56 protein-coding genes, 3 tRNA genes and 1 pseudogene (1 of these 60 cut by a window edge) are annotated in these 54,846 nt (G+C 69.3%); 25 read left to right on the top strand and 35 right to left on the bottom strand.

Annotated features, from left to right (window positions below; all coding sequences use genetic code 11):
* The 3 genes from ACRX5W_RS00305 to ACRX5W_RS00295 all read right to left on the bottom strand — a co-directional run.
* Positions 1-970: the 5' portion of an HTTM domain-containing protein gene (locus tag ACRX5W_RS00305; RefSeq protein ID WP_436785820.1), read on the bottom strand. Its footprint begins 320 nt before the window's first position; 970 of the gene's 1,290 nt are visible here — the first part of the coding sequence; it begins with the start codon at positions 968-970; its stop codon lies beyond the left edge, outside the window.
* A complete protein-coding gene (locus ACRX5W_RS00300) occupies positions 957-1,667 on the bottom strand; it encodes a DUF5819 family protein (RefSeq protein ID WP_436785819.1) in 711 nt (236 codons plus the stop codon). Before ACRX5W_RS00300 ends, ACRX5W_RS00305 begins: the two co-directional genes overlap by 14 nt.
* 166 nt (positions 1,668-1,833) lie before the next feature.
* On the bottom strand, positions 1,834-3,480 hold the full coding sequence (locus ACRX5W_RS00295; protein WP_436785818.1) for an AMP-binding protein: 1,647 nt from the start codon (positions 3,478-3,480) through the stop codon (positions 1,834-1,836).
* Between the two features lie 116 nt (positions 3,481-3,596).
* Here ACRX5W_RS00295 and ACRX5W_RS00290 point away from each other — a divergent pair, with 116 nt between their 5' ends.
* Positions 3,597-3,758, top strand: a complete 162-nt coding sequence (locus tag ACRX5W_RS00290; RefSeq protein ID WP_436785817.1) for a hypothetical protein — start codon at positions 3,597-3,599, stop codon at positions 3,756-3,758.
* Positions 3,759-3,806: 48 nt separating this feature from the next.
* On the opposite strand, the gene ACRX5W_RS00285 is transcribed toward ACRX5W_RS00290, so the two are convergent.
* Positions 3,807-4,136, bottom strand: coding sequence for a rhodanese-like domain-containing protein (locus ACRX5W_RS00285; RefSeq protein ID WP_436785816.1), 330 nt, complete (start codon positions 4,134-4,136; stop codon positions 3,807-3,809).
* A gap of 164 nt (positions 4,137-4,300) precedes the next feature.
* Positions 4,301-5,092 carry a hypothetical protein gene (locus ACRX5W_RS00280; RefSeq protein ID WP_436785815.1) on the bottom strand — a complete coding sequence of 264 codons (792 nt, stop codon included), beginning with the start codon at positions 5,090-5,092 and terminating at the stop codon, positions 4,301-4,303.
* Positions 5,093-5,287: 195 nt separating this feature from the next.
* Here ACRX5W_RS00280 and ACRX5W_RS00275 point away from each other — a divergent pair, with 195 nt between their 5' ends.
* Together ACRX5W_RS00275 and ACRX5W_RS00270 are read left to right on the top strand one after the other, a co-directional pair.
* Positions 5,288-5,875, top strand: coding sequence for a TetR/AcrR family transcriptional regulator (locus ACRX5W_RS00275; protein WP_436785814.1), 588 nt, complete (start codon positions 5,288-5,290; stop codon positions 5,873-5,875).
* 382 nt (positions 5,876-6,257) lie between these two features.
* Positions 6,258-9,869: a hydantoinase B/oxoprolinase family protein gene (locus ACRX5W_RS00270; protein WP_436785813.1), complete on the top strand. Its 3,612-nt coding sequence runs from the start codon at positions 6,258-6,260 to the stop codon at positions 9,867-9,869.
* Positions 9,870-9,882: 13 nt separating this feature from the next.
* Here ACRX5W_RS00270 and ACRX5W_RS00265 read toward each other — a convergent pair whose 3' ends face one another.
* Positions 9,883-11,286, bottom strand: coding sequence for a DUF2252 domain-containing protein (locus tag ACRX5W_RS00265; RefSeq protein WP_436785812.1), 1,404 nt, complete (start codon positions 11,284-11,286; stop codon positions 9,883-9,885).
* Between the two features lie 233 nt (positions 11,287-11,519).
* Positions 11,520-11,930: an organic hydroperoxide resistance protein gene (locus ACRX5W_RS00260; protein WP_436785811.1), complete on the bottom strand. Its 411-nt coding sequence runs from the start codon at positions 11,928-11,930 to the stop codon at positions 11,520-11,522.
* A gap of 84 nt (positions 11,931-12,014) precedes the next feature.
* Between ACRX5W_RS00260 and ACRX5W_RS00255 the strand changes: the two genes are divergently transcribed.
* Positions 12,015-12,608, top strand: a complete 594-nt coding sequence (locus ACRX5W_RS00255) for a TetR/AcrR family transcriptional regulator (protein ID WP_436785810.1) — start codon at positions 12,015-12,017, stop codon at positions 12,606-12,608.
* 4 nt (positions 12,609-12,612) lie between these two features.
* Here ACRX5W_RS00255 and ACRX5W_RS00250 read toward each other — a convergent pair whose 3' ends face one another.
* Together ACRX5W_RS00250 and ACRX5W_RS00245 are read right to left on the bottom strand one after the other, a co-directional pair.
* Complete coding sequence (locus ACRX5W_RS00250; protein WP_436785809.1) at positions 12,613-13,065, bottom strand: nuclear transport factor 2 family protein; 453 nt, start codon at positions 13,063-13,065, stop codon at positions 12,613-12,615.
* A gap of 228 nt (positions 13,066-13,293) precedes the next feature.
* Positions 13,294-13,377 (bottom strand) — tRNA-Leu (locus tag ACRX5W_RS00245).
* Positions 13,378-13,843: 466 nt separating this feature from the next.
* On the opposite strand from ACRX5W_RS00245, the gene ACRX5W_RS00240 reads away from it, so the two are divergent.
* From ACRX5W_RS00240 to pknB, 6 genes and pseudogenes are all read left to right on the top strand, one after another.
* Entirely contained in the window at positions 13,844-14,773 is a 930-nt protein-coding gene (locus tag ACRX5W_RS00240; protein WP_436785808.1) for an FhaA domain-containing protein, read from the top strand.
* A 10-nt stretch (positions 14,774-14,783) separates the two neighbouring features.
* Entirely contained in the window at positions 14,784-15,314 is a 531-nt protein-coding gene (locus ACRX5W_RS00235; protein WP_436785807.1) for an FHA domain-containing protein FhaB/FipA, read from the top strand.
* Between the two features lie 5 nt (positions 15,315-15,319).
* Positions 15,320-17,011 (top strand): protein phosphatase 2C domain-containing protein, encoded by a 1,692-nt coding sequence (locus tag ACRX5W_RS00230; protein WP_436785806.1) that lies wholly within the window; start codon positions 15,320-15,322, stop codon positions 17,009-17,011.
* Positions 17,008-18,357: pseudogene (locus tag ACRX5W_RS00225) on the top strand (FtsW/RodA/SpoVE family cell cycle protein); the annotation flags it as partial. The gene ACRX5W_RS00230 and the pseudogene ACRX5W_RS00225, both read left to right, overlap by 4 nt.
* Positions 18,358-18,853: 496 nt before the next feature.
* On the top strand, positions 18,854-20,359 hold the full coding sequence (locus ACRX5W_RS00220; protein ID WP_436785805.1) for a penicillin-binding transpeptidase domain-containing protein: 1,506 nt from the start codon (positions 18,854-18,856) through the stop codon (positions 20,357-20,359).
* Positions 20,360-20,488: 129 nt separating this feature from the next.
* Positions 20,489-22,366, top strand: coding sequence for a Stk1 family PASTA domain-containing Ser/Thr kinase (pknB, locus tag ACRX5W_RS00215; protein ID WP_436785804.1), 1,878 nt, complete (start codon positions 20,489-20,491; stop codon positions 22,364-22,366).
* Positions 22,367-22,456: 90 nt separating this feature from the next.
* Here pknB and ACRX5W_RS00210 read toward each other — a convergent pair whose 3' ends face one another.
* From ACRX5W_RS00210 to ACRX5W_RS00185, 6 genes are all read right to left on the bottom strand, one after another.
* Entirely contained in the window at positions 22,457-23,257 is an 801-nt protein-coding gene (locus ACRX5W_RS00210; protein WP_436785803.1) for a class E sortase, read from the bottom strand.
* A 93-nt stretch (positions 23,258-23,350) separates the two neighbouring features.
* Entirely contained in the window at positions 23,351-24,472 is a 1,122-nt protein-coding gene (locus tag ACRX5W_RS00205) for a class E sortase (protein ID WP_436785802.1), read from the bottom strand.
* A gap of 113 nt (positions 24,473-24,585) precedes the next feature.
* Entirely contained in the window at positions 24,586-25,224 is a 639-nt protein-coding gene (locus tag ACRX5W_RS00200; protein WP_436785801.1) for an aminodeoxychorismate/anthranilate synthase component II, read from the bottom strand.
* Positions 25,221-25,421, bottom strand: a complete 201-nt coding sequence (locus ACRX5W_RS00195; protein WP_436785800.1) for a hypothetical protein — start codon at positions 25,419-25,421, stop codon at positions 25,221-25,223. The genes ACRX5W_RS00200 and ACRX5W_RS00195 overlap by 4 nt, the downstream gene beginning before the upstream one ends.
* Positions 25,421-26,164: a class E sortase gene (locus ACRX5W_RS00190; protein WP_436785799.1), complete on the bottom strand. Its 744-nt coding sequence runs from the start codon at positions 26,162-26,164 to the stop codon at positions 25,421-25,423. The genes ACRX5W_RS00195 and ACRX5W_RS00190 overlap by 1 nt, the downstream gene beginning before the upstream one ends.
* Positions 26,165-26,236: 72 nt before the next feature.
* The gene (locus ACRX5W_RS00185; RefSeq protein ID WP_436785798.1) at positions 26,237-27,016 is read right to left on the bottom strand and encodes a DUF881 domain-containing protein; all 780 of its coding nucleotides are present in this window, start codon (positions 27,014-27,016) and stop codon (positions 26,237-26,239) included.
* Between the two features lie 171 nt (positions 27,017-27,187).
* On the opposite strand from ACRX5W_RS00185, the gene crgA reads away from it, so the two are divergent.
* Positions 27,188-27,439 (top strand): cell division protein CrgA, encoded by a 252-nt coding sequence (gene crgA / locus ACRX5W_RS00180; RefSeq protein WP_436785797.1) that lies wholly within the window; start codon positions 27,188-27,190, stop codon positions 27,437-27,439.
* Positions 27,440-27,639: 200 nt separating this feature from the next.
* Here crgA and ACRX5W_RS00175 read toward each other — a convergent pair whose 3' ends face one another.
* Both ACRX5W_RS00175 and ACRX5W_RS00170 read right to left on the bottom strand, forming a co-directional pair.
* Entirely contained in the window at positions 27,640-28,536 is an 897-nt protein-coding gene (locus ACRX5W_RS00175) for a rhomboid family intramembrane serine protease (protein ID WP_436785796.1), read from the bottom strand.
* A gap of 16 nt (positions 28,537-28,552) precedes the next feature.
* Positions 28,553-29,089 (bottom strand): peptidylprolyl isomerase, encoded by a 537-nt coding sequence (locus ACRX5W_RS00170; RefSeq protein ID WP_436785795.1) that lies wholly within the window; start codon positions 29,087-29,089, stop codon positions 28,553-28,555.
* A gap of 236 nt (positions 29,090-29,325) precedes the next feature.
* On the opposite strand from ACRX5W_RS00170, the gene ACRX5W_RS00165 reads away from it, so the two are divergent.
* The 7 genes from ACRX5W_RS00165 to ACRX5W_RS00135 all read left to right on the top strand — a co-directional run bounded on the left by ACRX5W_RS00165 (position 29,326) and on the right by ACRX5W_RS00135 (position 35,220).
* A complete protein-coding gene (locus tag ACRX5W_RS00165; RefSeq protein WP_436785794.1) occupies positions 29,326-30,081 on the top strand; it encodes a DUF5324 family protein in 756 nt (251 codons plus the stop codon).
* 453 nt (positions 30,082-30,534) lie between these two features.
* Entirely contained in the window at positions 30,535-30,900 is a 366-nt protein-coding gene (locus ACRX5W_RS00160) for a hypothetical protein (RefSeq protein WP_436785793.1), read from the top strand.
* A complete protein-coding gene (locus tag ACRX5W_RS00155) occupies positions 30,897-31,235 on the top strand; it encodes a hypothetical protein (RefSeq protein WP_436785792.1) in 339 nt (112 codons plus the stop codon). The genes ACRX5W_RS00160 and ACRX5W_RS00155 overlap by 4 nt, the downstream gene beginning before the upstream one ends.
* 133 nt (positions 31,236-31,368) lie before the next feature.
* Positions 31,369-31,797 (top strand): hypothetical protein, encoded by a 429-nt coding sequence (locus tag ACRX5W_RS00150; RefSeq protein ID WP_436785791.1) that lies wholly within the window; start codon positions 31,369-31,371, stop codon positions 31,795-31,797.
* Entirely contained in the window at positions 31,794-32,012 is a 219-nt protein-coding gene (locus tag ACRX5W_RS00145; RefSeq protein WP_436785790.1) for a hypothetical protein, read from the top strand. The genes ACRX5W_RS00150 and ACRX5W_RS00145 overlap by 4 nt, the downstream gene beginning before the upstream one ends.
* Positions 32,009-33,319, top strand: coding sequence for a hypothetical protein (locus ACRX5W_RS00140; RefSeq protein ID WP_436785789.1), 1,311 nt, complete (start codon positions 32,009-32,011; stop codon positions 33,317-33,319). The genes ACRX5W_RS00145 and ACRX5W_RS00140 overlap by 4 nt, the downstream gene beginning before the upstream one ends.
* Positions 33,316-35,220, top strand: coding sequence for an FtsK/SpoIIIE domain-containing protein (locus ACRX5W_RS00135; protein WP_436785788.1), 1,905 nt, complete (start codon positions 33,316-33,318; stop codon positions 35,218-35,220). The genes ACRX5W_RS00140 and ACRX5W_RS00135 overlap by 4 nt, the downstream gene beginning before the upstream one ends.
* Before the next feature lie 110 nt (positions 35,221-35,330).
* Here the strand turns inward: ACRX5W_RS00135 and ACRX5W_RS00130 are convergent, their stop codons facing one another.
* Complete coding sequence (locus ACRX5W_RS00130) at positions 35,331-35,861, bottom strand: NUDIX hydrolase (protein ID WP_436785787.1); 531 nt, start codon at positions 35,859-35,861, stop codon at positions 35,331-35,333.
* A gap of 35 nt (positions 35,862-35,896) precedes the next feature.
* The gene (locus ACRX5W_RS00125; protein WP_436786736.1) at positions 35,897-37,240 is read right to left on the bottom strand and encodes a transcriptional regulator; all 1,344 of its coding nucleotides are present in this window, start codon (positions 37,238-37,240) and stop codon (positions 35,897-35,899) included.
* A 173-nt stretch (positions 37,241-37,413) separates the two neighbouring features.
* Between ACRX5W_RS00125 and ACRX5W_RS00120 the strand changes: the two genes are divergently transcribed.
* Complete coding sequence (locus tag ACRX5W_RS00120; RefSeq protein ID WP_436785786.1) at positions 37,414-37,662, top strand: hypothetical protein; 249 nt, start codon at positions 37,414-37,416, stop codon at positions 37,660-37,662.
* A 261-nt stretch (positions 37,663-37,923) separates the two neighbouring features.
* A complete protein-coding gene (locus ACRX5W_RS00115) occupies positions 37,924-38,148 on the top strand; it encodes a hypothetical protein (protein WP_436785785.1) in 225 nt (74 codons plus the stop codon).
* An 847-nt stretch (positions 38,149-38,995) separates the two neighbouring features.
* Here the strand turns inward: ACRX5W_RS00115 and ACRX5W_RS00110 are convergent.
* From ACRX5W_RS00110 to ACRX5W_RS00075, 8 genes are all read right to left on the bottom strand, one after another.
* Positions 38,996-39,766: a hypothetical protein gene (locus tag ACRX5W_RS00110; RefSeq protein ID WP_436785784.1), complete on the bottom strand. Its 771-nt coding sequence runs from the start codon at positions 39,764-39,766 to the stop codon at positions 38,996-38,998.
* The gene (locus ACRX5W_RS00105) at positions 39,766-40,368 is read right to left on the bottom strand and encodes a hypothetical protein (protein WP_436785783.1); all 603 of its coding nucleotides are present in this window, start codon (positions 40,366-40,368) and stop codon (positions 39,766-39,768) included. The genes ACRX5W_RS00110 and ACRX5W_RS00105 overlap by 1 nt, the downstream gene beginning before the upstream one ends.
* An 18-nt stretch (positions 40,369-40,386) precedes the next feature.
* Entirely contained in the window at positions 40,387-40,794 is a 408-nt protein-coding gene (locus ACRX5W_RS00100; RefSeq protein WP_436785782.1) for a helix-turn-helix domain-containing protein, read from the bottom strand.
* 10 nt (positions 40,795-40,804) lie between these two features.
* Positions 40,805-41,023 carry a hypothetical protein gene (locus tag ACRX5W_RS00095; RefSeq protein ID WP_436785781.1) on the bottom strand — a complete coding sequence of 73 codons (219 nt, stop codon included), beginning with the start codon at positions 41,021-41,023 and terminating at the stop codon, positions 40,805-40,807.
* A 7-nt stretch (positions 41,024-41,030) separates the two neighbouring features.
* A complete protein-coding gene (locus ACRX5W_RS00090) occupies positions 41,031-41,669 on the bottom strand; it encodes a hypothetical protein (RefSeq protein ID WP_436785780.1) in 639 nt (212 codons plus the stop codon).
* Complete coding sequence (locus tag ACRX5W_RS00085; protein WP_436785779.1) at positions 41,666-44,017, bottom strand: DUF3987 domain-containing protein; 2,352 nt, start codon at positions 44,015-44,017, stop codon at positions 41,666-41,668. The genes ACRX5W_RS00090 and ACRX5W_RS00085 overlap by 4 nt, the downstream gene beginning before the upstream one ends.
* The gene (locus tag ACRX5W_RS00080) at positions 44,014-44,244 is read right to left on the bottom strand and encodes a hypothetical protein (protein ID WP_436785778.1); all 231 of its coding nucleotides are present in this window, start codon (positions 44,242-44,244) and stop codon (positions 44,014-44,016) included. The genes ACRX5W_RS00085 and ACRX5W_RS00080 overlap by 4 nt, the downstream gene beginning before the upstream one ends.
* A 77-nt stretch (positions 44,245-44,321) precedes the next feature.
* Positions 44,322-44,585 (bottom strand): DNA-binding protein, encoded by a 264-nt coding sequence (locus ACRX5W_RS00075; protein ID WP_436785777.1) that lies wholly within the window; start codon positions 44,583-44,585, stop codon positions 44,322-44,324.
* A gap of 130 nt (positions 44,586-44,715) precedes the next feature.
* Between ACRX5W_RS00075 and ACRX5W_RS00070 the strand changes: the two genes are divergently transcribed.
* Positions 44,716-45,342 (top strand): helix-turn-helix domain-containing protein, encoded by a 627-nt coding sequence (locus tag ACRX5W_RS00070; protein WP_436785776.1) that lies wholly within the window; start codon positions 44,716-44,718, stop codon positions 45,340-45,342.
* Positions 45,323-46,534, top strand: coding sequence for a tyrosine-type recombinase/integrase (locus tag ACRX5W_RS00065; RefSeq protein WP_436785775.1), 1,212 nt, complete (start codon positions 45,323-45,325; stop codon positions 46,532-46,534). Before ACRX5W_RS00070 ends, ACRX5W_RS00065 begins: the two co-directional genes overlap by 20 nt.
* Before the next feature lie 92 nt (positions 46,535-46,626).
* On the opposite strand, the gene ACRX5W_RS00060 is transcribed toward ACRX5W_RS00065, so the two are convergent.
* Together ACRX5W_RS00060 and ACRX5W_RS00055 are read right to left on the bottom strand one after the other, a co-directional pair.
* Positions 46,627-46,699: transfer RNA gene (locus ACRX5W_RS00060), tRNA-Ala, on the bottom strand.
* A gap of 180 nt (positions 46,700-46,879) precedes the next feature.
* Entirely contained in the window at positions 46,880-47,014 is a 135-nt protein-coding gene (locus ACRX5W_RS00055) for a DLW-39 family protein (protein ID WP_231779397.1), read from the bottom strand.
* 374 nt (positions 47,015-47,388) lie between these two features.
* Here ACRX5W_RS00055 and ACRX5W_RS00050 point away from each other — a divergent pair, with 374 nt between their 5' ends.
* Both ACRX5W_RS00050 and ACRX5W_RS00045 read left to right on the top strand, forming a co-directional pair.
* Positions 47,389-47,880, top strand: coding sequence for a peptidylprolyl isomerase (locus ACRX5W_RS00050; protein ID WP_436785774.1), 492 nt, complete (start codon positions 47,389-47,391; stop codon positions 47,878-47,880).
* A gap of 109 nt (positions 47,881-47,989) precedes the next feature.
* Positions 47,990-48,325 (top strand): YnfA family protein, encoded by a 336-nt coding sequence (locus ACRX5W_RS00045; RefSeq protein WP_436785773.1) that lies wholly within the window; start codon positions 47,990-47,992, stop codon positions 48,323-48,325.
* Positions 48,326-48,548: 223 nt separating this feature from the next.
* Here ACRX5W_RS00045 and ACRX5W_RS00040 read toward each other — a convergent pair whose 3' ends face one another.
* The 5 genes from ACRX5W_RS00040 to ACRX5W_RS00020 form a co-directional block, all read right to left on the bottom strand.
* Positions 48,549-49,160 (bottom strand): hypothetical protein, encoded by a 612-nt coding sequence (locus ACRX5W_RS00040; RefSeq protein ID WP_436785772.1) that lies wholly within the window; start codon positions 49,158-49,160, stop codon positions 48,549-48,551.
* 824 nt (positions 49,161-49,984) lie between these two features.
* A tRNA-Leu gene (locus ACRX5W_RS00035) sits at positions 49,985-50,045 on the bottom strand.
* 137 nt (positions 50,046-50,182) lie between these two features.
* Entirely contained in the window at positions 50,183-51,289 is a 1,107-nt protein-coding gene (locus ACRX5W_RS00030) for a methyltransferase domain-containing protein (protein ID WP_436785771.1), read from the bottom strand.
* Positions 51,286-52,287: an MvdC/MvdD family ATP grasp protein gene (locus ACRX5W_RS00025; RefSeq protein WP_436785770.1), complete on the bottom strand. Its 1,002-nt coding sequence runs from the start codon at positions 52,285-52,287 to the stop codon at positions 51,286-51,288. The genes ACRX5W_RS00030 and ACRX5W_RS00025 overlap by 4 nt, the downstream gene beginning before the upstream one ends.
* Before the next feature lie 2 nt (positions 52,288-52,289).
* Positions 52,290-52,577: a hypothetical protein gene (locus ACRX5W_RS00020; RefSeq protein ID WP_436785769.1), complete on the bottom strand. Its 288-nt coding sequence runs from the start codon at positions 52,575-52,577 to the stop codon at positions 52,290-52,292.
* A gap of 242 nt (positions 52,578-52,819) precedes the next feature.
* Between ACRX5W_RS00020 and ACRX5W_RS00015 the strand changes: the two genes are divergently transcribed.
* Entirely contained in the window at positions 52,820-54,076 is a 1,257-nt protein-coding gene (locus tag ACRX5W_RS00015; protein ID WP_436785768.1) for a transcriptional regulator, read from the top strand.
* Here the strand turns inward: ACRX5W_RS00015 and cutA are convergent.
* Positions 54,073-54,420 carry a divalent-cation tolerance protein CutA gene (cutA, locus tag ACRX5W_RS00010; RefSeq protein ID WP_436785767.1) on the bottom strand — a complete coding sequence of 116 codons (348 nt, stop codon included), beginning with the start codon at positions 54,418-54,420 and terminating at the stop codon, positions 54,073-54,075. The genes ACRX5W_RS00015 and cutA overlap by 4 nt on opposite strands.
* Positions 54,421-54,846: the final 426 nt, after the last annotated feature.

The following is a 54,846-nucleotide window of genomic DNA, read 5'->3' as shown; positions in this document are numbered from 1 at the left end:
CGGCGAGGTCCGACAGCCACGGCCACGGCTGGAAGTACTCGATGTTGAGCGCGTAGTGCAAGGCGGTGCCGTTCTGCCACGTCTCGCCCTGGACCTTGAGCATCCCGGCCGCCGCGTAGACGACGCACACCTGTGCGGCGATGACGAACAGCGCGCAGTGGTGTGCCGCGGCGACCACCGCGGCGCGCAGTTGTTCCAGTTCGCGCGGCAGGCGCCACATCCCGGTCAACACCAGCGCGGCACCGAGCAGCGACAGCCACCACGGCAGCACGAGCCCGACCGCGACCGCCGCGACGAGCGCGACGAACACGCCGCCCTCCTGGCCCGGTCCGGGTGAGCGCGACCCGCCCGTACGACGCAGCCGGCGGGCGTCCAGCGACCACACGCGCCCGCAGGCCGTGAACATCAGGTAGAAGCTCATCAGCGTGAGCACGGTGTCGCCGCCGTCGGTCATCAGCAGCGAACGGCTGTTGAACGACACGACCATGAGGCAGAACAGCACGCTCATCGCACGCGTGTGCCAACCGAGCACGAACAAGGCCGTCACCGCGATGGCGAGCACGTACATCAGCTCGAACCACCAGCGGTCGTCACGGACCAACAGGACGCTGAATCCGTCGATGCCGCTCAGCAGGCGCCGTGCCATGTCGTTGGACCACGGCGACTCGTCGCCCCAGATCTCCCGGCGGTTCAGGAACTCCCGCACCAACGAGGCGAGGAAGACCGCGCCGAAGCCGATCCGCAGCAGCGCCGCCTGGTAGGTGCCGCGCGGACGGCCGCTCAGCCGCGCGAAGAACGCGACCACCGCTTCGGCGATGCGGATGTCGAGGGGCGGTCGGGCGGGAGCGTCGGCCGGCTTGGACCCGGTTCGCGCGACCTGGCGCGGGACCTCGGGCATCGGCGCGGGTCTCGGTGCGAAGTCCGGTGCCGATTCGGGCGTGGATTCGGGCGTGGAATCAACGGAAGTCATCGGGCCTCGTCTCCCACCAGCCGAGTTCGCGCGTTGTCGGCTCCGACGGCACGGCATCGGGCGCGCCGATGGGCGCGAACACCGCGCGTAGTTGCACCGCGACTATTCCGTCCGCGCGGCCCTCGGCCTGCATGCGCTTGACGACGATGCGGCGCAGATACTCCTCGGCAAGGTCCGCCCGGTCGGTCGTGCGGCTGCCGTCGTCGTCGTGCGAGCTGTCGTAGAACTCCCAGGCCCGGCGCAGCAGGTTCTGGTCCGCCTTGCTCGGGAACGGGTTGCCGCGGATGTGTGCGACGTCGTCGCCGGTCAGGTCGGCCCACGGCGACGTGGTCACGGTGCCGTCCGCCGCGCGGTATTGGACCCGCGCGTTGACCCGGATGTTGGTGTTGAGCGGGTCGGGGGCGAACAGGTGCCAGTTCTGCTCGAAGACCGGGTAGACCCATTCCCGGGTCTGCTCCTGGTACTTGAGCGACGCCTGGTTCTCCGGCGCGACGTGCAGGAAGACGAACAGCAGGTGGAACGCGACCCCCGCGATCAGCAGCACCGACACCGCGGCGGCGGCCATCTGCACGCGCGGCGAACGCGCGTCGGGGTCCTCCGGGTCGAAGGCGTCCGCCGGTGGCGGCGAGCCCTCGGCACCTTCGGCGAGTTCGGCGGCTTCAGCAACTTCGGTAGCCGGGCTGTCCTGCGCGGGCATGGCCCTCCCCGATCATTGACGGCAGCCGCACGCTACCTGCTCCGTGCGGCAAACGGAGGTGCAATCGGACGGACTTCCCCCGACCTGGTCGGCACCGTGCGGCATCCGCGTGACGCGGCCCTCCCCCGCCGGTGTCCAAGGCGTGAACGGCGTCGCACACACCGCATCAGACGTCGAGCTCCCCTTCGCGCCCGTGTGCCGCGTAGACCGCGAGCAGGGCGATGCGGTCGCCCGCCGTGAACTCCCGGTACGCCGCGCCACATTCCGGTCGCCACCACATCGGCCCGGTGGTGCGGAACCCCTCGCGCCGCAGCCCGACCCGATCGACCTTGTTGGTGGCGGTGACCGGGACGCGGTCGGCGATGCGAACGAATCGCGGTGCCATCTTGGTGCCGAGATCGTCCTGGGCGGCGAGGAATGCGTCGAAGGCGTCCGGGGCGAAGCCGGCGCCCGCGCGCAATTGCAGCGCGGCCATCACCTGGTCGCCGGCGACGGGGTCGGGGACGGCGTACACCACGGCGGTCTCGACGGGCGCGAAGCGCGCGAGGATGTCCTCGATCGTCGCGACCGACAGATTCTCGGAGTCGACGCGCAGCTTGTCGTCCGCGCGCGCGGCGAAGTACAAGTAGCCCGCCTTGTCGCGGTAGAACCAATCCCCGGTCCAGTAGCGCCCGTCGCGTGTACGGACGTGGTCGGCGTCGGCGTTGCGCCAATAGCCCTCGAATCCGCTGGGGCCGAAGTTGACGAGTTCGCCGATCGCCTCGTCGCCGTTGAGGAGCCGCCCGGCATCGTCGAACACCGCTCGCGGGCACTCCTCGCCGGTTTCCGGGTCGAGCAGCGCGGCGTCGTCGGGACACGGGCCCACGGCCCGGTCGGGGGTTCCGGGACTCCGGTTGACGCTCATGCCGCCTTCGGAACTTCCGTACCCCTCCGTCAACTTCACCCCGAAGCGCTTCTCGAAGCGGCGCATGTCCACGCTGCCCGCCTCGGTGCCGAAGGCGTCGCGGAGCGGGTTGTCGGCGTCGTCGGGGCGCTCGGGGGTGGCCAGGATGTAGGAGATCGCCCGGCCGACGTAGGTGAAGTAGGTGGCGCCGAAACGGCGTACGTCGTCGAGGAACCCGGACGCGGAGAACCTCCGTCGCAGCGCCACCGCGCCCCTCGCGCGCAAGGCCGGCGCCCAGTTCGCCATCAGCGCGTTGCCGTGGAACATCGGCATGCAGAGGTAGTGGACGCCGTCGCGGTCGAAGCCGAACTGCCGGGTGAGCGCGGTGCCGGCCCCGGCGAGGCGCCCCTGCGAGCAGATGACGCCCTTGGGGGCACCGGTCGAGCCCGAGGTGAACACGATGAGCAGGCGCGTGGCCGGATCGGGTCCGGTGCCGGGCAGGGCCGCGTCGCGGTAGGGCGCGAGGGTTTCGTCGTACGCCGGGTCGTCGACGACGAGCACGCGCTCGGCGGGTATGCCGAGGTCCAGCCCTTCCAACAGCGGCCGGTGCGCGCGCTCGGTGACCAGCATCGAGCAGTCGGCGTGCGTGATGTCGCGGGCCAGGTCGGCGCCGCGCCGTGTGGAGTTGACGCCGACGAGCGTCGCTCCGGCGAGTGCGGCGCCTTCGAGCCACATGGGGAACTCGGGCACATTGTCGAGCAGGACGCCCACATGCGGCGCGGCACCGGCCGGGAGGCGGTCGGCCAGCAGGGCGGCACGCGCGGCAGCGGCACGGGCGATCCGGTCGTGTGTCCACGTCCGGCCCTCGGCCATCAGCCCGGTGCGGTGGTCGCCCACCTGGGCGTGGACGAGTTCGGCGACCGTCACCATTACGGCACCCCCGCAAGGTTTCTGATCCTCCGTCAGACACTGCTGCCCATGATTGACTTTGTCAACCGATACGCCGTCGACGCGCGGTCCGCGCGCAGAGCAGAGGAAGTGCGCACATGGGTCCGGAACCCCACGCGTCGACACCACCGACCGCAACGGCCTCGGTCGCCGAGATGTTCGGTGCGGTCGTACCGGCGATCGACGCGTTGCCGCCCGAGGCGACCGTGGTGTTCGTGGGGGTCCGGAACGCCGAGGCGGACACCGAAGCACCCGGCTGAGCCGCGCCGGGGACACGGCCCGGCGCGGCTCGAAGAAACGGGCTTCGCTCAGGCCACGAAGGGGTCCGCACCCGACTCGGAGACCATCGGACGGCCGGCGGACTCCCAGGCGAGCATGCCGCCGTCGATGTTGACGACGTCCCAACCGTGCGCGTCGAGATACTGCGTGACCTGTCCTGAGCGTCCGCCGACGCGGCACATCACGTACACGCGCTGGTCCTTGGGGACCTCGTCGACCCGGCCGATCAGCGTGCCCATCGGGATGTGCACGGCACCCTCGACGTGGCCGGCCTGCCACTCGTCGTCCTCTCGGACATCGAGCACGTAGGCGTCGGCGGGGACCTCGGCGGCGGTGACGGCCGGGGGCGTCTGGGGCATGGGAACTCCGTGGCGTCGGATCGATTCGGATCGAGGGGTATGCGGATGTCGCGGTGCGCTCGGCGCACGCACGTGTGTCGCGACGAGCGCGGTTGTGCACCACACGCAGGCGCCGGGGCGCGCGCTCCGCGTCAAGAGCCATTGTGCGGGACGCCCGCCGACCCTTACGCCAGCAGCCCCGCAAGCTCCTTCTCGCGCTCGTCGATCCGGGAGAGAAGCTGCTCGGCCAGGTGCTCCAGCAGCCCGTCCGGGTCGTCGGGGGCCAGCGCGAGCAACTGCCCCATCGGGCCGGCCATCAGCGCGCTCCGCTCGGCCTCAAGCTGTGCGTGACGTGCCGTCAGCAGCGCGAGGCGGGTACGCAGCCACTCCAGTCGGTCCGGCGCCTCCACCACCCGCTCCGGCCCGCCCGCGGCCCACTCCTCGTCGAGCGCCATCAGCCCCGCCACGTCACCGGCCGAGTACGCCGAGTTCACGCGCGCGATGAAGTCCCCGCGGCGCTCCTTCTCCGCCGCGTCCTGCGCGAGGTCGGGGTGTGCGCGGCGGGCCAGCTCGCGGTACAGGCGGCGGGCCTCGTCGCTGGGCTTGACCCGGCGCACCTCGGTCTCCGGGGCGGCGGGGGCGCCCGCGGCCGTGCCGGCGGTGAAGGCGTCCATCAGGTCGTCGAGGTCGGGCATCGGCGTCACGACCGCCCGGGCCTCCAGGGCCCTGCGGATGTCGTCCGCGTCGCCGCTGCGGGCCGCGACGGCCTCCGCGACGAGCGCGTCCAACTCGTCGAGCCGCTCGTACAACGGCCCGAGGCGGCGGTGGTGCACGAGCGCGAGATTGTCCAGTTCGACACGCAACGTGGCGACGTCGACCTCGGCGTCCAGCAATCCCGCCTCGACTGTGGTGACCTGCGCCTCCAGGGCCGCCACCTGCGGATCCGACCAGATCGCCGGTGCGTTGCCCTCGTCCATCTCTGCCCTCTTCCGGTCGCGAACACGGCCCTGCGGCACGGCGGTCGGCATCCCGGGCACTGACCCGTCGGATGTCGAGAAGATCAAATCCCGCACAACAGCCCACGCCAGCCTAAGTGTTAGGGCAGCATGGTCAGGCCGTCCCTGGCCAGTCGATCCAACCAAGCAGTTGGCTAGAGGGGATAAGATCCAGCCATGCCGCCCGACACCGCACGAACCCGAGCCAAACTTCTCGACGCCGCCCGAGCGGAGTTTGCCGAACACGGCATCGCCGGTGCCCGCGTCGACCGCATCGCCCTGCGCGCCGGGGTGAACAAGGAGCGCATTTATGCGTACTTCGGCAACAAGGAGCAGCTTTTCCAGCACGTCCTGAGCGAGTCGCTTCAGGAGCTGACCGCAGTCGTCACGATGCCGAGTGACGACCCGGCCGAATATGTCGCGCAGGTCTACGACTTCTACTGCGCACGCCCCGAGTTGCTGCGGCTCCTGCTGTGGGAGGCGCTGTACTACGGGAACGAGCCCATCCCCGACGAGGACCGGCGGGCCACCAGCTACGCCGTGAAGCTGCAGGAGTTCGCCGAACACCTCGGCGTGCAGCCCTCCCCCGAGGTGGCGCAGCTCCTCTTCTCGCTCATCGGCATCGCCGCGTGGCAGTCCACGATGCCCCAGATGGCACGGATCATCCTGGGCGGCGAAACCGACTCCGAACAGGCCAAGGCGCGCCGCCGCGAACACCTGGTCGAGTTCACCCGGCAGTCCATAGCCTCGGCGAAACAGGCCTGAACGGGCTTTTCGGACTGATCGGCAGCACGACGGCACGACACCGACGGCCGGTTCCGGCACCTCCGTAGAAGGCACCGGCCGTCAGGACCAACCAGGGATGCAGTACAGGATCGACCTCACCGCCGACATCGACGAGGGCTTCGGGCAGTGGCACCTCGGCGACGCGGCGCCGGCGGACACCTCCGCCGGCGCAATCGTCGTACGCGGGTGCCATACGGGGGATACCTCGTCGGTACGGCGGACCACGGCACAGCGGTGGCCGGACGACGCGCCTCGGCGTGCGCGCCGGCCGCCCCGGCCCGTCCGGCCCGGTCGGCGCGCTCGACTCCGCGCCGCCCGGGCCGGACGCCTTTTCGTTTGCGGTTCGACATCTGGAGGACAGGTGACCACCGGTCGGCGCTGGCAGTTCTGGGTGGACCGCGGCGGCACCTTCACCGACATCGTCGCGCGGCGGCCCGACGGGCGCCTGGTCACCCACAAACTGCTGTCCGAAAACCCCGCCCGCTACCGCGACGCGGCGGTCGCCGGGATCCGCGAGCTGCTCGGGCTGGGCGACGGCGAGCCGGTCACCCCCGAACTGGTCGAGCAAGTGCGCATGGGCACCACCGTCGCCACGAACGCACTTCTGGAGCGCAAGGGCGAGCGCACTGCGCTGGTGATCACGGAGGGATTCCGCGACGCGCTGCGAATCGGCTACCAGAACCGCCCGAGGATCTTCGACCGGCACATCGTGCTGCCCGAGGCGCTGTACGAGCGTGTCATCGAGGTCGACGAGCGACTGGCCGCCGACGGCACCGTGCTGCGCGAGCCGGACCTCGGCGACGGGAGCCCGCCGGCCGTCGCGCTGCGGCAGGCGTACGACGCCGGAATCCGTGCGGTCGCGGTGGTCTGCCTGCACAGCTACGTCAGCCCGGCCCACGAGAGAGCGATCGGCGCCCTCGCCCGGGCGATCGGCTTCCCGCAGGTCTCGCTCTCCAGCGACGTCAGCCCGCTCATGAAGATCGTGCCGCGCGGCGACACGACCGTGGTCGACTCCTATCTCTCGCCGGTTCTGCGGCGCTATGTCTCCCAGGTCGCCGAGCAACTGCCGGGCGTGCGGCTGATGTTCATGCAGTCCAACGGCGGCCTCGCCGAGGCCGGGTACTTCCGGGGCAAGGACGCCGTGCTGTCCGGACCGGCCGGCGGCATCGTCGGCATGGCACGCATGTCGGAACTCGCCGGGTTCGACAAGGTCATCGGCTTCGACATGGGCGGAACTTCAACCGATGTGTCGCATTATGTGGGCGAATACGAGCGGGTCTTCCACACCCTCGTCGCCGGAGTGCGCCTGCGCGCCCCGATGCTCGCCATCGACACCGTGGCGGCGGGTGGGGGATCGATCCTTCGCTTCGACGGGGGACGCTACCGCGTCGGGCCCGAGTCGGCCGGCGCCGATCCCGGCCCCGCCTGCTACCGCAACGGCGGGCCGCTGACCGTCACCGACGCCAACGTGATGCTCGGCCGCGTCCAGCCCGCGCACTTCCCACACGTGTTCGGCCCCGAAGGAGACCAGCCGCTCGACCGTGCCGAAGTCCGGCGGCTGTTCACCGACCTGGCCGCCGAGATCCGCGCGGCGACCGGCGACGACCGTACGCCCGAGGAGGTCGCCGAGGGATTCCTCCGGGTCGCGGTGGCGAACACCGCCGCCGCCGTCAAGCGCATCTCGGTCGAGAAGGGCCACGACGTCAGCGAGTACGCGCTCACCACCTTCGGCGGCGCGGGCGGCCAGCACGCGTGCGCCCTCGCCGACTCCCTGGGCATCCGGACCGTGCTCGTGCCGCCGATGGCCGGCGTACTGTCCGCGTTGGGCATCGGCCTCGCCGACACCACCGCGATGCGCGAGCACTCCGTCGAGGCCCCGCTGACCACCGCGTCCATGCCCGCGGCCCTCGCCACCGCCGACGCGCTGGAGGCCGAGGCCCGCGGCGAACTCCTCGACGAGGGCGTGCCCGAGGAGATGATCCGGATCACCCGCAGGGCACACCTGCGGTACGACGGCACCGACACCGCCCTCGCCGTCGACCTCGCGCCCCCGGAGGCCATGACCCCCGCGTTCGAGGGCCTCCACCGCCGCATGTACTCGTTCCTGATGGACCGCCGGCTGATCCTGGAATCGGTCTCCGTCGAGGCGACCGGCCTGACCGAACGCCCCGATTTGCGCGACCTGCGCGAGGACTCCGACACGTCGGCGAAGCCGACCCGCGTCCGCACGTACACCCGCGGCGCCTGGCGGGACACGCCGCTGCACCGGCGCGAGGCCATGGCCCCGGACGAAACCGTCACCGGCCCGGCGATCATCGCCGAGGCCAACTCGACCACCGTCGTCGACGACGGCTGGCGGGCGACCCTCGCCCGGGACGGGCACCTGCGGATCGAACGCGTCTCCGCCCCGGCCGAGACCGCGGCCGGCACGGAAGCCGACCCCGTCCTCCTGGAGATCTTCAACAACCTGTTCATGTCGATCGCCGAACAGATGGGCGTGGCCCTGGAGTCCACCGCGCAATCCGTCAACATCCGCGAACGGCTCGACTTCTCCTGCGCCCTGTTCGACCCCGACGGCAACCTCATCGCCAACGCCCCGCACATCCCCGTGCACCTCGGCTCGATGGGCAAGGCCGTGGGGGAGGTGATCCGCCGCCGCCCCGCCATGAAGCGCGGCGACGTGTACGCGGTCAACGACCCCTTCCACGGCGGCACCCACCTGCCCGACATCACCGTGATCACCCCGGTGTTCGACGCGGACCACGCGCGGGAGGACGCCCGCATCCTGTTCTTCGTCGCCGCACGCGGACACCACGCGGAGATCGGCGGGCGCACGCCCGGCTCGATGCCGGCCGACAGCCGGGACATCCGGGAGGAAGGCGTCCTGCTCGACAACTGGCTGCTGGTGGACGGCGGCCGGCTGCGCGAGGAGGAGACGCTGCGCCTGCTGGCGGACGCCCCGTACCCGTCCCGCAACCCGGAGGCCAACCTCGCGGACCTGCGCGCCCAGATCGCCGCGAACGCCAAGGGCGTGGAGGAAGTCGGCCGCATGATCGACCACTTCGGACTCGACGTGGTGCAGGCCTACATGAAGCACGTCCAGGACAACGCCGAGGAAGCCGTGCGCCGCGTCATCGACGGCCTCGACGACGGTGCGTACCGCTACGAGACCGACTCGGGCGCCGTCATCGCCGTACGCGTCACCGTCGACCGCACGCACCGCTCGGCGACGATCGACTTCACCGGCACGTCGGCGCAGCTCGGCACCAACCTCAACGCACCGTCGTCGGTGGTCACCGCCGCGGTCCTGTACGTGTTCCGCACGCTGGTGGCCGACGACATCCCCCTCAACGAAGGCTGCCTGCGCCCCCTCCACATCGTCGTGCCGCCGGCGTCGATGCTCGCGCCGGAGTTCCCCGCGGCCGTCGTCGGCGGAAACGTCGAGACCTCGCAGGCGGTCACCGGCGCGCTCTACGCAGCGATGGGCGTCCAGGCCGAGGGCGCCGGCACGATGAACAACGTCACCTTCGGCAACGAGCGCCACCAGTACTACGAGACCGTCGGCTCCGGCGCGGGCGCGGGCGACGGCTTCGACGGCGCCTCGGTCGTGCAGACGCACATGACCAACTCGCGCCTGACCGACCCGGAGGTGTTGGAACACCGGTTCCCGGTGCTGCTGGAGGAGTTCGCGATCCGGCACGGCAGCGGCGGTGCGGGGCGGTCGCGCGGCGGAAACGGCGCGGTTCGCCGCATCCGCTTCCTGGAGCCGATGACCGTCAGCGTGCTGTCCCAAAACCGCCGGGTCCCGCCCTACGGCATGGCGGGCGGGAGCCCCGGCGCCATCGGGCGCAACCGAATCCGCCGCGCGGACGGCTCCGTGGTCCCGCTCGCCGGCTGCGACGTGGCCCCGGTCGACCAGGGCGACACCCTGGAGATCGAGACCCCGGGCGGCGGCGGATACGGCACCCCGTGAGCCGTCGGGCCGGTCAGACGCCCGTTTCGGCAGGCAGACGCCCGGCCTTCACCGCCCCGACGAGCTCCTCGTGGTCGCGTTCGGTCTGATCCGCGTACGCGACCGCGAAGGCCGCGATCGCCGCGTCCAGCTTCTCGCTCTTGCCGCAGTAACCGGCCAGCAGCTTGGGGTCCACCGAGTGGCTGTGCGCGCGGGCCAGCAGAGCGCCCGTCATGCGCGCGTAGTCGTCCAATTGTTCCGCGGGCAGCGTGCTCGCGTCGATGCTGCCCTTCTTGTTGCGGAACTGTCGGACCATGAAAGGACGTCCGTCAACCGTCGTCCATCCCAGCAGGGTGTCGGTCACCGCCTGCATGATCTTCTGCCCGATGACGATCCGGCGGCCTTCGTGCTCCTCGTCGGCAAGCCCCAGCGCGGGTGCGAGCGCCGACCTTCGCGCTTCCTTCACCTGAAGCACCAGCGGCTCGTCCCCGCTGCCCTCCAGCATCACCACGTACGCGCGCAGCCCCACGCTCCCGGTCCCGACCACCCGAAACGCGACGTCTTCCACTGCGAACCGCTCGAACATCGGCCGTCGCTCCGGGGACAGCGTCCCCACATACCCGGCGAGCGACTGCGCCACCGCCTCGGCCGTCGCGTCGTCGACCAATGTCAGCACCGGCGGCTCCGGTACGAACCTCCGCCGTCCGTCGGCAAGTTCGACCGTCGCACGGGAAGCGAACCGGGCACTGGTGTTCTTGTGGGCCTTCGCCGAGACGCGCTCCAGGACACCCGAGAGGTCGTGCGCCTCCGCGTGCCACACCAACGACTCGTCCGCGATCGCCTGCCACGCCTCAAGCACCGGCATCCCGGCCAGCAGCACCAAGGTCTTCCGGTACGCCTCCGCGGCATCCCGCGCGGCGGCCCGGCACAGTTCCTCCCCGGCACCCCCAACCCGCCCGGCGACCACCAAGCTCGCCGCAAGCCGCTTGAGATCCCACTCCCACGGTCCCCGAACCGTCTCGTCGAAGTCGTTCACGTCCATGACAAGACGTCCGTCGCTCGCGCCGAACAGCCCGAAGTTCCCCGCATGCGCGTCACCGCAGATCTGCGCGTGCACCCCGGTCACCGGAGTGTTCGCGAGATCGGCCGCCATCAGCCCCGCAGAGCCCCGCAGAAACGCGAACGGCGTCGCCACCATCCGGCCGATCCGCAGCGGCACCAGCTCGGGCAACCGCCCCTCATTGGCCTGCTCGACCACGTCGAGCACCGCCGGCCGGTCGTCCCCCGGCACGAAGCGGTCATGATCGGCCCTCGACAAGCCCTTCCGGAGCGCCTTGCCCACCTCACGGGCCTTCGCCGCTCCCCGCGCCCGAAACCCGGGAACCGCGAAGTCCCGCCCCTCCAGGTCCTCTTCATCCCGCATGCCGGCGAACGCCATCCCACAACCTCCGAGTTCCCCACCCACAGCGACCCCCCGAACCTCCCGAAACTACCGCCACCCCGCCGGCTCCTCGACCAGCACACCGCAAAGAAACCGGCGGCCCCCACGCCGTGCCCGCACCGGAAAACGACGATCGACGGGCCACCCGCACCAAAACACGGAAAGCGGTGTCCGCCTGATCGACCGCACGTCTGTCAGGCGGACACCGCTCCAGCGTTCCGACGAGCCGTCTACTCGACGACGAGCTCGACGGGGATGTTGCCGCGCGTGGCGTTGGAGTACGGGCAGACCTGGTGCGTCGCGTCAAGCAGCGCCCGCCCCGCCTCGCCGGACAGGTGGTCCGGAAGCTCGACGCGCAGGGTGACGGCAAGCGTGAAGCCCCCTTGGCCGTTCGCGTTCAGCGACACCTCCGCCGTGACCGACGCGTCCCCCGCATCGACGTTCTGCTGCTTTGCCACCAACCGCATCGCACTCGCGAAGCACGCCGCGTAGCCGGCCGCGAAGAGCTGCTCCGGATTGGTCCCGACACCGTCGCCGCCCAGCTCCTTCTGCATGCCGAGCTTGACGTCGAGTTGACCGTCGGAGCTGACCGCGCGCTGGTCCCGGCCGGACGAAGTCGCGACAGCGGTGTAAAGGCTCATGAGGTGCCCCTTCTCGCATAGACAGACAGACCTGTCTGTCTGAATGGCAGCAGGCTAGACAGGTCTGTCTGGTACCGTCAAGGAGTGCCTGCGAAGATCCCGGCAAACCGCCGCGAGAGCCCGGCCCGTCGCCGCGTCCTCGACACGGCCACGACGCTCTTCTACGCGGAGGGCGTGCACGCCGTGGGCATCGACCGCATCATCGCCGAGGCCGGCGTCGCGAAGGCGACCTTCTACCACCACTTCCCGGCCAAGGACGACCTCGTCCACGCGTACCTCGCCGAGCAGTACGCCATCCAACGCCAGGCCGTCGAAGAGCTCCGCGCGACCTCGGCAGACCTGTCCCCACGCGACCTGCTCGTCCGCATCTTCACGGGCATGGTCGACATCGGCGGCCGACAAGGCTTCCGCGGCTGCGCGTTCATCAACGCCGCCGCCGAATTCCCGGACGCCGCCCACCCGGTACGGGACGCGGTCGCACAACATCGCACGTGGTTCCGCGCTCTGCTGACCGACCTGCTCGCCGCCGCCGGTGACCCCCGCCCGCGCCAGACCGCAGGCATCCTCATGCTCTTCCGCGACGGCCTGGCCGTGGGCTGCTACCTCGATGACCCCGCCGACATCCGCACCACCGTCGAGGACGCCCTGCGACGCGTCCTGCCCCGAGCCGCGGACTGACGGTTCAGCCGACCGTCGGCCCCGACGCGAAGGCCCGCGCGACCGCGAGGCTGTCCTCGTAGACGTGGTGCCGGGTGATCAGCCCGTTCTCCACCGTCAGATGCAGCGCGAACCTCGCGCGGTACGCCCTGCCGGTCGATCGGGCGGTCTGCCGGATCTCACCGGTGACGACGGCGTGTTCGCCGTCGACCAGGATGCGTTCGACCTCGGTGGCCGCCGCCTCGGGCACGTGATGCTCACCGATCTGCCGAAAATGCTCAGCCGCGTCCGCCCGCGTCGAGCGGTGGCGAATCCACGGCGTTTCCGCACGCCCGTGCTCGGCTTCGGGCCAGTCCAGCCGCCAGTCGGCCGCGTCGTCGTACAACTCGGCCACGGCATCGGCATCTCCGGCACCGATACGACGAAGCAGTTCGGTCACCACGGAACGAGTCGACGCGGCGCTGTTGTCCCAACTCATGGCTCATGTCTCCAGACGACGATGCGGACCAACCGACCACCCGGCCGGTACGACGTGCCGAACCTACGGACACGGCCCCCACCCCCGAATCAGTCACGCATCAGTCGCCGCCGCGACACGGAGCCTCACGACCCCGCCCCCAGCCAGGCCCGCCCCGACAACGAAAAATGCCCCTCCCCGAGACTTCCGTCTCCGGTGAGGGGCACCTTTACTTGGTGCAACTCGCGGTGCGCGAGGGGGGAGTTGAACCCCCACGCCCTTTCGGGCACTGGAACCTGAATCCAGCGCGTCTGCCTATTCCGCCACCCGCGCGAGCAACGAGTGAAGATTAGCACGGATGCCGGGAGCGACTCGAATCCTTACCCGCCGACGGCCCCCGGCACTCGCGAAGCGCGCGACCGGCTGACGCCAAACCAGGCGGAAGGGCGCACACCGTACGCGACCCCTTCTTCTTTGCCCTGCCCCATCCCCGCCGCCCCCGCGTCTCCGGCATGCTTGACCTGCGCCGCCCGGATAGGTCGGTGTGCCGACGGGGTAGACGCACGTGGTCACATCACAAACGACGACAAGCGAGCCAGGAACGAGGGGGCCGGGGGTGGAGGGATCCTTGTGAGGGCCGACACTCCCTACAGTGACCATGACGGGGAACCATGGCCGTTTCCCGAGCGTGGATACGATCAGTGAGCAGACTGTGGGACCCGCCTGGACCGGCACACGCCCGGTCCGGGACGCCCGTGCCCCGCGCGGCGACGGCGACGCTTGAAGGAAGGAGGTGCCCGTGGGTGTCCTGAAGAAGTTCGAACAACGACTTGAGGGCATGGTCAACGGCGCCTTCGCCAAGGCTTTCAAGTCGGATGTCCAGCCGGTCGAGATCGCCAGCGCGCTCAAGCGCGAGTGCGACAGCAACGCGACCATCTGGAACCGGGACCGCACGATGGTCCCCAACGACTTCGTCGTCGAGCTCGGCTCACACGACTACGAGCGCCTGAGCCCGTACGCGCAGCAGCTCGGCGCCGAGCTGTCCACCATGGTGCGCGACTACGCCCAGCAGCAGCGCTACTCCTTCATCGGGCCCGTCGAAGTCCACTTCGAGCAGGCCGACGACCTCGACACCGGCCTCTACCGGGTCCGCAGCCAAGCCCTCGCCGGCAGCCAGTCGCAGGGCGCCCCCGGCTACGGCCCGCCCGCCGGAGCGGCGGTCGCCGCCGGCGGATCGCCGCCGTACGGCGCCGATCCGCGCTACGCTCCCCCGGGGCCTCACGGCGGACCGCCGCAGGGCCCCGCACCGCACTTCCAGCAGCCTCCGCCCTCCTACCAGCAAGGCGGCATGCCTCCGAGCGTTCCCATGGGCGGCCCACCCGGCGGCCTTCCGCCACGGCCGCCGAGCCCGCCCCCGGGTCCGGCTCCGGCGCCGTATCGGGCGCCGGTGCTGCGCAGTTGGGTCGAGATCAACGGTTTGCGCCATGATCTGAACGCCCCGGCCGTCAAGTTGGGCCGGAGCACCGACGCGGACGTGCGGGTCGACGACCCGAGCGTCTCCCGGCACCACGCCGAGATCCGCGTCGGCCCACCGCCGTCGATCGCCGACCTGGGATCGACGAACGGCATCGTCGTGGACGGGCAGCACTGCCAGCGTGCCGCGCTCCGCGACGGATCGAGAATCGTCTTGGGCAGTACCACTGTCGTATTCCGTCAAACCGAGGGGTGACATCGGGCGCATGTCTGAGCTGACCCTCACCGTCATGCGGCTGGGTTTCCTCGCCGTGCTGTGGCTGTTCGTGATCGTCGCGGTCCAGGTGATCCGCAGCGACCTGTTCGGCACGCGCGTCACCCCCCGCCCGGCGCGTCGACGCGGTGCCGCGTCGGCCGCGGGCGCCGCCGCCGCGGTGTCTCCGCCGGCAGCCCAGCAGGCGCCTCCGCAACAGAGCCGTGGGCCGCGCCGCACCGGGCGCAACACCCCGTCGAAGCTCGTCATCACCGAGGGGTCGCTCACCGGCACCACGATGAATCTGACCGACCAGCAGATCACCATCGGCCGGGCCCACGACTCCGCCATCGTGCTCGACGACGACTACGCGTCGAGCCGGCACGCTCGCATCTACCCGGCTCCGGACGGCTCGTGGATCGTCGAGGACCTGGGGTCGACCAACGGGACCTACCTGGACCGCACGCGCTTGACCGGACCCACCCCCGTACCCCTCGGAGCGCCGATCCGCATCGGCAAGACCGTTATCGAGCTGCGCAGGTAGCCTGAATGAGCCTCTCTCTCCGCTTCGCCGCCGGATCACACAAAGGCATGATCCGCGAGGGCAACGAGGACTCCGGCTACGCCGGACCCCGATTGCTCGCGGTTGCCGACGGCATGGGTGGCGCTGCCGCGGGCGAAGTGGCCAGCTCCGAGGTCCTGTCCACGATCGTGGAGCTCGACGAGGATCTTCCCGGCGCCGACCTGCGCGAGGCGCTGCGGCACGCGGTGGACCGTGCCAACGACCGCCTGCGCGTGATGATCGAGGACGACCCCGGCCTGGAGGGCATGGGGACGACGCTGACGGCGCTGTTGTGGGCGGGCACCGGGCTCGGTCTCGTCCACGTCGGCGACTCGCGTGCGTACCTGTTGCGGGACGGCATCCTCGAACAGATCACCCAGGACCACACGTGGGTGCAGCGGCTCGTCGACGAAGGCCGCATCACCGAGGAAGAGGCCGGCCACCATCCGCAGCGCTCGCTCCTGATGCGCGCGCTGGACGGACGCGGCCAAGTGGAACCCGATCTGGCGGTGCGCGAGGCACGGGCCGGCGACCGCTACCTGGTGTGCAGCGACGGCCTGTCGGGCGTGGTCAGCCGCGAGACGATGCAGGACACCCTGCTGTCCCTGGTGGACCCGCGCGACGCCGTCCAGGAACTGATCCAGCTCGCCCTGCGCGGCGGCGGTCCCGACAACATCACGTGCATCGTCGCGGACATAGTCGACGTCGACCAGACCCCGTCCGACATCCCCATGGTGGTCGGCGCGGTCGCCGACGACCGGGCCGGCGACACCGCGACGCTGCCGAACACGCCGGCGTCCCGCGCCCACGAACTCACCGCGGGGGAGTACGAGAACGAGGCGCTGGTGCCGGAGGCCGGCCCGCCCAGCCGCCGGCGCCCGAAGCCCGCCTGGCGGCGCACGCTGCCGATCTGGGGACCCGCGGTCGTGGTACTCGCCGCACTCGGCGGCGCCTACTGGTGGACGCAGACGCAGTACTACGTCGCGCGGGACGGCGACCACGTGGCGATCTACCGCGGCATCGACACGGAGATCTTCGGCATCTCGCTGTCGAAGCCCTACAAGCATTACGACGCCGTCACCATGGGCCTGATCGGCGCCGAGTACCGCGACAGCCTGACGGAGCGTTACGACGCGTCGAGTCTTTCCGACGCGCGCAGCTACGTCGAGAAACTGCAACACCAGTCCGAGGTCTGCCGCCGGGTCATCTCCTGGAACCAGGAGCAGTCCAAGGCCGTCTCTGCCCAGGTACCGCAGACTCCCGCCCCGGGCCAGCCGCAGACCTCGCCGTCCCCGGGCACCGGCAACCCGGAGGGCACGAACGTGAGCACGGCCCCGACGGTGCAGGCGGCCCCGATGCGCACTGCCACACCGTCCACGACAGCTGCGGGCCGTGCCGACACGGACAGCGTCTCGCGGGCGACACCGCGGGCCCCGGTTCCGACCCGGACCACGCCCTCGGCCGACCCGACGAGCGACGCCACGACCAGCTCGACAGCCGGTCCCGCACAGCGCGGGACGAACCCGACGGCCGGCGCGTCCGGCCTCCCGGCGGCCCCCGACCCGAACGCCACGACGCAGGCGCCGCCCGCCTCAGCGCCCTCGACGCCGACGATCGACCTGGGTCCCGACCAGGAGCTGATCATCAAGTGCGACGTCCAGCCGATCGATCCCAGTTGAGGGGGAACGCCGTGAGCAACACGACGATCACCCCGCAGTCGGCTCCGAACCGTCGCAACACCGAGCTGATGATGCTCGGGTTCGCGGTGCTCGTGCCGGTGCTCGCGTACGCGAACGTCGGCCTGGCGGGGGACGGTTCCCTGCCGGCGGGGCTCGTCTCGTACGGGCTCGGGCTCGGGCTGATGGCGGGCATCGGGCACCTGGTGGTCCGCAAGTTCACACCGTACGCCGACCCGCTGCTGCTGCCGCTCGCGACGTTCCTGAACGGCATGGGGCTCGTCCTCATCTACCGTCTCGACCTGGACCTGAGCCGCAAGGCCGCGCCGACGCAGTTGCTCTACACCGCCGTCGGCGTCGCGTTGTTCGTCGGCGTCGTGGTCTTCCTGCGCGACCACCGCATCCTCCAGCGCTACACGTACATCGCCATGCTGGCGGCACTCGTGCTGCTGGTGTCGCCGATCCCGTTCCCGGGGGACACCTACGGCGCGAAGATCTGGATCCGCCTCGGGCCGTTCTCGATCCAGCCCGGCGAGTTCACCAAGATCGTGCTCACGGTGTTCTTCGCGGGCTACCTGATGGTCAAGCGCGACGCGCTCGCGCTGGCCAGCCGCAAGGTCATGGGCATGTACCTGCCGCGCGGCCGCGACATGGGCCCGATCCTCGTGGTCTGGCTGCTGAGCCTGATGATCCTGGTCTTCGAACGCGACCTGGGCACGTCGCTGCTGTTCTTCGGCGTCTTCGTGATCATGCTCTACATCGCGACGGAGCGGGTGAGCTGGCTGCTCTTCGGCGTCCTGATGGCGGGCGCCGGTGCTGCCGTGGTGGGTTCGCTGGAGCCGCACGTCAAGAGCCGCGTGGACTCCTGGCTCGACCCGCTGGCCATCTACGACCCGGAGAACCCCAAGGGCACATCCGACCAGCTCGCCCAGGCGTTGTTCGGCTACGGCGACGGCGGGCTGCTGGGCACCGGGCTGAACCAGGGCTTCCCGAACGAGATCGGCTTCGCCGCACGAAGCGACTTCATCCTCACCACCGTCGGCGAAGAGCTCGGACTCGCCGGGATGATGGCGATGTTCATGGTGTACGCGCTGCTCATCGAGCGCGGCCTGCGCACCGCCCTCGCCGCGCGCGACCCGTTCGGCAAGCTGCTCGCGGCGGGCCTCGCGGTGGTCATGGCGCTCCAGGTCTTCGTCGTCGCGGGCGGCGTGACCGGCCTGATCCCGCTGACCGGTATGACGATGCCCTTCCTCGCACAGGGCGGTTCGTCGGTCATCACCAACTGGATCCTGGTCGCCATACTCATCGTGATCAGCCACACCGCCCGGCGTCCCGCACCGACGGTGGCCGCGGGCGAGGTCTCGGCGACGCAGAACAGCCGCGGCGGGCGCCGCCGGCGCAACGACTTCACCGAGACGCCGCTCGACCTGGCGGACCAGGAGGAGCTGGCCGAGCCGACGCCGGTGCAGGGTTCACAGCTCGGCGACCTTTCCGGCAGCGGGAGTTCGTCGAGCCGGCCGCCGAACGCCCAAGCTTCTTCGGACCGTTCGCCGGCAGGGTCGGCTGACCGGGCGGAACCTGCGTCGCCCCCCGACGCGTTGACGGTGCCGGGCGGAGTGGCGGCGGTGGCGCCGCCACCACCGGCGACTCCACCGCCGCCACCGCCGAGCGTGGATCCGATGGGACCAAGGGGACACAGCCAGTGAGGAATTGGGATCGCGAGTGAACAAGCCACTGCGCAAGGTGNGGTGGCGCCCCCACCACCGGCGACTCCACCGCCGCCACCGCCGAGCGTGGATCCGATGGGACCAAGGGGACACAGCCAGTGAGGAATTGGGATCGCGAGTGAACAAGCCACTGCGCAAGGTGTCCGTCTTCTGCCTGATACTGGTCGCCGCTCTCATGCTGCGCTCCAACTGGATCCAGGTCGTCAAGGCCGACGAGTACGCCGACCACCCGCAGAACCAGCGCGCGGTGTTCGAGGAGTACTCGCACCCGCGCGGTGACTTCCTGGTCGACAACAAGCCCATCACCGGGTCGGAGAAGACCGACAGCAAGGAATACACGTACCAGCGCACGTACGTGAACGGCCCGATGTACGCGCCCGTCACCGGCTTCAAGTCGCAAACTTACGGCAGCAACCTGCTGGAGAACATCGAGGACGACATCCTCAGCGGCGAGGACGACCGGCTCTTCGTGCGCCGCGTGATCGACGTCATCACCGGCAAGGACCGCCGTGGCGGCAACGTCGAGCTGACCATCAACGCCGCGGCCCAAGAGGCCGCGTTCAAGGGCCTCAACGGCAAGACCGGCGCCGCAGTCGCCATCGACCCGGCCACCGGCAAGATCCTCACGATGGTCTCGACGCCGTCGTACGACCCCAGCGCGCTCGCGGTGAACGACACCGCCGAACGGGACGCAGCCTGGAAGTCGTTCAACGAGGACCCGGCCAAGCCGATGGACAACCGGGCGATCCGCTACACCTACGCGCCCGGGTCGACGTTCAAGCTCATCACCGCCGCCGCCGCGCTCTCCAGCGGCAAGTACAAGCCCGACGCGGCGACGAACTTCGAATCGCCGATGCGGTACGAGAACTCGGCGCAGTCGCTGACCGACCACCCCGGGGCGGCGAATTGTAGGGGCGCGACCCTGGAGAGGGCCCTGGAGATCTCCTGCAACACCGTCTTCGCGGGCGTCGCCACCGACCTCGGCGACGAGGCCATAAAGGCGCAGGCGGAGAAGTTCGGGTTCAACGACTTCGGAAAGTACGACTTCACCAAGGACGGCGCCGACACCAAGAACAACCTCGACGTCCCCACACGGGTCACGGCGAGCGTCTACCCGACCAACGAGGACGACGCCCAGACGATGCGCGCGGCCATCGGACAGCAGAGTGTCCAGGCCACGCCGCTCCAGATGGCCATGGTCGTCGCGGCGATCGCCAACAACGGCAAGGTGATGCAGCCGTCGCTGGTGAACGCCCTGCGCTCGCAGAGCCTCGACACGATCGAGAGCTTCCAGGAGAAGCAGATCGGGGAGGCGGTCAGCCCCGAGGTCGCCAAGCAGCTCCAGGACATGATGGTCGGCGTGGTCCAGGAGGGAAGCTGCCCGAGCGCCAAGATCAACGGCGTCAAGGTCGGGGGCAAGACCGGCACCGCCCAGCGCGGTCTGAACAACTCCAGCCCGCCGTATGCCTGGTTCGTCTCCTTCGCCGAAGTCGACGGCAAGAAGGTCGCCGTCGCCGTGGTGGTGGAGGACCCGGGTGCCGACGTCGAGCGCGACGACATCAGCGGCTGCGCCGCCGCCTCGCCGACCGCCGTCGGAATCATGAAGGCGGTGCTTGGCAAGTGAGACCGGACACATCGGGGCGGGCGGACTTGATCGACTTGATCAGTCTGTGACAAACGCGCGCGCCTCGACCCCGGTACCGTGTCCGAGGAGATTAAGGGCCGAGGACCGGTAAAAGGAAGGCTGGAAGCTATGGAAGAGCCGCGTCGCCTCGGCGACCGGTACGAGCTCGGAGCGGTCCTGGGCCGCGGCGGCATGGCCGAGGTCTACCTCGGCCGCGACATCCGTCTGGGTCGTGCCGTCGCGGTGAAGACGCTCCGTGCCGACCTTGCCCGCGACCCCTCGTTCCAGGCACGGTTCCGGCGCGAGGCCCAGTCCGCCGCCTCGTTGAACCACCCGGCGATCGTCGCGGTATACGACACGGGCGAGGACTACATCAACGGGATCTCCATCCCGTACATCGTGATGGAGTACGTCGACGGTTCCACGCTGCGTGAACTGCTGCACTCCGGCCGCCGCCTGCTGCCCGAACGCGCGATGGAAATGACCGCCGGCGTGCTCCAGGCACTGGAGTACTCGCACCGCAACGGCATCATCCACCGCGACATCAAGCCCGCGAACGTCATGCTGACGCGCCAGGGCACCGTCAAGGTGATGGACTTCGGCATCGCGCGCGCCATGTCCGACAACGGCATGACGATGACGCAGACGGCCGCGGTGATCGGCACCGCCCAGTACCTTTCTCCCGAGCAGGCCCGCGGCGAGACCGTCGACGCCCGCTCGGACCTCTACTCCACCGGCTGCCTGCTGTACGAACTCCTCACCGAGCGCCCGCCGTTCGTCGGCGATTCGCCGGTCGCGGTGGCGTACCAGCATGTGCGCGAGGACCCGCTGCCGCCGAGTACGTTCGATCCCGAGGTCTCGCCGACCATCGACGCGATCGTGCTGAAGTCGCTCGCGAAGAACCCCGACAACCGCTACCAGAGCGCCGACGAGATGCGGGCCGACCTGGAGCGCGCGCTGCACGGCGCGCCGGTGGCGGCCCCGGCGGTGATGGCGCCGATGGAAGCGGCCACCCAGTATCTCCCGGCGACGCCGGGCACGGCGACCCATGCCGCGTACTCCGCACCCCCCAACGCGCATCAGCAGCAGTACGACCTCGGCCCGGACGACGACTACGACGACGACCCGCCCAAGCAGCGCGGCTGGGCGTGGGCCCTGCTCGCGATCGCCTGCGTCGCGGTCCTGGTCGCGGCGTTTTTCGTGGGCAAGACGCTGCTGGGCGGCGGAGGCGCGGGCGACGAGAAGATGGTCCCGAGTCTGGTCGGCAAGACCGAGGCGGAAGCCCGGCAGCAGGCGGACGCGGTGGACCTGGAACTGCGCATCGATCCGGCGAAGCCGTGCAAGGACCAACCGCAGGGCAAGGTCTGCACCCAGAACCCGGCGGCGGAGACGAAGGTCGAGAAAGGCTCTGTCGTCACGGTGGTCCTCTCCAGCGGCCCCGAGCTTGCCACGGTGCCCTCGACGGTCGGCATGACCGAGGAGGCCGCCAAGGCGGCCGTTGAGCGGGCCGGCTTCGTCGCGAAGATCGACCGCAAGACAGACTACAAGTGCAACAAGGAGACCGTCTGCTCCAGCGAGCCGGCGGCGAACGCCCAGGCACCGCTCGGCAGCGAGGTCCTCCTCAAGATCAACAGCGGCAAGCCGTCGCACGAGATGCCCGATCTGGTCGGCAAGACCTACTCGTCGGCGGAGAAGACGCTGGAAGACCTGAACGTCAACGTCGACGTGGACCAGGAGTTCAGCGACAAGCCGACCGGCACGGTCATCGCCCAGAGCGTCAAGAAGGGCGACACGGTCACCGAGGGCAACACCGTCACCCTCACTGTCTCGAAGGGCGCGTCTCCGCCGCCGTCCCCGACCGCGCCCACGACTCCGCCGACGACCGTCCCGCCGACGAACGGCCAGCCCGGCACCACCCCGCCGACCACGCCGCAGAACACCGACGACAACAAGCCGGGCCAGGGCGGCGACCCCACGTTCCGGTTCCCGGACTTCCCCCAGCAGTAGGGACGTTGTCCAGGAGCATGCCGAAGGCACGGCGGAGGGCTCGTAACGGACCGGATCCGGTACGAGCCCTCCTTCGTCCGCGCCCGCCCGCTACCGCGCCAACGCGGCGGGCTTGAAGCCCGGACGCTTGGGATCCTCGGCGGTGAGCACGCCCCAATAGACCATGCGGTTCTTCGACGTGAACTCCGGGTCGCACGTCGTCAGCGTGATGAGCTTCTCGCCCGGCGGAAGCCCCAATTGCGGCGGCGCCGTGCTCAGCACCTCGCCGTGGCTCGGCTTGGTGATGTAGGGGCCCTTCACGACCTGGTAGGTGTACCAGGTGTCCCGGGTCTCGACGACCACGTGGTCGCCGACCCGCAGCCTGTCGAGGTTGCGGAACGGCTCGCCGTGGCCGTTGCGGTGACCCGCGAGCCCGAAGTTGCCGACCTGGCCGGGGCCCGTGTACGGCGCGTACGTGTAGTGGCCCACACCACTGGCGAGGGACTTGAGGCTGGTCCCCTCGACGATCGGCTTCTGGAAGTTCTTCCCGAGCCGGGGGATGTAGACGATCGCGATCGACTTGCCGCGCTGCGTACCGCCCTCGGTGGTCGTGCCGTCCCGCTCTCCGTCGCCCCCGACGTCGTCCGGCCCCTCGCTGCCGTCCAGATACGGCGGCCGGTTGCCACCCGCCGCGTCGGGGGAAGCGGTGTTCGGATCCGCGACCGTCGGGGCGGCGTCGTCGTCCGGGGCGTCCGCCCAGCTGTCGCGGAGGTCGTCCACGCGGGACTCCGCCGCGGCCCGGGACTCGATGTTGGTCCACCACAGTTGGTGGACGCAGAGCAGCAGTCCGACGAGGCCGAGGGTGAAGACGATCTCGGCAGTGCCCCGGATCAGTTTGCGCACGACGCCCATGGGGCGAAAGCTTTGCACAGACAAGCTCCGGGGTCAGGCCCCAAAGCACGACCAACCGCCGTTCTACGCCTGGTGATTGACGAGCCGTTACCTCTAGGTCAGCAAAGCGTCGGGCTTGCCCTCCGTGCGGGGACGCTCCTCACTCATCTCGCCCCACACGATGAGCCGGTACTGCGAGGAGCCGTCCGGCGTGCACGTGGTCAGCGTGATGTACCGGCCGGCCTTCTTGAAGGGGCCGTCCTTCGGAATCGGGTTGATCACCCCGATGTTCCGCGGCGACGTCTCGGGCAGTTGCGCCTTGACCGTGTACGTGTAGTACGTCGTCGCGGTCTCGACCACGATCGTGTCGCCGGCGTCGAGCTTGTTGATGTACCGGAACGGCTCACCGTGGGTGTTGCGGTGCCCGGCGACCGCAAAGTTGCCCTGCGCGTCCCACGGCATCGCGGTCTTCGGCTCCGTGTAGTGCCCGGTCAGCCCCCTGTCGAGGACCTTCTCCTTGTCGGTGCCCTGCGCGACGGGCACCTTGACGTTGAGCTTGGGGATGTACAGCAGCGCGAATCCCTTGCCGGGGGCGAACCCGTCCGGTTCGCGGGGGTCGCGGGTCGGCAGCGGTGCCTCGCCGCTCTGCGCCGCGTCCCACTGCTCCTGCAACTGGTTGGCCTTGCGGGCTGCGTTGCGGTCGCCGATGACGTTGGTCCACCACTTCGTGTAGACCACGAAGAGCACCATGACCAGGCCCAGGGTCATGGCGAGTTCGCCTATGCCGGTCGCCACGCCGGTGAGGACGCGCGAGCGCGTCGACGGCCGTGCGGCTTTGCGCCGCGCCGCGCGGCCCGCACCCGCCGGAAGTTCGGCCACCGCGGCGCGCGTTCCGGAGCCGGACCCCGGTCCCGCCGCGCGGCGGCGCCCGGTGCGCTGCTCCTCCTGGAGCGCGCGGCGACGGGCCGCGCGACCTCCGGCGGGTCCCGACGCTCCGGCGGGTCCCGACGCTCCGGCGGCCGACCGCGCGGGCCGGGGTGGGGTGACCACGGTGAGTTCCGCGGTGCGGTCGCGGAAATCCGGATCGAGCTCGGGCGGCGGGGCGAGGGGAGGACCGACGGGTGGCGGCGACGACGCGTACGACACGGGCCCCGGCTCGGCGGGGAGCGGCGCCGCGTACGGCTCGACGGCTGTCCGCACCGACGGCAGCAGGACGGTCTCCGCCCCATCGGACACGGCCGGCGCGGCAGGACCGACCGACGACTCGGGGTCCCCCGAGTGCCGTCCCGCGGCCCGGCGTCGGCGGCCGGTCCCGGCACCGCTTCCCGGCGTCTCGTCGACGCCGCGCGCTATGTCGCCATTCCCGAGCGGCCCACCACCGGCGCCAGGCCCCCCGCGCGCCCGACGGCGTCCGGATCCCCGCACACCGTCAGCCAGTTCGCCAGCATCCGGTGACCGTCCTGGGTCAGCACCGACTCCGGGTGGAACTGCACGCCTTCGACCGGAAGATCGCGATGGCGCAGACCCATGATCACGCCGCTCTCGGTCCATCCGGTCACCTCCAATTCCGCCGGCACCGTGTCCGGGCCCACCGCGAGCGAGTGATAGCGCGTCGCGGTGAACGGCGACGGCAGCCCGGAGAAGACGCCCGAGCCCTCGTGCTCGACCAAACTTGTCTTGCCGTGCAGCAGTTCCGGCGCCCGGGCCACCGTAGCGCCGTACGCCACGGCGATGGACTGCATCCCCAGGCAGACGCCGAACACCGGAACGCGCCCGGCGCCGTGCCTGACCATATCGACGCACACGCCCGCTTCCTCCGGCGTGCCAGGGCCCGGGGAGAGCAGCACGCCGTCGTAGCCGAGCGCCTCGTCGACGGTCACGGCGTCATTGCGCCGGACCTCGCACGTCGCACCCAACTGGTACAGGTACTGGACGAGGTTGAAGACAAAGCTGTCGTAGTTGTCGACGACAAGAATGCGCGCGGTCATCCCGGCAACCCTTCGGACGGCTGGACATCTTGGACATTGCCCGAGTCCACGGTCACATCGCCGAACGGCAGCATGGGCTCCGCCCACGGAAAGATCCAGTTGAACAGCGCGTAGATGATCGCCATGATCAGAACGAGCGAAATGGCGATGCGCACCCACACGTTGCCCGGCAGATGACGCCAGATCCAGGCGTACATCAGGAGTCTCCCTTCAACGCCTCGGGCTCACCGGCGGACAACGGCTGGACCGATTCGAGGTGCCCCCACGCGATCAGCCGGTGGGAACTTCCCCATTCCGGATCGCAGGTGGTGAGCGTGAGGTACTTCCCGGGCCGGTCGTAGGCCTTGACCGGAACCGTCGCCAGCACGCCGGTGTCCTCCGGCAGAGTCTTGTGGACCGCCTTGTTCGACGTGCCGTTGACGAGCGGCTTGTCCAGCGAGTAGACGTACCAGTTCACCGTGTCGTTGACGACCACCTTGTCCCCCACGCGCAGCTTGGGGAAGTCGATCATCGGGTCGCCGTACGTCTTGCGGTGCCCCGCGAGCGCGAAGTTGCCGTCCTGGCCCGCCTGCGCGGCCCCCTCGTACCAGCCGAGGCCCTTCTTCAACGTGTCCGTGTCGGTGCCGGCCAGCACGGTCCACTTCCAGTCGTCGCCGAAGCGCGGGATGTAAATGACCGCGAAGCTTTCGCCCTTCTTGTACTCCGGCAGCGGGGGCGGTTCCGGAGCGGCGGGCGGGCTTCCCGGGTTCGCTGCGGGCACCGCGGCCGGCGGGGCGGCGGCGAGATTCTGCTTCATCCGCTCGTTGAGCTTGTCCAACTCGTCCGCGCGCGCCTCGCGGGCCAACACCCCGGTCCAGTAGAGCTGGTACACAACAAAGAGCAGGATGACGAAGCCGAGTGTGATGAACACCTCACCCAGCCCGCGAAGCGCGGTTCGCACGGTCTCCCGTTCCTCTCTTGTCGGTGTCCGTCGACCGGCGCGGCGGCCCGTGCCCGGGACGCGCGCGGTGACTCAGGAGACTTTCGCATACCTGAGGTCCAGGGACCCGGTGTACCCCGGCAGATCCACCTGTCGGTGGTCCTCGGCCTTGTAGCCGAGACCGTACGCCTCGACGTAGGTGCGGTAGGTGTACACGGCCTCGCTGCTGTCCAGCGCCCGCCGCAACGCGTCGGCGTCACCGACCGCGGAGATGACGTACGGAGGCGAGTAGACGCGTCCGTGCAGGATGAGCGTGTTGCCGACGCAGCGCACCGCACTGGTCGCGACGAGCCGCTGGTCCATGATCCGGACGCCCTGCGCGCCGCCTGCCCACAGGGCGTTGACCACGCCCTGGATGTCCTGTTGGTGCACCACGAGGTCGTCGGGCGTCGGCGGCGGTGCGTCGCCGCGCGGGGTGGCGTCCGAGGGAGCGTCGGTCAGCGTCACCGTCACCCCGGGACCGCTGAGCGGAGCGAGTCCCGCAGGCTCGACGAGCGCGTCGACGCGGGCCTGCGCCGCCGGGTCGTTGACCTGAGACCGCGTCAGTTCGTCGACGTCTTCGCGGAGTTCGGTCACCTCGCGCTCGATCTCAACGTTGTGCTCGCCCTGTTGGCGGACCCAGTCGCGGTATTCGAGCGCCTGGCTGTCGTTGCGCAGGTTGGTGCCGTGCGAGGTGTTCGCGCTGATCCAGCACAGCAGCCCGGCAAGGCCGAACACCAGGAGGGACAAAGCCCGGGGTACGATCGCACGCCGACCGGTTCCGGACCGGTCGGCACCGTCCGCGCGGGAACCAGGCAGCCTCACACCGGGCATACGCACGTTGTCGTACCCTCCATCCGGACCTGACAGCGACTACGCTAACCGACACGCCGCAGGTCGTGTCGCGTCCCAGACTCCCCGCCGACGGCAGGGGCACCGCATATCGGTACGCGCGGCGCCCCGGAAGCCGGAAGGCCCAGGGCAGCATCGACAGGAGAGACTCTCGTGCCGAAGTCCCGGATTCGCAAGAAGTCCGACTTTACGCCGCCGCCGGAGAAGAAGACGGCCATAAAGCTGGACACCCGGCGCTGGATCGCCCCGCTCATGCTGGGGTTGTTCCTGGTCGGCCTGCTGTGGATCGTCGTCTACTACGTGACCAACGGGGACTTCCCGGTCGAGTCGATGGGCAACTGGAACATCGTCGTCGGCTTCGGCTTCATCGCTGCGGGCTTCGGCGTCTCGACGCAGTGGAAGTAAGCGGAGACAGCCGAGAGCAAGCGGGAGCCCAGTCGGCACCGCTGTGTCCACAGAGTTATCCACAGGGTTATCCACGATGGGGATAACCAGACAGGACCTGTGGATAACTTGGAGCGAATGACCGCACGAGCGGCTTCCGAAGTGCTCCGGACGAACAGATCGTCACACTGGGTCATCGACAACTCCCCCAGTGTAGCCGATCACGCGAGCTGCGCTGTCCGAAACAAGACGATCCCCACGAGGATCACCACGATGACCGCCAACGCCGTCACCTGAATCACCAGTCTGTGGACGCGCGGAGCGTGCACCAGGCACGCCGCCGTGATGGCCCCCACCACCAGACCGCCCACATGGGCCCGCCAGTCGATGCGGTCCACGTTGAGGAACGTGATCACCAGGTTGATCACCAGCAGCGCGATCAGCGGGCGCAGGTCGGCGTTGAGCCGGTGCCCCACCACGATCGAGGCGCCGAACAGCCCGAAGACCGCCCCCGAGGCCCCGAGCGAGCCGGCGTTCTCCGCAGCCAGCAGATACGACGTGGCGCACCCGCCGAACCCCGACACCAGATACAGCGCGAGGAACCTCGTACGTCCCAACGCGGCTTCGAGCGGCGGGCCGAGCATCCACAGCCCGAACATGTTGAAGACGATGTGCCACGCCTCCTGGTGCAGGAACGCGGCGGTGAACAGGCGATACCACTCGCCCTCGACGACACCGGCCGGCTCGCCGCGCACGAGCGCGTGCCCGATCAGCATCAGGCGGTCCACCACGGTGTCGCCCACGGCCAGCACCAGCAGCCACACGACCACATTGAGGCCGATCAGCGTCTTGGTGACCACCGCGCCACCCGCGAAGCCGCCCCCGGTGGCGGCCGGGCGAACCCGCCCGCCGGCCACCGTCCGCGCCTCGCGGACCGTACGGACGCCTTCCCGCACACAGTCCGGGCACTGGAAGCCCACCGATGCGCTCACCATGCAGTCCGAGCACACCGGTCGCTCGCACCGCACGCACTTGATGTGCGTCTCGCGGTCCGGGTGCCGGTAGCAAACCGGCGCGCGCGGCTCCTGGCCGCGGTCGGTCGCGCCGGTGCCGTCCATGGGATTCAACGCGGTGTCAGCGCCTCTCGACGATGATCTCGGCGATCACGACGTCCTCGACCGGCCGGTTCTCGTCGTCGGTCGGCACCGCGGCGATCGCATCGACGACCTTCTTCCCGGCGTCGTCGGCGACCTCGCCGAAGATCGTGTGCTTGCGGTTCAGATGCGGAGTCGGCCGGACCGTGATGAAGAACTGAGAACCGTTCGTGCCGCGGCCCATGCGCTTCCCGGCATTGGCCATCGCCAGGAGATAAGGCTTGTCGAACTGGAGGTCCGGGTGGATCTCGTCGTCGAACTCATAGCCCGGCCCCCCGGTGCCGGTGCCCGTCGGGTCGCCGCCCTGGATCATGAAATTGCCGATGACGCGGTGGAAGACCACACCGTTGTACAGCGGCCCGACCCCCGGCTGCCCCGTCCGCGGATCCGTCCACTCGCGCGAACCGTCCGCCAGCCCCACGAAACTTTTGACCGTCTTCGGCGCGTGGTTCGGCAGCAGCCGGACAGTGATGTCCCCGTGGTTGGTCTTGATGGTGGCGTAGAGCTGTTCGGCCACGAGGGAAACCTTCCGTGAGGTCGCGACGGCCCGCCGCGGAAACCGGCGGTTCCCGGAAATCCTCGCACGTCGGCGCCTCCGCCGTGCACGGGCGGGGAAGATCCGCGCGACCCGTCCCGAAGCCGCACTCACACTCCCGCCACACCCGACCAACGGGATATGAGATGACAATCCAGGCATGATCCTTCCCACCTCGGGAACACGTAGCGGATGTACCCGCCGAGGAGGAGGCAGTCGTGACCCGCTGGGATCAGGCACGCGACGCTCGCGACCGGACCATGGTCCTGGTCGTGCCACGCGCCGCGCAGGCACGGAACGCGGCGGTGCATTACGCCGCCGACGCCCGCGATTGGGCCGCGCCGCGACTGGAGTACGGCATGGCGACCGCACGGCGGCGGGCCCGCGCCACCGCGCGCGAACGCCTCGTGCCCGCGCTCGGAAACGCGCGGTACAGGATGGAGGCGTTCGGCCGCGACACCGTCGCCCCCGCGGTCGGCCCCCGCGCGCAGCAGGCGATGGACGCCGCGAGGCACCGAATGCAGGACGATGTGGTGCCGCGTGTGAACATGGCCGCGACAGCCGCGCGCGAAGCCGGCGAGCCGGTGCTCCACGAGGCCCGCTCCCGCGCCGAGGCCGCCGCCATGGCGCTGCGCGGCGACGTCACCGCCGCCGAGATGGCCAAGCTCGTCGCCAGGAAGCGGAACCGCAAGCGCAACTCGATGATGGTTCTGCTCACCGGTCTGGCGATCGGCGCGACCGTGGGCTGGATGTGGTGGCAGCGCAAGGCGTCGCAGCCGGAGTGGAGGGCCGACGAAAGCACCGCGGTGCCGCCTTCGGCCACCGGCCCGGACGCCTACCGCAGCAACCCGAACGTCGACATGACGGTCACCGACCCGGGCTACGCCGCAGAAGGCGACACCGGCGACATGCACCCGGCGACGGGCCGCCAAGGCCGGGGCAAACAGGGCAGGCACCGCCACGACGAGTCGTGACATACCCCGTGAGGGTGGCCCGGCCCCACGAGGACCGGGCCACCCTCACGTATGCCTGGACTCGTGCCAGGACCGCCGCACATGCGAAAGGCGAAGCACTCGCGCTCGTCGCGCTCGTACTTCGCCTTGTGCGATACGTGGAGCCATGGGGACTCGAACCCCAGACATCTGCCTTGCAAAGGCGTTTTGGGCGTTGCCCCGACCTGGGGTAACGCCCTTTCGTACGCTCTGACCTGGGAAAAGGTCACTTCTCGTATCTCTCGGTATAGGCGGCTCTAGGTTCCTCATGTGTACGGGATCCGTACGCACGTCTCTGCCCAAGTGCGTTGCTACTTAGCACCACATGGTGTTACATAGAACCAAGCCATTCCGCAGAAGCGGAACAGCCCCGGCCGGTGTGCGACCACCGACCAGGGCCTTAGGCCGGAACCCTCTTATCCAGGGAGTCCAACCATGACCACCACGGTAAGGCCGCGTAACGCCGGCATACCCGCACTCACTCGCATCTCGGCCGAAAGCCTGTCGGTCACCGACCGGTTCACGCCCCCGATCGGCGAGTACGTCGCCCTCGACGGCATCCAGGTGTTCGCCTGCCCGGCCGCGGACATGCCGCAGCGCGCGCACGCGTTCTTGTGGGACGAAGCCGACACCGAAACCGCCATCGTCGTCGCCGACAACCTCGACCCCAAGGACGTCGAGGACGTCGTCTACGCGCTCGTCACCCGCTGGCACCGGGCCGAACCCGGCCAGTACCGCAGCGCCCAGTACGACGGCGTCTCCGCCCTCGCCGTCCGCAAGACCGAGGCGGGTGCCCGATGACCGCCACGACCCTCGACACCGCGCACGTCGTCAACGGCGACTGGCACGCAAAGGCCGAACTCATGTCCGGCGCGCTTGACTCCGGCGTGTTCGTTCTCGCGTACACCCACGCCCCGACCAAGCTGGTGCGGCTCGTCCTCAACGGCGACGACGAACCCGCCACGCTCGCCGTGGCCATGGTCGACATGATCGCCGACATCCTCGACCACGCCGGGCCGGACGCCGCGGACGTCGCCGCTCAGGCAGCCGCGCGCATCCTCGGCGACCACCTCGACGCCGTCGCGGACCACCTGCGGGGCATGGCCGTGACCGTCGTCGACGGGGCACGCCGGTAACCAACGGCACCACCTCGGGAGCCCCGGGCGCATTCGTGCCCGGGGCTCCGGACAGCAAGCGGCCCCAACCGGTGTGCAACCACCGGCCGGGGCCTGGACCGAACATCCCTTCAGCTACAAGGGAGGCACGACCGTGCCCAGCAACGTACAACCTGATCCCCTGCGCGTGGTGGGTCTCGACACCCTCGACGCCGCGGCGCGCGTTGTCCGCCGCGAACTCAAGGGCGCCGACACCAGCGGCGCGAACGCCGTCTACCACCACGCCCTCACCGTCAACGTCCGCGGCGTCGACGTCCGCCTCGACATCACGCTGCGCGGCCCCGACTGCCGGTCGCACGTGTACGAGCTGGACGGCCCGCGCCCCGACGACACGATGCAGCCCACCGGGCCGACGCCGGAACAGATGCTCGCGGCTCATGTCGCCGTGGCGCGGCAGGCGTACGAGAAGGTGACGCAGTCCGACGTCGGTACCGCGTCGTGGGCCGAACTGCTGGCCCAGCGCGCGGCCCTGCGCGGCACCCTCGGCGCGCTCCTCGACGCGATCGAGGGGTGCACCCGATGAGCACCACGAACAACGGTCCCGACCGCGACGACTACGCGGTGCGGTACCTCGTGAGCCTGACCCGCCTGTGCCGGAACCTCCTCGACGAGACCGAGGTCCGCAAGCAGTCCGGCATGTCGGAGATCGACTACGTGTACGGGCACGGCCAGTTGACGGCGATGCTCGCCGGGCTCGTCGACGCCGTCGCGTCCGCGCACCCGGAGGCGCGGCCGTGAAGAACGACAAGATGTCGCGCGCTCTGGCGTGGCTTGCGTTGCTGGCGGCCGTCGTCCTCACGGCGGCGGGTGAGTACGCGCTGTTCGTCGGGTGCGGGTTCGGCCGGTGGGTGTCCGCGGCCGGCCCGGTCTGCCTGGACGCGTACGCCGTGGCGGCGATCCGGGCGCGGCGTGAAGTCCTGCCCGCGGTGCTGCTCATGGTCGGCTCGAACGCCACGGCGCACCTGTTGCCAGCGGAAGGCCCTCCGGTCGGCGTGGTCGTCGCCGTGGCGTCGCTGGCTCCGCTGGTGCTGTGGCGGACTCACAGCCTGCTTGACCGAGAGGGCGTCCACGATGGCGGACACCCCTACCTCGAGAGCGTCGTCGACGACGACCAGGTGAGTAGGACTACTCACCTCGGGGTCGCTGCGGCGGCGGGTGACCATCTTCGCGGCGCCGCGGAAATGGTCGCCGTCGAGGATGCGGTGTCGTCGTGGGATGAGCCGTGGCGCGCGCCGTGGGCTGCTGGGGACATTGTTACCGGCACGTGGGATGACCACCGGCCCGGACCGTTGGCCGACCACACGCAACCCCAGGAAATCGCCGCACCCTATGGAACCCGGGCGGTCGCCCCGGTGGTAGCCGGGTGGCAGTCGACCACGCCCTCGGATGACCACCGACACGACCACCTCGGCGACCGGCAGGCGACCAGCGGAGTGGCAACCGAGGTGGTAGCCCCGGTGGTCACGTCGCGGCCGTCCGGCGACCGGTCACACGGCCACCTCGACGACCACGCAGACGACCAGCCGGGAACCTCCTGCGATCCCGGGAAGGTGGTCGCCCCGGTGGTAGCCGAACCGGTTCGGGACGACCACCTCGACGACCAGGCAGGCCACCAAGGGGACACGGCAGCGTGGACCCTCGACGACCAGGCGCACGCGGGTACCGTCACGGACGCAGACGCAACTTTGGTCCGGGCGACCACGGATGACGAAGGGTACGGGCCAGTCCGTACCCCTGCACCGGAGGGTACGCACAATGTGCGCACCCTTGAGACCGGCAAAGTTGCCGCTTTCCGTGCTAATCGAGTAGTCGAACCGACGCTCTTCGTCGACGCAGAGTCACCTACTGGTTCACCGGCCCCGGGAAATGACGCAGTAGCCGAGCTGTCCGACGCCGACCTGCGGAAAGCCGCAGGCAGGCTGAACCGGGAGGCCGTGCGGGACACCCGCCGGCCGGTGACGGTCGAGACGCTGCAGAACGAGCTGGGCCTGTCCCGCCGGCGTGCCGCTGCGCTGCGCCGTGAGGTCGTCGGGGGTGCCCGATGACGGAGATCATCACGCGCGGCTTGTGGGAAGAGCCGGACGCGTTCCCGGCGGTGAAGCGGCCGGGCCTCGACGTCGACGAGCTGATCAAGCTGGCGAAGTTGGACGGCCCGAAACCGACGCGCGCGGGTGCCGTGCCGACCACCTCGCCGGCCACCGTGGTTACCGGCAGGGGGACCACCTCGGGGCGCGCCGCGCGGCGCGTACACCACCTCGTACGCGGCCGGAAGGTGGCACCCAAAGTGGTCGTGCGGGTGGTCGCCCGGACCACCGGCCGCACCCTCCTCTACGGCACGTTGGGTACCGCGCGGGCGACCGGTCACCTGTGGCGGTGGGTCCGCGCCGACGACTACGGCGCGCACATCGGAACGAAGCCGGAGATGGTCGAGAAGATCCGGCGCAGGCGACGTCTCACCCTCGCGTGGACCGGCGGGCCCGCAGCGCTGTCCACAACGATCGGTGCGTTCCTGTGGACACCCACCCCGTACATCGTCGGCACCGCCGTCTTCGGCACCGCGGCGGCGGCCGAGTGGTGGCGCAGGCGACCCAAGGACGGCGGGCCCGCGCTGCTCACCGGGCGGATGGGCAGCAAAGCCGTACGCGAGGCTTTCGCGGCGTCGAAGCTGGGCGCCGTGCGGGTCGTCGGGCCGGTCGCGCGGGACGGCGGCGGGTGGACGTGCGTGGTCGAGCTTCCCGCGGGCATCCCGGCGAGCAAGGCGGTACGGCGCCGTGCAGAGATCGCGTCCGCATTCGGCGTCGACACCGTTCAGGTGGTCACGGACCCGCTTCCCGGGCACGCCGGAAGGCTGACCCTGATCGTGTTCGACACCGACCCGTACCAGGGCACGGCGCCGGCGCACCCGCTCCTGTCGCACACCGGGCCGTTCAGCCTGTGGACGATGCCGGTGCCGGTCGGCACGGACGCGCGGCAACAGCCGGTCGCGTTCTCCCTCGTCGAGCGGTCCGTCCTCATCGGCGGGGAACCCGGCGGCGGGAAGTCCGTCGCCGCGAACAACCTCCTTGCCGCCGCTGCGCTGGATCCGCACGCCGAACTGTGGCTTGCCAACGGCAAAGGCAGCGCGGACCTCCTCGATTGGGAACCGCTCGCCGTGCGGTCCGATCCGGACGCGGACCCGGACGTGTATCTGGAGATGATCCGGGACTTGCTCGGCGAGATGGAACGCAGGTACGCGCTCCTGCGCAAGCTGAAGGAACGCAAGCTGACCCGGGAAGTGGCCGACGGCGAAGGGATGCCGATGGTCGTCTTCCACGCCGACGAGTTGGCGTTCTACGTCGCGGGCAACAAGGCCGTCGCGGAGTCGCTGCGGGACCTGGTCGCGCGCGGCCGGGCCGCGGGCATCGTGACGAGCGTCGCGACGCAGCGGCCGTCCGCAGACGTCGTCCCGACGTCGCTGCGTGATCTGCTGTCGGTGCGTCTCGCGTTGCGGTGCACGACACCGCAGGCGAGCGACACCGTGTTGGGCGCCGGCTGGTCGGGCCGCGGCTTCTCGGCGGCGGTGATCTCACCGGAACAGCGCGGTGTCGGTGTGCTCTTGGCCGAAGGTTCGGAGCCGGTCATGGTGCGCGGGCACTTTCTGACCGACGCGCAGGTGTCCGGTATCGCGCGCCGCGCCACGGCCCTTCGCAAGGAAGCAGGCACGCTGCCCACCCTCGACACCGACCCGCGCGCCGTACTCCTGCGGTCCGTCCTCGACATCTTCGGGGAACGGCGCCGGATCATGTCCGCCGAACTCGTCGACAAGCTCGACCAGGCCGAGGATGCCGAGCATCTCGCCGACCTGCTCCGGCCGTTCGGAGTGGCCCCGGGCACGTTGTGGATCGACGGCGCGGCGAAGCGCGGATACGAGCGCGAGCACGTCGAATCGGCCCTCGACGCCCTGTAGGAACCGGTGCAGGAGGGGCGCAAGGACTTACGGCGAACCCGTAAGGATCTTGCGCCCCACACAAGAGGGGCGCAAGCCGCTGAGCAGCGATCTTGCGCCCCTTACGTGTCTTACAGCCCCCGAAGTCGGTGCAGCATGAGGAGTCCAGCGACGGCGTTCGCGGACTTGACTTCCCCGCGGGCGACCATGTCCGGGACGTCCTTCAACGGCACCCACTCGACGCGGTCCGACTCGAAGTCGTCGACGGGCGGACCAAGGTATTCGCCGTCCGGTGACCAGTAGATGTGATGCGTCGCGTCGGAGAATCCGTTGGACGGCTCGACCGTCGCAAGGTGCCGCAACTCACCCGGACGCCACCCCGTTTCCTCGACCATCTCCCGGCGCGCCGCGTCCTCGATCGTCTCCCCCGGGTCGACGACGCCGGCGGCAAGCTCCCACCCCCACGTGTCCGTGATGAACCGGTGACGCCACAACAGCAACACGCGGTCCGTCTCGTCGACGATGGTGGCGAGAGCGACCGGACGTTGCCGCAACAGGTAGTGGTCGAGGTGCCGGCCGTCGGGTAGCTCGACGTCCGCAAGCCGGATGGTGAACCACTGGTTGGAGTAGACGTCGCGCTCGCCGAGGTTGCGCCACTGCATGAGGTCATGACTCCTTGCCGCCGGGTGGCGTGCCCTCAGATGGGCATCGCAAGGACAGTTTCGACCCTTTCGGCGACGTCGCGCACGGGACGCGCGTCGGTATGCCGGGCAAGTCTGCGGTGCACGCCGCGAAGGTGGTCGTGCAGCCGCCGCGACTCCATCCCCTGCAAGGCGTCGAGCATCGCGGTTGCGGTCCACGCCGCGCGGTCGAGGTCGCCGCACGCCACGGCGACGCTCGTCATCGTCCCGAGGCGGTGCACCCGGCCGCGGGCGTGCGCGTCGACGCGTACGGCTTCCTCGGCGTAGGCGTGCGCGGCGCGAGCGTCGTTGAGGCTCAACAGGGCTTCGGCGCACTGCGCTTCGACCAGGCCCGGCTGCACGTACGCCGTCTCGGGTGGTTCCTCGCTCCTGCGGATGACCGCGGCTTCCTGTTCGGCCATGCGCATTGCGTGGTGTGCGCCGGACTGGTCGCGCATCCGCGCGTACGCCTTCGCCTGCATCGCGTACAAGTCCGCGGCAAGGGCCGGCGAAAGGTGCGGCCCGGCGGTCCGGATGCCTGCCTGCGCGAACGCGGTCGCCTGCCGGTACTCGCGCAAATACAGCGCCTGGTTGACCAGCAACGCGACGACGTACCCGCCGAACGCCCGGTCACCGGAAGCCTTCGCCATGCGCAGCGCCTGGTGAAAGTACGCCTGCGCGGTGCCTTGCCGGTCGGAGTCGTACGCGCAGATACCGGCGACGGCGACCAGGCCCCCGACGGCGCGCAGGAGTTCGCGGCCGGTGGCGTCGCTGTAGCTGCCGCGGATCGCGGGTGCGGCGTAGTCGTTGAGGAACCGCACGACACGCGGGTGCGCGGTCAACCCGCCGGATTGCCGGTACATCGCTTCGTAGTGCTTCCGCGCGGCGCGCAACACCTCAAGGTCGTCGGCGTCGACGTGGGCGGGCCCGCGGTGTGACACGTCGAGGTCGTCGGGCGGGTTCTCCCATTGCCACACCGGGGCGACGGCGGACATGCCGGTCGTGACGGCTTCCGCCTGCGCGTGGTCGTCCGTCCGGGCCTGGTCGGCGCGCCACATGGCGGGCGCCCTGTCGACGAACGCGCCGAGGGGGACCGAGGTGGGGTCGGCGTCGCCCCCGGCTTCCATGCCGACGTCTGCGGCCGTTACCGGGCGGTCGAGGCGTTCGGCAATCGCCGTGCACACCATGTCGACAGCCCACGGTCGCGGTCGCTGCCCACGTAGCCACCGACCGACCGACGTGTGGTCGTAGCGGGTGCTCCGGTCGGCTTCCGCGGCAAGGTCGTTGACGCGTTTCGCGAGACCCGCGCGCGACATGCCCGCCTCGTCGAGAAGCGTTGCCAGCAAGGTATTCGGGCCCATGTCGCCCCCGGCGCGTCGGACTCTGACTGCTCTCACGTCGACAGTAACGAAGCAGCGTTCACACCCCGTGTGAAACGCGTGCATCCGCGTCCCCGGTGCACACCTGATGCTGCCGGACCGGGCGGGGCACGCTCGACGCCAGACACCGCACCGGCGACCGAAAGGGGCGCGGCATGACGATCGACAGCCGACCGTCCGAACGGACCACCATGCCCGCGCTGGAGGGCATGGCCTCGATCGACAGCATCAGCGTCGGGCCGAGCGGCGACACGGAACGCCCGGTCGCCGTCCGGCTCGTCGACGACGGGCCCGTCGAAAAGCTGACCCGCGAAGACGCGTGGCGACTGTGGTACTTGCTGCAGTCCGAATTGGTCCGCACGCTGCCCTACCCGCCGTCGTACCCGCGAACGGGGCACCCGTGAGACCTCGTTGCCCTGATCCGCTCGACTTCCGCAACAGCCGCGGACCCGACCAACCGGACTCCCTCCAAGGGTCGACGCGTCTCGGGTACTGCGCGGTCTGCGGCAACGGGCCCGTACCCGTCGAGGGCGTGCCCCTCGAAACCGCGCGCGGCCCCGGCGGCACCCGCTGGTACTGCTGCCCCTGCTACCGGGCCCACGCATGAACCGGCGACCACGACCAGGCCGGCCACCCACACGACCACGCACCCGAAGGACACGACGATGACCACCCGCCGAACCGCACCCGCCCACCGGGTCACCGGCCCTGTCCGCACCGGCTACACCGGCGACCCGACGCGGCCCGTGTTCGTCGAGGTCGACGTCGAGGGACACGCCGAACCCGTACGCCTGCTCCTCGACTTCGACCAAGCCGAAGACGCGGACCTCGGGCTGTACAGCTTGCGGCCAAGCGTCGCAGGCGAGGAGCACCGCGCACCCGTCGCGTAGGCGACGGCACACAGACAGGGCCGGTACCCGGAGCGCGCAGACCCGGGTACCGGCCCTCAGCGGCTCTCCAAACGGGACAGCTCGGCGCGCGCGACCTCGGCACGGCGTGCGTACCCGGCCGCGTACGGCTCCGGGTTCGCCTGCGCCAACCGCTCCATGACCGCCACACGGCGACGAAGCGTCTTCCGCCGCTCATGCCACCGGAACCGGCACCGGTCCGAACAGAACCGCGGCAGCCGGCCACGCCCCGACGGAGCGAACTCCTGCCGACAGGACGCACAAGCGCTCATCCTGGGGACCTCCTGATTCGTGGGGCCGCGCAAAGGGCCCGAGCTGCGGCGCTACCGATTGCTCTCCCCGGCGGTCATGGCGGCGGCCGGGAGGGGGTCCTACCCCGGGTTTGGTCCGGCTTGTCCGTTTCTGGTTCGGGCTGGTTCGGCTCGTGATCGGCCTGGTTCTGGGGTTCCGTACGCAGGAAGATCACGTTTCCTGACGGTCTGCGGTGTGTGTCTGCGTGCGGGTGTCTGGGTGGGCCGAGCTTTGTACCTGGCGGACTTCCGCCGGCGGTCCGTGGCGGTCGTGGCGCGCATGGGGTTCGGGTTGTCGGCCCGGTGCTCGCTTCGTGCTTCGCATGCTCGTTTCGTTCGTTCGCGTTCGCTTCGTTGGTCTGTCGTGTGCATGCGGGTGGGGGTGGGGTGCCGGCCCCGGGCACGGGCCTACGTGTCGTGCCCGGGGGCCGGTCGGCGCTGGTCGGGTCTGTGCGAGGAAAGGTGACTCGCTCTCCGGCCATGGCTCCCGCTCGTGGTGGCCATGGCGTATACCGCGGGCGGGTGGCGTTGACGCCGTTTCAGGTGGCTACTCGGCTCCGGGGAAGACGGGCATGGGTGCTGTGAGCTTCGTCCCGCACTGCCTGCGCCTGCTGGTCGGGCGTGGGCATCCAGATCTCTCCACCGTGGTCCGCCATCCACGCGAGGTAGCGGCGGGTGTCGAGGTCGTGCCACGCGGTCCGGGCCGTGAGCAGCCGTGTCGGGTGCAGCGTGTGGAAGTTCCGGATGCTGGCGTACTTGTTCTGCGGGTCGTCGGAGCATCGCAGGGGCAGGGCGTCGCGTCCGGCACGTACGAGCCTGTACCGCTCGACGGCGCGGTCGACGGTGTCCGCGGCTTTGCGGACTTTCGCGGGCGCGTTGAGGAGTCGACGGTGTTCGGTTTCGCCGTACCCGCGCAGGATCACGTACGCGTCCTGGAACGTCTGCCATGTCTCGTCGAGTGCGGGCGCGAGGTGGTTGACGATGATGTCGAGGTGGTCGGCGGCAGCGCGGACGCGGGACGCCGCGCGGTCGAAGCAGATACGCATGGCGTCGAAGGCGTCTTGGTAGGCGCGTTCGGCTGTGCGTGCGTCCTCGATCATGGCGGGGTCGGGGAGTTCGGTTCCGTGGTGGAGGGCTTCGACGGTGGCCGCGGCGAAGTCGTGGATGGTCTCCTCGGCGTTCCGCGGCGGCTTGGGGTAGGGCATGGCCTCGACTTTGCGGAACGTCTCGCGTGCGTGGAGGAGTTCGGCGGGCAGGGTGTAGGCGCCTGCGTCGTGGCCGTAGAACAAGGCCGGGTAGGGAAGTTGCATCACTGGCCCCCGGGGGTGACGTCGCCGGCGAGTGCGGCGATGTCGGTGTCGGAGAGTCCGGTGAGTTCTTCGGGCCGGTGGAGGGCGTGGTCCATGCCGGTTTTGATGTTGCCGTTGAGGCTGGTTCGCCGCTGGTAGATCTCGCACATCTGGTTGTAGATGCGGGTGGCTTCGGGACGGCGGGAGAGGTAGTCGCCGAGGACTTCGTTCCAGCTTCGGTCGTTGGCGCGTTGGGCGACGGCGCGGGCGAGGAGTTCGTCTCCTGTTTGTTCGGCGCGTGCGAGGAGCTGGGCGGCGTCTTTGGAGCTGCCGAGGTTGGCGGCGCGGTCGTAGGCGTCGCGGGCTGCGATGACGGTTGCGGCGCGTTCGGCGGGTGCGGCGTATCCGGTGTCGTAGCCGAAGAGCCGGCGTTCGAGGTCGGGCCAGATCTTCTCGTCTTGGGCCTGCTGTTCTTTCCGGGCGCGGTCGAGGGCGGTTCGGGCCTGGTGGTAGGCGCGGGCGACCTCGACTTTCTTGGCGTCGGGGTGGACGTTGCGTGCGCCGCGGATGCTGTCGAGGTGGCGGCGGTAGGTCGCGCGGATGTCGTCGGGCTTGCTGGCCATGGGTTGTCCTTCCTGGGGTCATGCGGCGCGGTGGTGTCGTGCGGCGCGGTAGTGCTCGACGGTTTCGCGGTCGATGAGCCATGCGCCGGACGGGAGTTGCCGTGCGGTGAGTCGGCCGGTGGTGATGAGCCTGCGTACGTGTCGGGGGTCGACGGCGAGGAGTTCGGCGGCTTGCCCTGTCGTGATCCACGGTGGCATCGGGTCCGGGGATGTCCGGTCGGGGAGTCCGCCGGCGGACCGCCACGCGAGGGCAGCGAGGCGGAGCGCGACGAGGACGTTGTCGGTTTCGGGGTCTTGGCCGCGTACTTCGATGCGCAGGCGGTTGAGGTTGAGGAGCCGGTCGAGGTGTGCGGCGACCCGGCCGGGAACGATGACGACGGCCCCGTCTCCGTGGACGTATGCGGACGCCGGCCGGGTGCTGGTCATGGTCGTGTCCTCACGCGGCCGTCGGGCCGTCGTCGTCGTGGCCCTGGTCGTGGTCGAGGTGGTCGTCGACTTCTGCGGCTCGGAGTCTGGAGAGCTTCGCGGTGTGCCGCCGCCGGAGTCCTGCGGCGCGCGCGGCGGCGAACTCGGCGCGTGTCTGCGCCTGCTTCTCCCGTCGGCGTCGCGCGTCCTCGACCATGCGCCGGATGCGGTCGTCTGCGGTGTCGGTCACGGCCGTCTCACACCGCAATGAAGAGCTGCGGAAGGTCGAGCATCGCTTGCCACGCATCGCGGCGCCGAACGCGCGCCTGCTTCTCGACGACGACTTCCGCCGAGAGTGCCACGCGGGCGGCTTCGAGGTCTTCGAGCGTCCAGCAGACGTGCCCCGGCTCATAAGGCCGTTCGAGGGTGGCGCACGCGGTGCATCGCAAGCCGTCGTGCATGAAGTCGTGTTCGTTCCATCCCTCACGGAGGACCGACGTCAGCCACTCGGGCTGGCGGTGCTGGTTCGTGCAGTAGCTGGCTTGGGCGAAGGTGTCGGTCCAGTCCGACCAAAAGCCCGTGCGCCAGGTCTCGGGTGGGCTCACACGGGACCGGCGGAGTTCAGTGCCCATCTGCCAGACCACATGGCGGTGGTCAGTGCTCGCACATTCGATGATGTCGCCGGAGCCGTCGTCGCGGGTCACCTTCTTCTCGGGGCAGTAGTTGACGTAGCCCCACGGCGTCCCGTTCAGAGTCCCGTCGGGAGCGATGAGGCGCGCTTCCCGGAGCTGTCGGAACACAGCGAGCGTGACTTGCTTGCCGGTGATCGTGAGGCTTTTCACCTCGACCGCGGCCGTGGTGATCGTCGCGTTCTGGGTGGTGAGTTGCTTCGTCATGAGGCTTCCGTTTCCTCGGGTCGGTTCGCGGGCGGATTGACGATCCACGGGTGGACGTCGTATCGGGGAGAGGGAGGCCGGCCACGGGATCCGGCAGGCCGCTCCGGCGCGGGACGCTGCGCAATCCAGCCGTAGTCCTCAAGGTCGTTGAGGGCGTCCGTCATCGCTTCCATGTCCGTGGCCCACCTGCGTCCCTTGAGGGCCTGCCACGCGTCCCGCGCGGAGAAGTCCTTGGCGCGCACCTTTTCCGGGCGGGAGCGGAGCCACGCGACGATGTCCCGCAGCGGCTTGAGCCGGCCGTCGTGGTCCGCGCTCATCAGATCGAATGCGGCTTGTGCGTGCCGGATGAAGTACGGCGCCAAGCCGAGGACGTCGACCATCCGGGCGTGCGTAATTACGGTCGCTTCGGGGTTCTCGTACACCGTGAGGCAGGCAGCGACGCGGATGAGTTGCCCGCGGAGTTTGCCCGCCCAGTCGGCGATGTCGTGCAGGTCTCCGCCCGGCTGCCGACGAGCGGCGAAGCCGTCGTAGAACGCGCCGAACGCCTGCGTCGCCCCGGAGTCGAGCGTGAGCGTGGTTGTCTCCGGGCAGTTCCACACCCGTTCGATCACCGCGCGAATCCGCTTGGCGTAGTCGTCCGCGATGTCGAATGGGACCGACGGCGAGTCGAAGGTGTCCAGCCCCGAGGGCGCCGGGAGCGCGTACAGGAACCGGCCGAGCAAGCCGTTTTCGCGGAACTCGGGGTTCTTGCGCTCGACGCCGGCCAGGACGCCGGTCTGAATCAGGAGGGCGATCGACAGGAACGTCGACGCCATCCGCGCGGACGGGCGGCCGGTGCGGTCGATGGTGTACGGGCTGCCGCTGTACGCCTCAAGCAACAGGTCGGTGTTCGCCTGCCCCTTGCTGCCGTACAGCCCTGCGGCGATCTTCAACAAGCCTGCTTCGGAGGCCAGGACGCCGAGACGGCCTTTGTTGCCCGCCATGACCTTCCCGATGGCCTCAAGCGTCGCGTCGCCGATGAGCAGGCGCGGCAGCTCGGGCGTATCGCCGAGTTCGAGGAGCTTCATCCGCGCGCCCTCGGCGTCCGCCAACGCGTTCTCCGGCTTGTCGCCGGCGGCTTTCTGTTCGGCGCGGGTCATCTGGGCGGTGGTCACGCGGATCTGTTGGGCCAGCGCTTCGACCTCGGGCCGCGCGGCTTCGATGAGTTCCGTCTCGACGTCCCGCAGCGGCGCGGCGGCAGCATTGAGTGCGGGTGTCTTCTTGTCGGAGGAGTCGGCGAGCGCGACCAGGTACAGAGCGGTCGACTCGTACCAACCCGGCTTGACCTGTACGCGCCGACGTCCGCCGGTTGCTGCCGCGATGGTGCCGAGAGCAGCGAACGCGACCAGGTCGGGCGGCACTTGCAGCGAGGCGGCTTGTGCCTCGACGAATTCGCCGAGCGCGCCGAGGTTCGTGGTCGGAAGGGCAGGCAGCGGGACGGCGTCGATCGAGATCGGTTCGTCCCACCCGTCCATCCCGGGTTGCGTCCCAGAAATCCCAGAAAGCCGGTCGTCGTCCGCAGGCTGAGACTGCGTCGGGATTTTGGGATTTGTGGGACGCCAATCCGTATCGACCAGGTCGTGGAAGCCCTTCCCGGCCGTGACGTGGTCGAACGCGTCCTTCCCGACCGCGGGTTCGACGACCCGGACGGGCACGCCGACCCTGTCGAGCGACTCGGCGACCTGGGTGGCGTGCCTGCGTCCGGGTTCGTCGCGGTCGGCGATGACGACGACCTCGGACGCCCCGACGAAGTAGCGGCTGTACTCGTCGCGCCACTTCCCCGCGCCACCGATGTTGGTGGTCGCGGTCATCCCGACACCGGTAAGCGCGTCGGCGCACTTCTCGCCTTCCCCGACGAGGATGAGCCCGCCGGCCTGCGCAGCAGCGATGACGGCCGGGAGGTTGTAGGGGACCTTCCGCACGTCCTTCACGCCCGGCGTCCCGTCCGCCCGGAACTGCCGGAACGTCTTTCGCTCGTCGTTGAAACCAGGCTCGTACCTGCGGACCCGGCACAGCACCACGCCGCTCTCGTCGACGTACGGGTATTCGGTGATTTCGGGGCGCACGTGCTGCGGCCTCTCGGTTCGGGGCTCGTCGTACAGGTCTGACAGGCCCATGCCGAGTGCGGTCATCACGTCGGTGGTCTGGCATCCGGCGTGGCAGTTGACGACGGCGCCGTCTCCGGCCGCGTTCCGACCGATCGACAGGGACGGCGCGGCGTCTTCGTGGGCGGGGCATTGCCACGACGACCCGCGCCCGGAACGGCCGTGCGCGATGAGCGCGTTGGTGATGCGGTCGAGTGCGGTCATGCGCGCACCTGCTTTCCGCGGATGCGTACGAGGTAGGTCCGGCCGCACGGGGCACGGCGGATGCCGACACCGCGGTGTCGGTGCAGCCGGGCGCACTTCGGGCAGGTGACGACCACCTCGAACGTGCCGCGCGTGGCCAGGACCCGGCCGCAGACGGTGGGCGGTACGTCGATGAGCACGCCTTGAATGCCGCGGGTGTCCTCCCGCGTCACTGCGGGCTGTGCCACGATGTCTTCAGACCCGCCGCCCGTGTGGTCTTTCTGAGACCCGCCAGTTAGCCCCTGGCGGGTCTCTGTGCGTCCGGTCATGCTGCGGCGCCCCCCGAAACGGTGCGGTCGTCCAGCCACCGTGTGATCGCAGACGTGCGGTAGAGGACCCGTCCGGACCGTCCGGGCGCCGTCTTCACGTAGTCGGGACCCGTTTGACGCCACCTGCGTTCCGCGAGCGACTGCGGGTTGGGGAACGCGGCGGGCCACCGTTCGCACACCTGCTTCGGTGACAGCAACTCGTCGCCGTCGGCTTCGACGCGGACAACTTCGGCCTTCCGGGGTGGAGGCTTCCGGGTCATCAGGGCCCACCTTTCTGGGATCTGGTGGTGCAGGTAAGCACCAATTGGGCTTATGCTGCATCGCATGACGCAGATGGTAGCCGATACCGGCCCTAAAGCAAGGCGGATGATCCCGCATAGGCTGTCGTCCATGACTGAGCAGCAGCGTGGGCGACGAGCGATCGAGACCGGGCCGACGGGTAAGACCGTGGCCAAGAACTTGGCGCGCCTGCGCAAGCTGCGCGGGCTGACAACGCGGCAGATGTCCGCACTTCTGGAGCGCAACGGGCGTGCGATTCCCGCTTCCGGAATCACCAGGATGGAGAAGGCCGAACGGCCAGTCACAGCAGATGAGTTGATGGCTCTCGCCGTCGCGCTCGATGTCTCACCCGTGACGCTGCTTCTGCCGGCGGACGCGCGGGCCGACACGGAGATCACCGGCGGCGGCGTCGTCGACGCGCGGGATGCCTGGACTTGGGCGTGGTGCAACGAGCCGCTGAGGCTGCCCGAACGGGAGGAAGAAGCCGAGCGGGCGGTCACGGAATTTCTGCTCAACTCCCGACCGATCGGCTTGTTCACCACAAGGGGCGACGACCGGATCCCGGGCCGCGTGGCGTTCAAGATCACTGACCGGCAAGGCGCGCGAGACGCAATCGAATACATGGAGCAGCGCGGCACGGCGGCGCGAAGCACCGACGACGCGGGCGTGACCACGGTCGTCATCAGTTCGCCGGAAGAAGCCGAGGAGGGGGGCGACCGTGGCCAGAGTGTGGATTGAGGACCGGGAGACGCACGCCGACTACCAGGCCGCGATGACGAAGTGGAAGGCCGCGAAGAAAGCCGGCAGCAAGCGGCAGCCTCCCGGCCGGTGGCGGGTCCGCTGGTACGGCCCTGACGGGAAAGGGAAGGCTGCGACGTTCGGGAAGTTGCCCGCAGCGGAGAACCACGTACACGTGGTTGAGGCACGTCTGCGGGATGGCAGCTACCGGGACGCTTCAGCGGGCAAGGCCACCGTCGCCGAGGTCGCCGAGAAGTGGCAGACCACGCTCAACAAGATCGAGCCGACGACCCGGGAAACGTACCTCGACACCCTGCGCGTCCACGTGCTGCCCAAGTGGGGCGACTACCAAGTTCGCGGCGTCGAGTGGGAAGACGTAGCGGAGTGGGTCGGCGAACTGGCGGTCGGATGCAACGGTCGCAAGCCGGTCGGGCCGGCCAGGATCCAGAAGATCCATCTCGTGCTGTCGCTCGTCATGGGCCACGCGGTCCGTGCAAAGCGCATCGCCGTGAACCCTGCGGCCGGAGTGCCGTTGCCGCGGCCGGTGTCGCAGGATCACGTGTACCTGACTCACGGCCAAGTGGACCGATTGGCGAACGCGGCCGGCGAGTACCGGCTGTTGCTCCTGATCCTGGCGTACACCGGGCTGAGGTGGGGTGAAATCTCGGCCGTAACGGTCGGATCCGTCGATGTCGACAGGCGGCGTATGGCCGTGCGGCAGGCGTACAAGAAGACGCGCGGCGGACTGATCCTCGGCCTGCCCAAGACTCACGAGCGGCGGAAAGTCCCGCTCCTGCGGTCGTTGGCCGACGAGTTGGCGCCCCTGGTGAAGGGACGCGCACCGACCGAACTGCTTTTCTCGGCCCCGCAGGGCGGACCGCTGTACGGGGACAACTTCCGTACCCGCATCTTCGGTCCGGCGGTGAAAGCGGCCGGCCTTGCTGGTCTCGGGATCACGCCGCATAAGCTTCGTCACACGGCGGCAAGTCTGAGCATCGCGGCCGGGGCCGACGTCAAGGTCGTACAGCAGATGCTCGGGCACAAGTCGGCGACGATGACCTTGGACCTGTACGGGCATCTGTTCCCGGACCGCCTCGATGAGGTGGCCAGCAAGCTCGATCGGGAGCGTACCCGGAGGGCCGGACTACAGGCGGTTGCCGACATCCTGAACGCCCACCGCGCGCGGCTTTAGAAGCTGCCCGTTCCAAACCACGTGTACAAAATGTGTATGGGCGGCATCTCTGCCGCCCGTACACATACCCGAAACTGGGCTCTGACCTGCTGTGGAGCCATGGGGACTCGAACCCCAGACATCTGCCTTGCAAAGGCAGCGCTCTACCAGCTGAGCTATGGCCCCTCGGAAAGCCGGGGACAACACGATCGGCAGGTCCGCCGGCGCTCCCGAGCATATCGGAGAACACGCGTGCGGTCCGCCGCATATCGCGGGTCCCGTTCCTGTCGGCCGGGACCCGCGACTGCGTTGACGACTGGTTGTCGACCTTTCAGTGCCTGTGGGCGCGTTCGCCGCCGAGGCGGGCTAGCGCACCGAGCCCGCCGGGACCGGGTCGGTCGCCTCGGTCCACAGATCCTGCTCGGCACGGTCGGCCTGGATCTGCCGGTAGACCAGCAGTCCGGCCACAGCGGCCAAGGCCACCAGGATCAGCTTCTTCATTGCGTGCCTCTCCGTCCTGCGAGTGACGTCCGGCCCCACGACACCGCCGATACCGCTGATGTCGCGTCTCCCGGGCCGCGAAGGATCCGGGTCTTGGGGAGCTGGGGCCGACTCGACAATAACAGCTTGATTACCGGGCGGGGGGACCCCTGCGGTAGCCGCCTTCGCGGTGCGTTCCGTCACACGGTCGGGGCATATCGCAGCAAACGACCGGCGACCGTTCGCCTGCCGACGACGGACGCGGACCGCTGACGCAGCGTGGGCCACCACAACTCCTATGCTCGGCGGGGCGGGTTTCGGTCACGCATCGCGGCCCGCGCGATCAACCGAGACGGCCCGAGCCGTCCCACACGCGGTCCAGGAGGATCAGAGCAATGGGCGAGAACGTCTACTTCGACATCACGGTCGACAAAGAGCCGATCGGAAGGATCACCTTCAAGCTGTTCGACGACGTGGTGCCGCAGACGGCCCGCAACTTCCGGGAGCTCGCCACCGGACAACACGGATTCGGCTACAAGGGATCGGCGTTCCACCGGGTGATCCCCGCCTTCATGCTCCAGGGCGGCGACTTCACGCGCGGCAACGGTACCGGCGGCAAGAGCATCTACGGCGAGAAGTTCGCGGACGAGAACTTCCAGCTCAAGCACACCAAGCCGGGTCAGCTCAGCATGGCCAACGCGGGCCCGAACACGAACGGCTCGCAGTTCTTCATCACGACGATCGTCACCGACTGGCTGGACGGCAAGCACGTCGTCTTCGGCGAGGTCGTCGACGGCATGGACGTCGTCAAGAAGATCGAGTCCTACGGCTCCCAGAGCGGCACACCCAGCGCCCAGATCGTCATCGCCGACTGCGGCACGGTCTGACGCGCACCAGCCCCCCACCGACGGCCGTCGGCCCCGCGCCACGCGCGCCAGGGCCGACCCCCGCGCCGTCCCACCACAGCTCCCGGTCGCCATCGCTACGCTCGCGCCGGTGACGATCATCCGCTCCATCGCCCTCTTCGTCGCCGCCGCACTCGCCGAGATCGGCGGCGCCTGGCTGGTCTGGCAAGGCGTCCGCGAACACCGCGGCGCCCTGTGGATCGGCGCCGGCGTCCTCGCCCTGGGCGCCTACGGGTTCGTGGCAACCCTCCAGGACGATGCCAACTTCGGCCGCATCCTCGCCGCCTACGGCGGCGTCTTCGTCGCCGGCTCTCTCGCCTGGGGCATGGCCCTCGACGGCTACCGCCCCGACCGCTACGACGTCATCGGCGCCCTGATCTGCCTCGCCGGAGTGGGCGTCATCATGTACGCCCCCCGCGGCAACTGACGGGCCACCAAGCCGAGTTGGGGAGGCTCCGGGTCCTGGAATCCACCAACGACGGAGGCCCGGTCCCCCGCAAAGGGTTCCGCGCCGCTGACCTGCACGCTCTTCGGAGTGGGCCTGACAGCGATACTGCTCCGCCGTGGTCAGGCGTGGTCAGGGCCGCCCGTTGACACCAGTTGCGACGCGCCTCGACTGGTTGCGGCTCGTTCCTCGCCCCTACGCGGCCCTACCCCTTGGCCATGGCATTGATGATCAGAGTGAGTTCCTTGAACGTCTCGGCCTGGCTGAGGCCGACCATCCTCTCGTTGCCGTCGCTGTTGACCGTCCAGCGCTGCACCTTGAAGTCGACCGAGCACAGGGTGTCGCCGGTGGTGTACCTCGCCGTGATGGTTGACGAGCCCGCGACTCCTTCGCGCAGCGTGGCAAACGCGTAGCCCTGCTCGAATTCCGACAGCCGGTAGAAGGGGCTGAAGGTGCTGGATGCCGCGAAGGGACTGGGGGTGCCGGACGCCCCGGCCCCGCTCGCTTCCTTCAGGTGCTTGGACAGTTGCTCGTCCATCTGGTTGAGATTCTCGTACAACGGGCTGCAGTTGAAGGCCAGTTCGTATTCCATGTGGCCTGGCTCGATGTCCCGGACGCTGGGCGGGTCACCGGTGCGCCAGCCGATGCATTCGGGGTTGAATTTGGGCTTGATCGAGGTCGATTTGGTCACCATGCCCCCCGAGGGGTGGTTCCCGTAGTCCGCCAACGCGGCGGTGTAGGCGGGACAGTCCGCGGTCTTGAGCCGACCGAGGGGAGGGGGTTGGGACAGGTCCTTGAACTCCGTGCTCTCCCACACCCCAGGCGCGCTGCTGGGCTTCGCGTCCGGTTCGGGCCCACCAGGGACCGAGGGGGGCCTGGGTGCGTTTCCGGCCCCGCCGCCACCTGCCGGACTTTCGGCCCCGCCTCCGGGCGGACCGACCGGGTCGTCGGAACCCCCGCCGCAAGCGGTCAGCACCATCAGCGCGCACAGAACAGCGCCATAGACGAACCGTTTCGCCCGGGGATGGCCGACAGCGCGGGCAGAACGCATGCGACGTTCCGGAAACCTCATACGACCCGTCGGCTGCCGTTCCTGCGCGAAATCGCCTGTGCCGGCAGCGACATGAAATCCGCCGACGTCGGAACCTTGCATGCAGAACTCTCCGTTTGTTGGCGCGGGGGAAAAGCCGGGACAATCCAGCCCCTGGCTGTACAAGACCCTAGGGAGCCCGCGCCCCCCGCCGCGAGGGTCTTTTCCGACGGTGAATGTGCGCCGGGGAGTCATCCTGCACAGGCACGGCGGGGGCGAAGTGCTGCGCAATGCCGATGGCCCGTCGACACTGGGACCATCACGCTCCGGACGGGACGGCCCGCGTCGTCGAACGCACGGTAGGCCGACTCCGGCAATGACCACAGCTTCCGCGGGCCTGCATCACACATCGTCGTCACGAACGGATGCCACAGGAGTCATCCGACCGACCAAGCCCAAGCCGTTCTTGCCCCGCAAATGGCCCGTGTCGCCGTCGGCGACCGAAAGCAATCGCCGTCGTCGCTGATGGTCTGCGCCCAATCTGCGCCCAAAACGATCAAGAGCCCCTCTCCGCTGGCGGAGAAAGGGGCTCTGACCTGCACGCTCTGGAGTGGGCCTAACAGGACTTGAACCTGTGGCCTCTTCCTTATCAGGGTAGTTTGATCATGGCCCTGACCTGGGCTGATATGCCTTCGCCGTAGTCAGGGCCGCCCGTTGACATCAGTTGCGACGCGTTCCGACCGGTTGCCGCTCGTTCCTCGCGCCTAACGTGCGCCTATATATAGGTGTGCCTCGTGTGGCGGAGCGGGCTACGTGCCGAGCTTCCAGCGGAGTCCGGCCGGGGTCTCCAGCCACACCCATTGTTCCGACCCGTCGACGCTGAGACCGTAGCGGTCCGGGCTCGGGCGGCCCGCGTCGTCGAACGCACGGTATGCCGACTCCAGCAACGACCACAGCTTGCGGGGGCCTGCCTCGGCCACGTCGTCGTCACGGACGGACGCCACGGAGTCATCGCCGGCCCACACACGCGCTCCCGTGATTTGGCGCTCGTCGTTGAAGTCGTACTGCCAGATCAGATTCGGCGCGGCGATGGCGGCCAGGAACCGAAAATCGTTGTTCGCGAGCATGGCCAACGGCAGCGTCGACTTGCGGCCCTTCCCTTCGGGGAACGCGGGAGCGCGGTGGGGCACCCCGTCTTCCGGGGCATTGCGAAGCGGCATGAAGAATGCACCACCCGCGAGGAACCGGCCCTCGGCCGACTTCCGACCCGTGCGCCTGATGCGCGCCAACGCTCCGCCGATGGGCGCGAGGATGAACCCATCCGCGGTGAGCTGCTGCACCCATGGAAGCGGAACGGTGTCGACTCGGCACGTCGCGATGATGCGGTGGTATGGCGCGTACTGCGGGCATCCGTGCGCACCGTTCCCCGTGTCGACAACGGGTTGATACCCGGCGTCGGCCAACCGCTCCCGGGCGGCCTCGGTCAACTCGGGCACCACATCGACCGTGGCCACGTTGTCGCTGCCGAGCCGGTGCGACAACAGGGCCGCGTTGTATCCGGTGCCGCTGCCGATCTCCAACACCTTCATGCCCGACTCGACCTGGAGGGCGTCGAGCATGCGCGCCATGAGGGACGGTTCACTCCGCGACGACGTAGCGGCCCCGTCCGTGCGGTGTGTGACAAGCGCGCGGTCCGAGTAGATCGCGCTCAACCACTGCGCTCGGGTGGCCGCGTCGTCTCCTGCGATTCGCTGGCCGTTGCTGTCGTAGAAGTAGGGAACGAAGAGATGCGCCGGCACTTCCTCGAACGCGGCCCGCCATGCCTGGTCGGTGAGTAGGCCGTCGTTGACCAGACCATCGACCAAGTCGGCGCGCATCGCCGCGGCTTCGTCCGCGATGTCGAGTGAGCTGGTCATACGTTGCCCTTCTCCAAGAGGTCGGCAATGGCGGCGGTGATGTCATCGCGGACGAGATCGATCCATGCCCACTGTCCACCCGTGTTCACGTCGATGAGCCAGTGGGTTCCTGTCGAGTCAACGATGAGATCAATCCCCGCGAACACCAGGCCGAGACTGCGCATCATGTCGTTGAGCCCGCGTTCGATCGACGCGGGCAACTCGTCGGCCTCGTAGCGCAGGTTGCCCGAGTCTCGTCGCCAGTCAAGGCGTCCCGGTCCTTCGGGGGCGTGGATTCGCACGGGGAACATCCGGTTCCCCACGATCGTCACGCGCACTTCGTACGCCTTGTCAACGATCTCCTGCTGAAACAGGTGCGTGGTCAACCCGATTCGGAGGTTCGGCCAGTCCTGGGGCGGCACGCGCGACGTGTAGAGCTGGCCGCGTTTGCCGTCTTCCGTGTGGACGATGCCGCCGAGAGCCTTGGTGATGATCCGGCGTCCGTGGCGCATCGCGAACGGTGTCACGGCGCTCGGGTCGTTGGTAATCAGGGTGGCCGGCACTTTCAGACCTGCGATCGTGGCGGCCGAGAGCTGCCGTGGCTTGGTGCAGTCGGCGATACGTTCGGGCTGGTTGACCCAGAGCACATCGGGCAGCGAGGCAAAGATGCCCGCGAACGCGCGCTTGGCCTGCGACGCGGCGAACGCCTGCTCAGGCGTGCTCATCGAGTCTGCGAACGCGAACGGTGTGGGCTTGCGCCACCACACCGCGCGTAGCTCCGACCAATCGACTCCGCGGCCGTCGCGCCGGAGATCGCCGACCCAACTTCCATCGGGCCGCAACTCGGACCGTAGCTTGGTCGATAACGGGAAGTGCGCCAAGTCCGTACGCCAGAACGGCACTTCACGGCGGGAGAGTTCGCGCAACACGAAATCGGCGGTGGGGTCAAGATCGTGAGTGACGACGAGCACGCGCGGTTCCTCACCACGCGTGCTCGTGCCCTTGGGCTTCGTCGCCATGCTCAGTCGTCGTTCTGGTCGGTGTCGACGGAGATCACGGTCTGCCCGTCGGACTCCGTGTTACAGCTCGACCCGGCCACAATCGCGGGGTCCGTCGCCAGGAACACTTCGCCGTTGACGGTCGAGAGTTGCGTTTCGGGGTCGAGACCGACCATCGGCAAAGCCGAGAGGTCGACGGGAACGGCGTGCGTCATGGCGTCGAGCCCATACGGACGGGTGCGCTTGGGCCCGGGGGCGTCGGCCGAGACGTCGTGTCGCAGCGTCGGCAACCGCTCGATCAATGCGGACATCTGTTCCTCCTCGTGCGCTTGAACGATGGACGGCAGACCCGGCAACAACCCAACGGGGGGAACGCTTGTTACTGCCGGGCCCGCCTTGGCGGCGGCGCTGTGGGCCACGCCCTGACCGCGACTCCAGGCAACCGCCCTGTCCATCCGGTGACGAGGTACGAGAAGAGGACGCTGGGAGGACTTTTGCTCACCCCCCGCGATTGCGGCCTTACCGTGGACGTAGACGAGACATCGGGGGAACGATGGCCGATCGCAAGCCAGGGAATCCGCTTCTGGTAGCTGCTCGAACTCGGCTCGGGTGGCGCACTCAGCAACAGTTCGTCACGGCGTACAACGCGTGTGCTCTGCGCCTGGGAGAAAGGGCGTCGATCACGGTTCGGCAAGTCCGCCGGTGGGAATCGGCGATGCCGCCGTGGCCGCGTGAGGACGCGCAACGCATCCTGCGCAAGCTGTTCGGCGTGCCGCTGGACTGCCTTGGCTTCGTTCCACCCGCCCCGTACTACGTTGCGCACGGACAGGAGGAAGACCCCGTGCTCCGACGAACTTTCCTGCAAATCGCCGGTGTTGGCGGTGCCGAGTTGGTATCCGAACCTTGGGGGCGGCTGTCTGCGGCGCTCCGTGCTCCACGCGTCGATCGAGCAAGTGCCGGCGCTTTGGTGGAACGTACGGCGGCTCTCTTCGCCGCTGAGGAACGGCATCCGGCACGTCAGCTCTACCCGGCGGCTGCCGGTCACGTCGACCAAATCGCCGGACTCATCGCTTCCGCGGGGGAAAGCCGCTTGGCACTCACCGTGGCGGCCGGGGAAGCTGCGGCACTCGCGGGGTGGCTGGCCTGGGACATAGGCGAGACCGACACCGCCCGCGGTTACCTTCGTACTGCCATGGCCGCGTCCGAAGAAGCCGATCATCCGGCGCTCGGGGCGCTCGTCCTGGGATACGCCTCGTACACCGTCGAAGACCCGCGACAGGCAAGGAAGATGCTCACCGCCGGGCAAGAGCGCGTCACCGGCCCCGGTTGTGCAACCGCTCGGGCTTGGCTGGCCGCGCGTGAGGCTGAAGAGGCGGCGGCCTCGGGGGATCAGGAGGGGGCGATTCGGGCCCTCGAACGGGCACGCACCGCCTACGACTATGCCGATCCAGCGAGCGAGCAAGCTTGGGTTCGGTTCTTCGGCCCGGCCCGGCTCGATTCGCTCGCGGTGTCGACGCTGGCCCGGCTCGAACACCGCGACTTGGAACAGGAAGCGGAACGCACGGAGTCTCGGCTGGGCGCCAATGATGCCAAGATCCGGGCCGTGGTCCTGGCGGACGTTGCGGCGGCTTACGTTCAGGTCGGCAACCTCGATCGCGCGGCAGTGACGGCCCGGCAGGCAGCAACGGCGACAACTCGCGGTGAGGCAACACTCGGTCGGCAAAGGCTGCTGGACCTCGTGGACCGACTGCCGAGCCGCAACGTCCAATCCCGTGAACTGGGCGAAGAGTTGCGGGCGGTGCTGGGCTAGTCGGCGGCGGGCTTAGCAGCCTTCGGGTCTGCGGTCTCCTCAGACACCCACGTGAGGTAGGCGGGGTTGCCCGCGACGATCGGCCCGGCGATGACCTCGGGTACGTCGTAGGTGTGTTCGACCTTGATGTGCGCTTCAAGGTCGGAGTACCGGCCAGCCGTGGTCTTGAAGATGACCTGCCACTCCTGGTCGCGCTGGACCTTGCCCTCCCACCAATACACACTCGTGATCGGTCCGACGATCTGGGCGCACGCCGCTACCCGCGCGTTCACCGCAGACTCGGCAAGCGTCGCCGCTGCCTCTTCCCCGTCGGTGGTGGTCAAGACGGTCAGATAGTCAGTCATGCCGCGAGCGTATCCGCCCAACTGCCTTACAAGCTGCGGCCCGTGCGCCCGAACTCCTGCGGGTGCTCGTCGTCCTGTTGCTCATCGTTAATTTGCGTCTCGGGAAGGCGACCACAGACAGGTGAGCCGCGAGAAGCTGAGACCCCGAGACTGAGTCGGGACTCAACCGGGCCACAGACCGTAACGACCACTCCATCACGGTTTTTGCCTTGCGTCGGGACGGCGCCTGAGGGTGGCGCCGGAACGCCCGCCAGGGCGGGCCGGTGACGGGCTCCCGCAGAACAACGACGATCAACTGCGGCTTCCCGTTTGTGTCGTGGGGTACTCGGCCTCTCTTTCGTTGCTGGCCTATGCGCGCCGCTTGCTTCTGGCGCGGGCAGGCGAGCGGCGGGCCGGCGCGGTGGCGGAGACATGGAGCGGCGGGCC

It is taken from the genome of Yinghuangia sp. YIM S10712 (assembly GCF_051388935.1).
Classification (GTDB): Bacteria; Actinomycetota; Actinomycetes; order Streptomycetales; family Streptomycetaceae; genus Yinghuangia.
This window is presented reverse-complemented; position numbering and strand designations above follow the sequence as displayed.

Bases quoted from the DNA above. Each gene is read 5' to 3' on its own strand.
- ACRX5W_RS00070 (WP_436785776.1), top strand. From the start codon at position 44,716: ATGACTGAGCAGCAGCGTGGGCGACGAGCGATCGAGACCGGGCCGACG.
- ACRX5W_RS00160 (WP_436785793.1), top strand. From the start codon at position 30,535: ATGACCACCACGGTAAGGCCGCGTAACGCCGGCATACCCGCACTCACT.
- ACRX5W_RS00155 (WP_436785792.1), top strand. From the start codon at position 30,897: ATGACCGCCACGACCCTCGACACCGCGCACGTCGTCAACGGCGACTGG.
- ACRX5W_RS00085 (WP_436785779.1), bottom strand. From the start codon at position 44,017: ATGACCGCACTCGACCGCATCACCAACGCGCTCATCGCGCACGGCCGT.
- ACRX5W_RS00285 (WP_436785816.1), bottom strand. From the start codon at position 4,136: ATGCCCCAGACGCCCCCGGCCGTCACCGCCGCCGAGGTCCCCGCCGAC.
- ACRX5W_RS00135 (WP_436785788.1), top strand. From the start codon at position 33,316: ATGACGGAGATCATCACGCGCGGCTTGTGGGAAGAGCCGGACGCGTTC.
- ACRX5W_RS00280 (WP_436785815.1), bottom strand. From the start codon at position 5,092: ATGGACGAGGGCAACGCACCGGCGATCTGGTCGGATCCGCAGGTGGCG.
- ACRX5W_RS00235 (WP_436785807.1), top strand. From the start codon at position 14,784: ATGTCTGAGCTGACCCTCACCGTCATGCGGCTGGGTTTCCTCGCCGTG.
- ACRX5W_RS00250 (WP_436785809.1), bottom strand. From the start codon at position 13,065: ATGAGTTGGGACAACAGCGCCGCGTCGACTCGTTCCGTGGTGACCGAA.
- ACRX5W_RS00020 (WP_436785769.1), bottom strand. From the start codon at position 52,577: ATGTCCGCATTGATCGAGCGGTTGCCGACGCTGCGACACGACGTCTCG.
- ACRX5W_RS00195 (WP_436785800.1), bottom strand. From the start codon at position 25,421: ATGTACGCCTGGATCTGGCGTCATCTGCCGGGCAACGTGTGGGTGCGC.
- pknB (WP_436785804.1), top strand. From the start codon at position 20,489: ATGGAAGAGCCGCGTCGCCTCGGCGACCGGTACGAGCTCGGAGCGGTC.
- ACRX5W_RS00230 (WP_436785806.1), top strand. From the start codon at position 15,320: ATGAGCCTCTCTCTCCGCTTCGCCGCCGGATCACACAAAGGCATGATC.
- ACRX5W_RS00125 (WP_436786736.1), bottom strand. From the start codon at position 37,240: ATGGGCCCGAATACCTTGCTGGCAACGCTTCTCGACGAGGCGGGCATG.
- ACRX5W_RS00185 (WP_436785798.1), bottom strand. From the start codon at position 27,016: ATGCCCGGTGTGAGGCTGCCTGGTTCCCGCGCGGACGGTGCCGACCGG.
- ACRX5W_RS00275 (WP_436785814.1), top strand. From the start codon at position 5,288: ATGCCGCCCGACACCGCACGAACCCGAGCCAAACTTCTCGACGCCGCC.
- ACRX5W_RS00055 (WP_231779397.1), bottom strand. From the start codon at position 47,014: ATGAAGAAGCTGATCCTGGTGGCCTTGGCCGCTGTGGCCGGACTGCTG.
- ACRX5W_RS00295 (WP_436785818.1), bottom strand. From the start codon at position 3,480: ATGGTGACGGTCGCCGAACTCGTCCACGCCCAGGTGGGCGACCACCGC.
- ACRX5W_RS00030 (WP_436785771.1), bottom strand. From the start codon at position 51,289: ATGACCAGCTCACTCGACATCGCGGACGAAGCCGCGGCGATGCGCGCC.
- ACRX5W_RS00130 (WP_436785787.1), bottom strand. From the start codon at position 35,861: ATGCAGTGGCGCAACCTCGGCGAGCGCGACGTCTACTCCAACCAGTGG.
- ACRX5W_RS00100 (WP_436785782.1), bottom strand. From the start codon at position 40,794: ATGACCAGCACCCGGCCGGCGTCCGCATACGTCCACGGAGACGGGGCC.
- ACRX5W_RS00025 (WP_436785770.1), bottom strand. From the start codon at position 52,287: ATGGCGACGAAGCCCAAGGGCACGAGCACGCGTGGTGAGGAACCGCGC.
- ACRX5W_RS00290 (WP_436785817.1), top strand. From the start codon at position 3,597: ATGGGTCCGGAACCCCACGCGTCGACACCACCGACCGCAACGGCCTCG.
- ACRX5W_RS00110 (WP_436785784.1), bottom strand. From the start codon at position 39,766: ATGCAACTTCCCTACCCGGCCTTGTTCTACGGCCACGACGCAGGCGCC.
- ACRX5W_RS00265 (WP_436785812.1), bottom strand. From the start codon at position 11,286: ATGGCGTTCGCCGGCATGCGGGATGAAGAGGACCTGGAGGGGCGGGAC.
- ACRX5W_RS00015 (WP_436785768.1), top strand. From the start codon at position 52,820: ATGGCCGATCGCAAGCCAGGGAATCCGCTTCTGGTAGCTGCTCGAACT.
- ACRX5W_RS00210 (WP_436785803.1), bottom strand. From the start codon at position 23,257: ATGGGCGTCGTGCGCAAACTGATCCGGGGCACTGCCGAGATCGTCTTC.
- cutA (WP_436785767.1), bottom strand. From the start codon at position 54,420: ATGACTGACTATCTGACCGTCTTGACCACCACCGACGGGGAAGAGGCA.
- ACRX5W_RS00175 (WP_436785796.1), bottom strand. From the start codon at position 28,536: ATGGACGGCACCGGCGCGACCGACCGCGGCCAGGAGCCGCGCGCGCCG.
- ACRX5W_RS00090 (WP_436785780.1), bottom strand. From the start codon at position 41,669: ATGACGAAGCAACTCACCACCCAGAACGCGACGATCACCACGGCCGCG.
- ACRX5W_RS00200 (WP_436785801.1), bottom strand. From the start codon at position 25,224: ATGACCGCGCGCATTCTTGTCGTCGACAACTACGACAGCTTTGTCTTC.
- ACRX5W_RS00105 (WP_436785783.1), bottom strand. From the start codon at position 40,368: ATGGCCAGCAAGCCCGACGACATCCGCGCGACCTACCGCCGCCACCTC.
- ACRX5W_RS00050 (WP_436785774.1), top strand. From the start codon at position 47,389: ATGGGCGAGAACGTCTACTTCGACATCACGGTCGACAAAGAGCCGATC.
- ACRX5W_RS00145 (WP_436785790.1), top strand. From the start codon at position 31,794: ATGAGCACCACGAACAACGGTCCCGACCGCGACGACTACGCGGTGCGG.
- ACRX5W_RS00075 (WP_436785777.1), bottom strand. From the start codon at position 44,585: ATGACCCGGAAGCCTCCACCCCGGAAGGCCGAAGTTGTCCGCGTCGAA.
- ACRX5W_RS00260 (WP_436785811.1), bottom strand. From the start codon at position 11,930: ATGAGCCTTTACACCGCTGTCGCGACTTCGTCCGGCCGGGACCAGCGC.
- ACRX5W_RS00300 (WP_436785819.1), bottom strand. From the start codon at position 1,667: ATGCCCGCGCAGGACAGCCCGGCTACCGAAGTTGCTGAAGCCGCCGAA.
- ACRX5W_RS00120 (WP_436785786.1), top strand. From the start codon at position 37,414: ATGACGATCGACAGCCGACCGTCCGAACGGACCACCATGCCCGCGCTG.
- ACRX5W_RS00115 (WP_436785785.1), top strand. From the start codon at position 37,924: ATGACCACCCGCCGAACCGCACCCGCCCACCGGGTCACCGGCCCTGTC.